Origin of the sequence: Salmonella sp. A29-2, assembly GCF_020150755.1 — a bacterium.
GTDB lineage: Bacteria > Pseudomonadota > Gammaproteobacteria > Enterobacterales > Enterobacteriaceae > Salmonella > Salmonella enterica.
In genome coordinates this window covers 4,031,169-4,087,965 of the sequence record NZ_CP083731.1, presented here as the reverse complement: position 1 = coordinate 4,087,965, position 56,797 = coordinate 4,031,169, and the positions used below count along the sequence as shown (strand labels likewise).

The following is a 56,797-nucleotide window of genomic DNA, read 5'->3' as shown; positions in this document are numbered from 1 at the left end:
ATAAAGCACTGCGTCGTTGATCCCGTCGCCGGTAAAATAGTCGCTGGCATACAGGGTAATATTCAGAATGACAAAAAGTCCCAGCACCGTGAGAGTGGCGGCAAACCACCAGGTGTTACGGCCCGCCTTCCAGGCATATATCAGCACAGAGGCGAGAAACAGAGCGACAGAGAGCAACTCGGACAACTGACGATCCTCAATAAACCAGGCTTATCGCTGGCAGGAAAAAATTTCTAACAATGTAATAGCGATGTCACATTGCTGCAATTCTAATAACTTTACACGGCGCTGTTATTTAGAATGAGTTTAGAAAGTTGGTTTTTTGATCGGCATCACTTCCTGACATAACGGTTAATAACAGGAAAAGACGAAGAGAAAAGTCGGGTTAATGCCGTGTTGGCGGGTAAAGGGCCAAAACACGGCTTTTAACAGGGCGTCCCGGCGTGGCGCACGGTCAGAAAAGCGCAGTCAGGAGAGGAAATTCAGCCCTTGCTGCAACACCAGATCGCAAGCTTTGGTTTTCACCTTTTCTGCCAGCGGCGTACTGCCGATATTATTGAGGTTCAACTGCTGGCCGTCCTTCGTCTTGAGCAACCCTTGCAGGCCGTTCAGGTAGTTAGTGTCCTGCTCCTGCTGTGTGGTATCCAACCCCAACTTGTTCAGAATCTGATTTTTAACGTTTTCCACGTTGGTAGCGGACGCCAGTTTCTGTTTGGCGCAGTACTGCAAAATACCGGCGGCATTATTCATATTATCGGCGCTGAGCGACTGGGCACCTCTGCTGAGCAGACCGGTTAGCGCAGAAAGCGACATCCCGCCCTGCTGTGCGTTCGCGCCCTGAGCGCTTAACTGACTGGCGGCAATACCGCTGGTGGAAATCAGTACGCTGACGATCGCCGCGCAGCACAGAACATGTTTCGCTGTATTCATGGTAATCACCTGTGTTATGCCAGCCAGGCGTTGTATCGCCCTGGCGCACGTTGCAATTTAATACTCTTTACCCGTCACCCGGCTGCGGTAACTGTCCCAGGTAAAATTAACCCATAAACTGTTGCCGAGACGCATACGGTCCATGACGCGTTCGCCAAGCATTTTCGTCATCTCTTCCATATTGCTGTTCGTCAACATGCCGGTGGGACGTTTTGACGAGGAACGACGATCGACAATTTGATTGATGATCACTTTTTCATAGCGGGATTCGGTCTGCACGCCGATCTCGTCGATCACCAACAGATCAACGTTACTCAGATCGTTAAGCAACTGCTCTTCGCTGGTTTCCCGATTGCTGAACGTGTCTTTCATCGCTGACATAATATCCGCTACGGTGATAATCAGTACTGACTTTCCGCGCAGCAGCAGCTCGTTACAAATAGCCGCGGCGAGATGATTTTTACCGGTTCCTGGCTTGCCGGAAAAGACAAAGCTGGCGATATTGCCGTCAAATTCATCAACGTACTGTCGGGCTTTGCTTAACGCGTTCATTTGTCCGTCGCACTCAACCCGATAGTTATCAAACGAACAGTTTTGATGCAGCGGTCGAATGCCGGAACGGTTAAAGGTGCGCTGCATTTTCATCGCCCGATTTTCCCGCGCCAGCGCTGCCGCCCGGATCTCGCCTTGCTCTTTCTGCCACGCCAGCAATTCTTCGCCCGTTTTAAACGCCGGCGTAATATGCGCAGGCATCATTTTTTGTAGACGCTGCATCAGGTCGCCAACATTTTTCATCGTTACCCCCTAAAACCTGGTGGAATATGATTGTCAGGTTCGCTGACGCTATTGATGTCGCGCTGCGGCATTCCGCCATTGCTGGAACGGCTGATTTGCACGCTGCGCGCCAGCTTTTGCTGCCACTGGATATGGTGAAAAACCTTACCTTCCGCCTGCCAGTAGGCGATAAACGCCGCCAGCTCTTCTGCGGTGACCGGCTCCCGAAGCGCCACTCCCCAAAGGGCAGCCTGACGCTGAAAATCCGCATCCGGCTGCCAGGCGGGATACATGGCGAATTTTCCGCAGGGAATCGCAACGGGGGCGGCTTCGGGTTCTTCGTAAAATTGCGCGTCTAACGCCACATCGCTTCCCGGACGTGATAACTTTTCTTCAAGCGCCAGCAGTTCAGCCATGCGTGCAGGCGTCACGGCATAAAAGGCAGGCGCATTATTAGCGAATACCGCCACTGCGCCGCCCGTTGACTTCGCCAGCACAGCATGATGATCGTGTAAAAGGGCGTCAATACCGATGACGTCCGACGTTAAAATTCTGGAAGACATAATGTTTCTCAATATGGAACAACAACCGAGAAGGGCGACTGTTTTTATAGTACCACACAGACCTGTAAGAACAGCAGGAGGCGTTCCACCATTCACACGCGGGGGCGTTTGCGGTACAGCCATAATCCCGGTACAGAGAGGCCAATTGAGAGCGCGCCAACAATGGAAGAGGCTTTCAGAAAATTGGTCAGCAGCGTAATCATCATCGGTTCGCTATAGCCCAGATGGCTAATTTTTACTGCGGAAATCATCGCGGTATAGGCGGAAATCCCCGGAAACATCGGGATCACGGCCGCGACGGTAAACACTTTAGGGTGAGCGAGATACCAGCGTGACCACTGAATACCAATACTGCCGACCAGTAGCGAAGCCATAAACGTCGACCATTCGATATTAAAACCAGCGCTCATCATCAGCATACGCGAGCCATGACCCAGCGCCCCCAGTAGCGCGCACCACGGAAGCGCCCGGTGGGGAACATTAAAGACCATCGCAAACCCGACGGCGGGGATCGCAGACAAGATCATGTCCTGCATTAGCGCCAGTAAAAAGTCGATTATACCCATCCTCGTAGCCCCCATATTGTCATTGACATCACTACGCCCACACAGGTGGCCAGTGTCAACAGGCTGGCGATAGCCCAGCGCGCCAGCCCGGTATTAATATGTCCTTTAAACATATCTGCCACGGAATTAATCAGCGGAAAGCCCGGCACCAGTAGCAGTACGCTCGCCGCCATGGCGATAGTGGGCGTCTGGCTAAAGGCGGGAAGGGTGAGCATCAGCCCGGAAATCGTGGTAGCGACAAAGGCGGTAATGCAAAAATTGATCTGCGGATGTAAATGCCGCTGCGCCAGCATCTGGCGAATATACATGGCTATCATACTGGCGAAAAAGGTGATAACCGCGCCATCCCAGCCGCCATTATTCAGCTTACAAAAGCAGGAGCAGGAAAGACCGACCATAAACGCCACCAGCCAGCGCGGATAGCGCAGCGGGCGGAGCTGGCTAAAGCGTTTTTCCACGCCTTTGTAATCCAGCAGACGATGTTCCGCGAGGATAACGATATGCTGAACCTCCGTGACGACGTGCATATTAATGCCGCGATCCTGGTTTTTACGTGTCGATGTCAGACATTGTCCGTCTTTAATGGTCGTCAGTACAATGGCGTTAGAGGAGATCGCGCTTTCGACGCTATCCATACCGAGCGCCAAACCGAGTCGGGTGGAAAGCTCATCAACCAGTGCGCTTTCCGCCCCGTGCTGCAATAAAAGCAGCCCGCATTGAATACATAACCGTGTTACTGCTCGTTGAATTGATTGCTCTTCTTGCATGACTCGTCCTGTCCGAAAAGACATTCTATGCGCCGCCACTATGACAGAGGCTTTCTTTTTAACACGAAGCGCAGGCATGATGGCGTTGGTTAAGATCAATTTCTTGTTGATAAAAACGTCAACTACCAGACGCAACGCATAAGCTTCCTGAGACGTGCGCTTCGTCACAGACAGGATATCCTTATGGGCGACGGTTCTCGTATGTCCGTTTCCAGAATAGAGGCATTATGCCAGCCTGGCCGCTCATTTTTGAATCAATGATGTGGTGAATTTTATCAACGATATGCATTAATGGTTTAACCACAATGGCGTGAGCAGCGGGCGTAAAAATAGGCATACCTTAGTGTAATTCGCAGATATTACATGGGTTTTATGGATGGTAGACAGTATTGTTGGGCTTTTGTTTTAGGACTCAGCAATATGAATGAAGGACGAACTCATATTTTAAATTTATTAATATGATGAGTTTTCGTTAGAATTGCTAATGTGCAAATTTAGTTAATTTAATTGTCTTGCTTCTGGTTTTATGAGTAACTATGCGATAGTGATTTCATGTTTTTGTGCTATGTGGATTGTAGCGCAATCGATGTTAGATATTTAAAAATAAAACAAGGATAATTAATCCACTCGGCCTATATTTCTTTGCGATCATTGTTAATAGTGTTTTTATTAATGGGGCAATGAAAGGGGGCGGCGTGGGTGCGGAGGAATTATGCTGCCAGGATGCTGCAAAAATGGACTTATTATCAGTAAAACCCCTCTTATACAGGAAGGTCTTAAAGGGGCTATAACAGGTAATTTCCCCGATTATAAACTGGCGTATTGCCGTACGATAGAAGAGCTAACGCTGCTACAGCTACGCCGGAGTAATTTAGTTATTGCTGATTTAGCAGTTAACAATGCCTCTTCCCGCGCTATCTGCGAATATTTTTATAGCTTAATCTCGCAATATCGCGACATACATTGGATATTTCTGGTTCCTAAATCCTGCTATCCACATGCAGTTGATCTCCTGATGGGCCCCGTCAGCACCTTGCTTTCAGACGAAGAGCCAATCGAGAATCTTATTAGCGTTATCCATGCGGGAAACGCTCGCTCAGAAAGAATAAGCAAAACGTTATTATCGCCTCAGGTACCGTCTGAAATTCAGCAGGCCCACGACAGGCCGATTGTCCTTACGCTGTCTGAACGAAAAGTATTACGCCTTTTAGGAAAAGGGTGGGGCATTAACCAAATTGCGGCGTTACTTAAAAAAAGTAATAAAACAATTAGCGCCCAAAAAAATAGCGCCATGCGACGCTTATCAATACACAGTAATGCAGAGATGTATGCATGGATAAACAGTTCTCAGGGAGCCAGAGAATTGAACCTACCTTCGGTATATGGAGAAACCATGGAATGGAAAACAGAATCAGCAAGAGAAATGTTGCGCTCGTAGAAAAATGCGTGATGAGCACCATTGGTATTAAAGGGCTATTTGATGCAATGCCGGATTGCCGACATACGCTTCATATTTTTTCAAAACCATCCGCGTTTTATAAGGCTGCGCTAAAGACGCCGTTTTCTGCCGTTATTTTTTCTCTTTCTGCGTTAAGAACTGAACGCCGGACAGGATTATCCAGCCTGACGGAACTGGCGATAAATTATCCCCATATGCGGCGTCTGGTGATTGCCGATGATGATGCTGAAGCCCGCTTAATCAGCGCGCTATCCCCGCTGCCGCTGGATGGGGTCATCAGCAAAGCGTCGCCGTTGGATGTTTTACAGGATGCCTTATTTACATCGCTTAATAGCGCCCGGCGGACAACGGAGCGTACAGACAATCTTTGGGAACTTCACCAGAATTGTATGCTTAGTCCAACCGAGCGGGAGATTCTGCGTTTCATGTCGAACGGCTACTCAATGCCGCAAATTGCCGTCCAGTTAGAACGTAACATTAAGACTATCCGGGCGCATAAGTTTAATGTGATGTCCAAGCTGGGCGTGAGTTCTGATGCCGGGTTACTCGATGCGGCGGATATTCTGTTATATCTGCGCGCCGGCGATGCTACCGCGCTCCAGCATCGGGTATAGCCCGCGCCGGATGCGCCGTGCTTGTTCGGGGAAGCAGGGTGCCAGGCACGTTATTGGCACACGTCTACCCAGGTCGCCGATGTCAGTTCAGCCATTCTTTCCGGCGTGATGCGTACCGCGCTGTGCGTGGCGCCTGCGGCAGGCAATACTTCGTTATACCCCTTCAGAGAGATGTCGCAATAAACGGGCAGCGGGTGCTCCAGCCCGAAAGGACATACGCCGCCGACAGGATGTCCGGTTGCATTGACCACTTCATCGCTGCTCAACATACGCGCTTTTGCGCCGAAAGTGGTTTTAAGCTTCTTATTATCCAGGCGGGCATCGCCTTTCGCGACCACCAGGATAATGGTGTCTTTTACTTTAAGCGAGAGCGTCTTAGCTATCTGCCCTGGCTCTACGTTGTGCGCTTTGGCTGCCAGCTCGACAGTCGCTGTGCTTTGATTTAATTCGATAATTTCAATATCGGGAGCATGATCGGCCAGAAATTGCCGTACAGATTGCAGACTCATTCTTCTCTCCTGAGACCTTACCAATAGCCACGGTAGACCCAAAAATGGCAAAACGTAATTTGGCATACGGAGAGCGCCGCTGTAAATAAAATAATGTGACAGGCCAGCAGCAGTAAGCCGTGACGATAACTGAAGGCAACGTAACGCAGTTTACTTTAGCGTGCAGTCGCCGCACTGCTGTACGTCAGGTAAGCGGTAACGTTGGCAGCAGGTTCTGCGTACCAGAAGACCGTCGCGCATTACGACGGTCCGCCACAGCGGGTTATCCTGACCGTCGGATAGCTGCTTTTCAAAAAAACAGCGCTGGCGTAGCGTTGCCAGCAGGGCTTCGCCAAGCAGCGGTTTCATCTCAGTCAGATACCAGTTAATTAAATAACCGGTATTGCTCCAGATAAGTTTCGCGTTGATGTCGCCAGTCGCCTCCAGCGCCTGAATGACCGGCTGTAGTGCGGAGACTACCAGCGTTTCCATTCGTTCTTCCGGGGAACGCCCCGTTGCCAGGTTATCCTGATGCACATCAAGCCAGAAACACGCGGCGCGCCCGGTTTCATGAAATTCAACGTGAATATGTTCTGCCGAGACATTGATAGCGCGCGCTTGCGTCAGTAATGCCAGCATCAGCGGCGGCGTCATCAGCCCGATATACCATTGCGCCCACAGGGAGAGTAACGGCTTATTTTCACGTGGCAGGCCTGGCGTGTGCCGATAGATGTGATCGGAATAGGCGGCCAGCAATGAACGAAACGCCGCGGGGCGCGTCCACTGGGCAAGAGTCATCGCCGTTGGCGGCGGCGTTTCATCCAGCCGGATGAAGTCCAACAGGTGCTTACGGGTAGAGGCGATCGTCTCGCGTACTGCGTCCGCCAGCGAGGCGTCTTCCGGCTGGGGAGCAGCTCGCCAGATAATGTCGTCAGCAATCGGTGCGGAACGGTAGGCCATAGCGCAGTTTAATGATGTTAATCTAAATGATAATGATTGCTAATCCTATCGATAGCGATAAACGATGGCAAGCGGTTTATGGTTAACGCTGTTGGCGTAGCATGATTACGCCAACAGGATTCATAGGGCGCGCATGTCGTCGCTGACCAGAATGTGGTTACGTCCAAGATGCTTGGCTTCGTAGAGCGCTTTATCCGCTTTTTCGATAGCGTCTCCGATATTGCGATCCGTCAGGGGCGCAATGCCGATACTGACAGTGACATTGGTGGCGACGCTTTCGTTAAACATATGCGGGATTTTAAGATCGTATACTTCCTGTCGGATACGTTCTGCGGTAGCGCGGGCTTGCTGTGGTTCGGCGGTGGTCAGCAACACCAGAAATTCTTCCCCGCCAAAACGGCAGACGACATCGCGCGATCGCACGGCGTCCCGAATTGCCGCTGAGACGCGGATTAACGCCTGATCGCCCATCATATGACCGTAGTGATCGTTGTACGCTTTGAAATGATCGATATCCAATAGCAGGACGTAGTGTTTATGGCTGCCCGGCGCCTGTAACGTATCCAGCCGATTTTGCAGGCCACGGCGGTTATATAAGCCGGTTAATGGATCAAGCATACTCAGGCCATTGAGGGTTTCCCGCTCGGCCAGCAGCTTAAACATGAGCTGTTGGGCAAAATTATCGTAGCGTTTCTGGATAACATGTTGAATAGCGATTCCCACCATTGGCAGGGCCAGCAAATAGAGAATTCGCAAACCTTGTTCATTACCGTTCAGCCACAGGCAGACCGCGACTGGCGGTAGCGAATAGAGCGTAAACGCGACGATATTCGCGGCAAAGGCTATCGAGCCGATAAACAGAACGCTAAGCAGGGAAATCAGTAAAAAAGAGAAATCATAATGGCCTAACGCCGGATACTTTAGCGCAATATGCGCCGCCCATATTCCCCCAAAGAGTAGGGAGATAAAGGGGAGATTAATTCTTTTTTGTCCATATTTCCCATGCCATATCAACAGTAATACGCTCAGGACCACTATCCCGATCATTGGCGTGCAAAATACATTGATCTGATAAAGGGGGAAAACGAGAGTAAATAGCGCCGACACGGCGTTGAGAAACAAGAAAAGACGTAAAGAAAACTGATACTTCTTAATACGAAGCGACCGCCAGGATGGTGTTGTCATGGGTAATTGTCGTTATTTATCGGTGATATACACGGAATCGGGCGCCAACATGAAAATAACGTATGAGAAAAGGTCGCCTAAAGCGAGGTGTTGTTGTTTTTACGTTAACAGTCGGACAATTTATCACCTTACTGAATACGTGTCATCAACCGTTAAGTAAAACTCATCTCTTTAGCTTTCTCCCTGGCTGACAAATGAGAAAATATATCATATGATATTGGTTATCATTATCAATTCCAGAGGTGAAACCATGTTGCAGCGGACGTTAGGCAGCGGATGGGGCGTATTATTGCCTGGAGTGATTATCGTTGGACTGGCGTTTATCGGCCTGTCAGCTGATGCGCTGAAGCTGTTGATTGTATCAGGATTGCTACTGTCTGCGCTGATGTTGTATCACAAACAATTACGGCATTTTGTACTGCTGCCATCGTGTATAGCGCTTATTGGCGGCATGATGTTGGCAATGATGAACTGGAATCAGGGATGAAAATGAAGAGACAAAGGAAGGATAAGATAATTGGTGCGAGGGGGGGGACTTGAACCCCCACGTCCGTAAGGACACTAACACCTGAAGCTAGCGCGTCTACCAATTCCGCCACCTTCGCACAGTTATCTTACTTTTTGATATCGCCTCGTTGGTGCGAGGGGGGGGACTTGAACCCCCACGTCCGTAAGAACACTAACACCTGAAGCTAGCGCGTCTACCAATTCCGCCACCTTCGCCCAGTGCGAGCAATATCAACGTGGTTTTGGTGCGAGGGGGGGGACTTGAACCCCCACGTCCGTAAGGACACTAACACCTGAAGCTAGCGCGTCTACCAATTCCGCCACCTTCGCATACCATCGATTCTTGAAAAGAATCACTACCACGGAGGCGCATTCTAGTGGTTTTCAGCTATTCGTCAATAGTTAATTGCATGGGATAGATTGATTGCTGCAAAAATGGGCGCGAGACGTAGGTTGGATAAGACGCTTTGCGTCGCCATCCGGCACATGCAACCAGATGGCGCTGCGCTTATCAGGCCAACTATTTCTTCGCCTGACGGGTCATCACGGTACGATAAACCTTAAAGCGCCCGGTTTGCGCGATGACTTCATGGAAGCCAAAAGTCTCATCCAGAATCTTAGGATAGGGCAGAAAGGCGTTCGCCACGATGCGTAACTCCCCGCCGCTGTTGAGATGACGTACCGCGCCGCGAATGAGCGTTTGCGCCGCATCGAGGCTGGTTTGCATTCCGTCGTGGAACGGCGGGTTGGAGATGATCATGTCAAAACGTCCTTTGACTTCCGAAAAGACGTTGCTGGCGAATACCTCGCCTTCAAGACCATTAGCGGCAAGCGTAGCGCGGCTGGCTTCCACCGCCGGCGCGCTGACGTCACACAGCGTCAGGCGCACTTTCGGCGAATGGCTGGCCAGCGCGGCGGAAAGCACGCCAGCGCCGCAGCCGACATCCAGCACTTTACCTTTGGTGTGCGGCGTCAGCGTAGACAGCAGCAGTTGGCTACCAACATCCAGTCCGTCGCGGCTGAATACGCCCGGCAACGTTTTGATGGTCAGCCCGTCGATATTGTACTCGGCCCACCAGGATTCAAGACTAAACTGCGGCTGCTTTTCCAGACGACCATGGTAAAGGCCGCAACGTCGCGCGCTATCTACTTTGTTCAGCGGCGCATAGTCCGCCAGCATTGGTTCGGCGCTACGCACGCCGCTGCGGTTTTCCCCCACGACGAAAACATCGACGCCCACCGGCATCAGCGACAAAATATTCATCAACTGGAACTGCGCTTCGGGTTTATTTTTCGGCCAGTAGTAGATCAGCGTATCGCAGTCAGCGACATCGCTGGCTTGCGCGACCAGGCTAAAACGGACGTTATCGCCCATCTGGCGGCTTAACGCCTGCCAGTGGTGAAACTGTTGCGTATACGCGCGGCTGGCGGCGCATTCAAAGCGCGCGGGCAGGTCATCCTGCAAATCTCCGGCAAAAAGAATACGGCTTTGTTCGAAATCATCACTGTGGCGCAGCAAGACTTCACTTGCCGGGGTAAAAGCAGACATGGAATGCTCCTTAATTCAGACTGGCGGCGATTATAGTAGTTTGATGGCGGAGATTCGACAGATTTGCTATATTTGCGCCCCTGATTACAGGAGCGTTTCGCTATGACATCCCGACGAGACTGGCAGTTACAGCAACTGGGTATTACGCAGTGGGCGCTGCGACGTCCTGGCGCGCTACAGGGCGAGATTGCGATTTCCCTTCCCGCGCACGTTCGTCTGATCGTGGTTGCAGAGGAATTACCCGCGCTGAACGAGCCGCTAATGCGCGATATTTTACGCGCGTTGACCGTGAGTCCCGATCAGGTTTTACCCCTGGCGCCTGAGCGCGTCGCCATGCTGCCGCAGGGCAGCCGTTGTAATAGCTGGCGGTTAGGAACTGACGCGCCGCTCCAACTCGAAGGCGCTCAGGTCACGACGCCGGCGTTTAATGAACTCCGGGCAAACCCGGCGGCACGCGCCGCACTATGGCAACAAATCTGCGAACATGAACACGATTTCTATCCTCAGCACGACCGATCTCCCCGCAGCCTGGCAGATTGAGCAACGCGCTCATGCGTTTCCGTGGAGCGAAAAAACGTTTTTCGGCAACCAGGGCGAACGGTATCTCAACCTTAAGCTGACCGCTGATGACAGAATGGCCGCGTTTGCCATTACACAGGTGGTGCTGGACGAAGCGACGCTGTTCAATATTGCCGTCGATCCGGATTTTCAGCGTCGGGGGCTGGGGCGTATGCTGCTTGAGCATCTGATTGATGAACTGGAAAAACGTGGGGTTGTAACGCTATGGCTGGAGGTACGCGCCTCTAACGCTGCCGCCATCGCGCTGTATGAAAGTCTGGGGTTTAACGAGGCGACGATTCGCCGCAATTACTATCCCACGGCACAAGGGCATGAGGACGCCATCATCATGGCGTTACCGATAAGCATGTAATAAAAGAGGCAAGGTGTAATGATGAAGTGGGACTGGATTTTCTTTGATGCCGATGAAACGCTGTTTACGTTTGATTCTTTCACCGGCTTACAGCGGATGTTCCTTGACTATAGCGTCACCTTTACCGCTGAGGATTTCCAGGATTACCAGGCCGTGAATAAGCCGCTATGGGTGGATTATCAGAACGGCGCGATTACCTCATTACAATTGCAGCACGCGCGCTTTCAAAGTTGGGCTGAACGGCTAAACGTTGCGCCGGGGCTGCTGAATGACGCTTTTATTAGTGCGATGGCGGAGATCTGTTCTCCTTTGCCGGGCGCCGTTTCGCTACTTAATGCGATTCGCGGGCAGGCTAAAATCGGTATTATTACTAACGGTTTTACCGCGCTACAACAAACTCGTCTGGAGCGCACCGGGCTGCGCGAGTATTTCGATCTGCTGGTGATTTCCGAGCAGGTTGGCGTCGCGAAGCCCGATCCGAAAATCTTTAACTACGCCCTGGAGCAGGCGGGGAATCCTGACCGCTCGCGCGTATTAATGGTTGGCGATACCGCGGAGTCCGATATTCTTGGCGGCATTAACGCCGGACTGTCGACCTGCTGGCTTAACGCGCATCATCGCGAGCAGCCCGCGGGTATTCATCCAACCTGGACTGTGGCGTCATTAAGCGAACTGGAGCAGCTCCTGTGTAAACACTGATTGCCTCCCCCAGGTTGATGGGTAAAATAGCCGCATTTTTCGTATTCAACATGCGTGGTCAAACGCCACGCTTACTCAAGAAGATTTGACTATGACGTTGTCTCCTTATTTGCAAGAGGTGGCCAAACGCCGCACTTTTGCCATTATTTCTCACCCGGACGCCGGTAAAACCACCATTACCGAAAAAGTGTTGCTGTTCGGACAGGCGATTCAGACCGCCGGTACGGTAAAAGGCCGTGGCTCCAGCCAACATGCAAAATCTGACTGGATGGAGATGGAAAAACAGCGTGGTATCTCTATCACTACCTCGGTGATGCAGTTCCCGTATCACGACTGTCTGGTGAACCTGCTGGACACCCCGGGGCACGAAGACTTCTCCGAAGATACCTACCGTACCCTGACGGCGGTGGACTGCTGCCTGATGGTGATCGACGCTGCGAAAGGCGTTGAAGACAGGACTCGTAAGCTGATGGAAGTTACCCGTCTGCGCGATACGCCGATCCTGACCTTTATGAACAAACTCGACCGTGACATCCGCGACCCGATGGAACTGCTGGATGAAGTGGAAAATGAGCTGAAAATCGGCTGCGCGCCGATCACCTGGCCGATTGGCTGCGGCAAGCTGTTTAAGGGCGTTTATCACCTTTATAAAGATGAAACTTATCTGTATCAGACCGGTAAGGGCCACACCATTCAGGAAGTGCGCATCGTTAAAGGGCTGAATAACCCGGATCTGGACGCCGCCGTCGGTGAAGACCTGGCGCAACAGCTGCGCGACGAGCTGGAACTGGTGCAGGGCGCGTCTAACGAGTTTGATGAAGAGCTGTTCCTGGCAGGGGAAATTACCCCGGTATTTTTCGGTACCGCGCTGGGTAACTTTGGCGTTGACCATATGCTGGATGGTTTAGTGGCGTGGGCGCCCGCGCCGATGCCGCGTCAAACCGATACCCGCACAGTGGAAGCCTCAGAAGAGAAGTTCACCGGTTTTGTCTTTAAAATTCAGGCCAATATGGACCCGAAACACCGCGACCGCGTGGCGTTTATGCGCGTGGTTTCCGGTAAGTATGAGAAGGGCATGAAGCTACGCCAGGTCCGTACCGGCAAAGATGTGGTGATTTCCGACGCGTTAACTTTTATGGCGGGCGACCGTTCGCACGTTGAAGAAGCGTACCCGGGCGATATTTTGGGTCTGCATAACCACGGCACCATTCAGATCGGCGATACCTTCACCCAGGGCGAGATGATGAAGTTTACCGGTATCCCGAACTTTGCGCCGGAACTGTTCCGTCGTATTCGCCTGAAAGATCCGCTCAAGCAGAAGCAGCTACTGAAAGGGCTGGTGCAGCTTTCTGAAGAGGGGGCGGTGCAGGTATTCCGTCCCATCTCCAACAACGATCTGATTGTCGGCGCCGTGGGCGTTCTGCAGTTTGACGTTGTTGTCGCGCGCCTGAAAAGCGAATACAACGTTGAGGCGATTTATGAATCCGTCAACGTGGCGACGGCGCGCTGGGTGGAAAGCGCCGATGCGAAGAAATTCGAAGAGTTTAAGCGTAAGAATGAAACGCAGCTGGCGCTGGATGGCGGCGACAACCTCACCTATATCGCCCCCACGATGGTTAACCTGAACCTGACCCAGGAACGTTACCCTGACGTTCAGTTCCGTAAAACGCGCGAACACTGATCCCTTTCCGGGCGCGGCATCCGCCGCGCCTTCGTACTTTCCCTGCCTTTTTAACCGCTTACGGAATGTTCTTAAATCCCGCGTTTTTTCTCCGATCTGCCTGTTTTTTATACGCACCGACAAGCGATTTTAAAATTGTGATCTATATTTAACAAAGTGATGACATAAATGTCGGCTTTAATGCCTGTTCAATGCGTGAATATGAGAGCTTAAAGCTGAGATTTGTTTCAGTCACGATATTAATAACTGAAACGGAAGGGTGGCAGGCGACGCGTCGTTACAAATTCACGAATGTGATGCCAGTCATTGACTTCAGAAACCGGTGAGTTTCACCGCATTCAGCAATGCAACCTCGTGTTGCCTGAGCTCAAATTACGAGCAAACTATACAGGACAAAATCGATGACTATGACAAGACTGAAGATTTCTAAAACTCTGCTGGCCGTAATGTTGACCTCTGCTGTTGCGACAGGTTCTGCCTTTGCAGAAAACGCAACAACGGACAAGGCGCAAAGCGGAACCGAAACCGCAGGGCAAAAAGTCGATAGCTCTATGAATAAAGTCGGTAACTTCATGGATGACAGCGCTATCACTGCGAAAGTCAAAGCTGCGCTGGTAGACCATGACAATATTAAAAGCACCGATATTTCTGTCGAAACCAATCAGAAAGTCGTCACCCTGAGCGGCTTTGTAGAAAGCCAGGCGCAGGCTGAAGCCGCCGTGAAAGTGGCGAAAGGCGTAGAAGGCGTGACCTCCGTTAGCGACAAACTTCACGTTCGCGACAATAAAGAAGGTTCCGTGAAAGGTTATGCCGGCGATACGGCCACGACCAGTGAAGTCAAAGCCAAGTTGCTGGCGGACGATCTCGTCCCTTCCCGTAAAGTAAAAGTGGAAACGACCGATGGCGTCGTACAGCTCTCCGGTACTGTTGAAACTCAGGAACAAAGCGACCGCGCTGAAAGTATCGCGAAAGCCGTTGATGGCGTAAAAAGTGTTAAAAACGATCTGAAAGTTCAGTAATTCGTCGTAATTCGTCCTCCCGACGTTTGTCGGGAGGCGTAATGTGCACCACACTAAAAATATCGCGAATGAGTAGCCTGAGCGCTCATATTTAGCGGTCGACATTAACTATGGTAAAGGAGAGGCTTATGTTTCGTTGGGGCATTATATTTCTGGTTATCGCGTTAATTGCCGCCGCATTGGGTTTTGGTGGACTGGCTGGTACGGCTGCCGGCGCGGCGAAAATCGTCTTCGTCGTCGGGATCGTGCTCTTCCTGGTCAGCCTGTTCATGGGCCGTAAACGACCCTAGCAGGCAGCTGTAAAGATATATTGCTATCAAGCCAGTCCAGCGGACTGGCTTTTACGGTTTTAGCCGTTAACGTTTTGCGTTACCTTGTCAGCCTGGAAAAAAATGAAAAACAGGAAGGCAGAAGTGGGCCAGCGAATACCGGTTACGCTCGGCAATATTGCGCCGTTATCATTAACACCGTTCCGGCCAGGCCGTATGGCGCTGGTCTGTGAGGGCGGGGGGCAGCGGGGTATCTTTACCGCAGGCGTGCTGGATGAGTTTATGCGTGCGCAGTTTAATCCTTTCCATCTCTACTTCGGCACATCAGCCGGTGCGCAAAATCTCTCGGCGTATCTCTGCAACCAGCCCGGCTACGGGCGTAAAGTCATTATGCGCTATACCACCAGGCGCGAATTTTTTGATCCGCTGCGATTTGTACGCGGAGGAAACCTTATCGACCTCGACTGGCTGGTGGAGTCCACCGCCGCCCGGATGCCGCTGCAGATGGATACCGCAGCGCGCCTGTTCGACAGCGGAAAATCCTTTTATATGTGCGCCTGCCGGGGGGATGATTACACGCCGGGCTATTTCTCGCCGACAAAACAAAACTGGCTTGATATCATTCGCGCCTCCAGCGCCATACCGGGTTTCTACCGTACCGGCGTTACGTTAGAGGGCATCAACTATCTGGACGGTGGCATTAGCGACGCCATTCCGGTTCAGGAGGCGGCAAAGCGGGGGGCGAAAACCATTGTGGTGATCCGCACCGTACCCTCGCAAATGTATTACACGCCGCAGTGGTTTAAGCGTATGGAGCGCTGGCTGGGAGAGAGCAGTCTACAGCCGTTGGTCAACCTGGTGCAGCATCATGAAACGTCCTACAGCGCGATCCAACAATTTATTGAAAAGCCGCCGGGTAAGCTGCGGATCATTGAAGTTTATCCGCCGAAACCGCTGCACAGCATGGCGCTGGGCAGCCGTATCCCGGCGCTGCGTGAGGATTACAAAACCGGGCGATTATGCGGGCGTTATTTCCTTGCCACCGTTGGTAAATTGCTCGCCGCAACGCCGCCTCTCTTGCGCCATACGTCGCGGATTGCCGTGCCGGAAACGGTGGTCGTGCCTCCGGCGCCGGTGGCCAATGATACGCATGTGGCGGAGGTCATTAGCGCGCCGCAGGCAAACGACACCACATTTACCGACGAGGATCTGGCGTGAGCTGGCGCTTTATCGATACGCATTGCCATTTTGATTTCCCGCCCTTTACGGGCGATGAGCGCGCCAGTATTCAGCGTGCCTGTGAGGCGGGCGTTGAAAAAATCATCGTGCCGGCGACCGAGGCGGCTCACTTTTCCCGCGTGCTGGCGCTGGCGGCGCGTTTCCCGTCGCTTTATGCTGCGCTGGGATTGCACCCCATCGTGATTGAGCGTCATGCCGATGACGATCCTGATAAGCTGCAACAGGCGCTGGCGCAACAACAGAACGTCGTGGCGGTAGGCGAGATCGGTCTCGATCTTTATCGCGACGATCCGCAGTTTGCCAGGCAAGAGCGATTGTTAGACGCGCAACTGCAACTGGCAAAACGCTACGATCTGCCGGTGATCCTGCACTCGCGGCGCACGCATGACAAACTGGCGATGCACTTAAAGCGCCAGGATCTACCGCGAACCGGTGTGGTGCATGGTTTTGCCGGCAGTCTGCAACAGGCCGAACGCTTTGTGCGACTGGGCTATAAAATCGGCGTCGGCGGCACCATCACCTACCCGCGCGCCAGTAAAACCCGTGATGTTATGGCGCGGTTGCCGCTGGACGCGCTGTTGCTGGAGACCGATGCGCCGGATATGCCGCTAAAGGGGTTTCAGGGGCAGCCGAACCGCCCGGAGCAGGCGGCGCGCGTATTTGATGCGCTCTGCGAATTACGTCCGGAGCCCGCAGAGGTGATAGCCGATACGCTGTATCGCAATACCATTACCTTGTTTCGGCTCTGATGGCATCGCAGCCGCCGTCCGGCAGGCGACGCTTATAAATATAGCGTCGGCAAAATCAGCTTCGCCACCCCACGCGCGCGCAATCCGTCTGCCAGCCGTTCCACCTCTTGCGGCGTCGCGCCTGGCCAGGCTTTCGCTTCGCCATAGACGCCATGCGCATGAAAGGCATTCAGACGCACCGGAACCTCGCCCAGCGAAGTAATAAACGCCGCCAGTGAATCGATATGCGCCGCATAGTCCACCTGACCCGGGATAACCAGCAACCGCAGCTCCGCCAGTTTTCCCCGCGCAGCAAGAAAGCGGATACTGTGCTTAATATGCGTGTTACCACGTCCGGTCAGACGGTGATGACACTCGCTCTTCCAGGCTTTCAGATCGAGCATTACGCCGTCGCAAACCGGCAGTAGTTTCTGCCAGCCGGTCTCGCTTAACTGACCATTACTGTCCACCAGGCAGGTCAGTCGTTGTAACTGCGGATCGGCTTTGATCGCTGTAAATAGCGCCACAATAAACGGTAATTGCGTGGTCGCCTCTCCGCCGCTGACGGTAATACCTTCAATAAACAGCGATGCTTTACGAATATGACGCAGCACATCGTCAACGCTCATGGTCTGCGCCATTGGCGTTGCCTGCTGTGGGCACATTTTCAGGCAGGTATCGCACTGCTCGCAGACGTCCGACCGCCATACCACTTTCCCGCCATCAACGCTGAGGGCGTGGTGCGGACACTGCGATACGCATTCCCCGCAGTCGTTACAGCGTCCCATCGTCCACGGGTTATGGCAATTCTTGCAGCGCAAATTGCAGCCCTGTAAGAATAATGCCAGGCGGCTGCCTGGCCCATCGACGCAGGAAAACGCAATGATCTTACTGACTAAAGCGCATCTGTTGTTCATGGCTGACTACGCGTGGCTGTCGTTCCAGGATGCGGGTATTACGTGCGGCTTCTTCTCCCAGCCAGGTGGTATTCGTGCGCGAGCCTTCGGCGCGAAATTTCGCCAGATCCGACAGGCGCACCATATAGCCGGTGACGCGCACCAGATCGTTGCCGCTGACATTGGCGGTAAATTCACGCATCCCGGCTTTGAACGCGCCAAGACAAAGCTGAACCAGCGCCTGCGGATTACGCTTGATGGTTTCGTCCAGCGTCAGAATGTCGCTGATCCCGGCATGGTAAAAGGCATGGTGCGGCGCGACGGTTTGCAAATGGGTGATAGGGTCCGGTTCATCGCCATACGGCAGACGTGCGCCCGGCGTAGTGCCGATATCGGAACTGATGCCAGACTGGGCATGGAGCAGCGCCCGTTGCTTCCAGCCATACTTCACTGGCGTATTTTCGACGAAATCCGCCAGTTGGGCGCTAATACGGTAGCCCAGCTCGTTCGCCGTTTCATTTTTGCCATAACGGGCGTTCAGGCCCGCGTTTTCGCACAGCAGATTCACGGCTTCCGCCAGCCCGTACATACCGAACATCGGCGCAAAACGTTCGGGATCGATCAAACCTTCCTGTACAAGAAAGCTATTCTCAAAGAAATGTGACTTTTCATAGAGGAATTCACATCGTGAATTAATGATGGCGATCTGCTGTCGGCAGTAGTGCGGTAGCGTGCGTGAAAAGAAGTCATCGACAGACGTACTGCGTTCTGCCACGGCTTTCAGGTTGAGACGTACCAGCGTACTGCCGCCGCCGCCAAGCGGTAGCGAGTTATAACAACTGACGATGCCATAATGGCCTTTTGTGAAAATTTTATCATTTACAGGGCCATTGGAAATGTGTGGCTTACTGCATTCGCAAATGTTTTTGGCGACCTCCAGCAGCAGATCGTCCGGCGTAATTTCCGCATCGTAGATAAACGTCAGGTTAGGCGCCACCTGCTTTAGCTCGGCATCAGCGCGCAAAATTGCTCGTGTGACAGGCGTATCGGCAGGGCCAATATTGGCATGCATAAAGGCGTCTGGCAGCGTTCTGTCGAGATAACGCCAGAAACGTTTTATTCGAATATCGATCGCATCTTGTGTTAGAATTCTAACATACGGTTGCAGCAACGCATCAAGCTGGCCGAGATAAACCGGCATGGACGTCACGGAAGGAACGTGATGATACAGAATGGTGAGTAGGGATAACGCATCATCCAGATCTTTCGCGCCTTCCAGTTCCAGCCACTGTGAACCGTTAGCCAGAAATCGGGCGTAATCGGGCAACACGTAGCGCGGTTTGAAGGGGGCGTGCCCCTCAAACATATCGCAAATGACGCCTTCATCCAGCGCCTGGCGGGCATCTTCCGGCAGGGTGGGATAAGGCAGGGCGTTTTCAGCTTCCAGCGCCAGAAAATGGCGTTTTTGTTCAGGCGTGAGCACCGGGCTGGTCACAATTTGCTGGCAACGCTGCTGGAGCGCAGTTTCGCATGAGGCAGGCATCTTCGTTTCCTCTTTATGCCGGGACGATGCGCTATTGTAGAAAATGGCGGCAAACCGACTTTGATCCTGATGCGCTTATCGCTCGAAGAACAGGCGGTGACGGCGGGATAATTTGATTCAGATCTCATTACAGTAATGCAAATTTGTACGTAGTTTTCATTAACTGTGATGTATATCGAAGTGTAATCGCGAGTGAATGTTAGAATATTAACAGACTCGCAAGGTGAAATTTTATACGGCAATGCCGTTGGAGAATGTCATGACTGATTTAAAAGCAAGCAGCCTGCGTGCGCTCAAACTGATGGATCTGACCACTCTGAACGATGACGACACCAATGAAAAAGTGATCGCGTTGTGTCATCAGGCAAAAACCCCGGTCGGGAATACGGCGGCGATTTGTATTTACCCGCGTTTTATCCCGATTGCGCGTAAAACTCTGAAAGAACAAGGTACCCCGGACATCCGCATTGCAACGGTGACTAACTTCCCGCATGGCAATGATGACATCGATATTGCGCTGGCGGAAACCCGTGCGGCGATCGCCTACGGCGCTGACGAAGTGGACGTGGTATTCCCGTACCGCGCGTTGATCGCCGGTAACGAGCAGGTGGGTTTTGACCTGGTAAAAGCCTGTAAAGACGCTTGTGCCGCAGCGAACGTATTGCTGAAAGTGATTATCGAAACCGGCGAGCTGAAAGAAGAGGCGCTGATTCGTAAAGCCTCTGAAATCTCCATCAAAGCCGGTGCGGATTTCATCAAAACCTCTACCGGTAAAGTGCCGGTAAACGCTACGCCGGAAAGCGCGCGCATCATGATGGAAGTGATCCGCGACATGGGCGTTTCTAAAACCGTTGGCTTCAAACCGGCGGGCGGCGTACGTACGGCGGAAGACGCGCAGAAATTCCTCGCGATTGCAGACGAACTGTTTGGCGCTGACTGGGCAGATTCTCGTCACTACCGCTTTGGCGCATCCAGCCTGCTGGCAAGCCTGCTGAAAGTGCTGGGTCACGGCGACGGTAAGAGCGCCAGCAGCTACTAAGCTCTGATTTGCCGGATGGCGCTGTGCTTATCCGGCCTACAAATCCAGGCCTGTAGGCCGGATAAGGCGTTAGCCGCCATCCGGCGATGTAAGCCTTCTACTCTTTTCCCTCAGGAGGGTACCGTGTTTCTCGCACAAGAAATTATTCGTAAAAAGCGTGATGGTCATGCGTTGAGTGACGAAGAAATTCGTTTCTTTATCAATGGTATTCGTGACAATACTATCTCTGAAGGGCAGATTGCCGCCCTGGCGATGACCATCTTCTTCCACGATATGACCATGCCGGAGCGTGTTTCGCTGACCATGGCGATGCGGGATTCCGGTACTGTCCTTGACTGGAAAAGCCTGAATCTCAATGGCCCGATTGTCGATAAGCATTCGACCGGCGGCGTAGGGGACGTGACGTCTCTGATGCTGGGGCCAATGGTAGCGGCCTGCGGCGGTTATGTGCCGATGATCTCCGGTCGCGGCCTCGGACATACCGGCGGTACGCTCGATAAACTGGAAGCGATCCCGGGCTTTGATATCTTCCCGGACGACAACCGTTTCCGCGAAATTATTCAAGACGTGGGTGTGGCGATTATTGGGCAAACCAGCTCGCTTGCACCGGCGGACAAACGTTTTTACGCCACCCGCGACATTACCGCGACGGTGGACTCTATTCCGCTGATCACCGGTTCCATCCTCGCCAAGAAACTGGCCGAAGGGCTGGATGCGCTGGTAATGGACGTCAAAGTCGGTAGCGGCGCGTTTATGCCGACCTATGAACTTTCTGAAGCCCTTGCTGAAGCGATTGTCGGCGTGGCAAACGGCGCGGGAGTTCGCACTACGGCGTTGTTAACCGATATGAACCAGGTGCTGGCTTCAAGCGCCGGTAACGCGGTGGAAGTGCGTGAAGCCGTGCAGTTCCTGACCGGTGAATACCGCAATCCGCGCTTGTTTGATGTCACTATGGCGCTATGCGTGGAGATGCTGATCTCCGGTCAGCTGGCGAAAGACGACGCCGAAGCGCGTGCCAAACTGCAGGCGGTGCTGGATAACGGTAAAGCGGCAGAAGTCTTTGGTCGTATGGTGGCCGCGCAGAAAGGGCCGAGCGATTTCGTTGAGAACTACGATAAATACCTGCCGACCGCCATGTTGAGCAAAGCGGTATATGCTGATACCGAAGGGTTTATCAGCGCAATGGATACGCGTGCGCTGGGGATGGCGGTCGTCTCGATGGGCGGCGGCCGTCGTCAGGCGTCAGATACCATTGATTACAGCGTTGGCTTTACCGACATGGCCCGTCTGGGCGACAGCATCGACGGGCAGCGCCCGCTGGCGGTGATTCATGCCAAAGACGAAGCCAGTTGGCAGGAAGCGGCGAAGGCCGTCAAAGCGGCAATTATCCTTGACGATAAAGCGCCAGCAAGCACACCTTCGGTCTATCGTCGAATTACTGAATAGTTGTATACTGATCTGATCAATTATTTTTGAAGCACTAAGTACGGAGAAGATATGAAACGTGCATTTATTATGGTGCTGGACTCATTCGGCATCGGCGCTACTGAAGACGCGGATCGTTTTGGCGACGTAGGTTCCGACACTCTGGGCCACATCGCAGAAGCTTGCGCCAAAGGCGAAGCTGACAATGGCCGTAAGGGCCCGTTGAATCTGCCTAACCTGACTCGTCTGGGGCTGGTGAAAGCGCATGAAGGCTCTACCGGTAAAATTGCCGCCGGTATGGACGGCAACGCGGACGTTATTGGCGCATACGCATGGGCGCACGAACTGTCCTCCGGCAAAGATACGCCATCCGGCCACTGGGAAATCGCCGGCGTGCCGGTACTGTTCGACTGGGGCTATTTCAGCGACCACGAAAACAGCTTCCCGCAGGAACTGCTGGATAAGCTGGTGAAACGCGCCAACCTGCCGGGCTATCTCGGTAACTGCCACTCGTCCGGCACCGTTATTCTGGACCAGCTCGGCGAAGAGCACATGAAAACCGGCAAGCCGATTTTCTACACCTCCGCTGACTCCGTGTTCCAGATTGCCTGCCACGAAGAGACCTTTGGCCTGGATAAACTCTACGAGCTGTGCGAAATCGCCCGTGAAGAGCTGACCGAAGGCGGCTACAACATTGGCCGCGTGATCGCGCGTCCGTTTATCGGCGACAAGGCCGGTAACTTCCAGCGTACCGGTAACCGTCACGACCTGGCCGTTGAACCGCCAGCGCCGACCGTGCTGCAGAAACTGGTCGATGAAAAACAGGGCCACGTGGTGTCCGTCGGTAAGATTGCCGACATCTACGCCAACTGCGGCATCACTAAGAAAGTGAAAGCGACCGGTCTGGACGCGCTGTTCGACGCGACCCTCAAAGAGATGAAAGAAGCGGGCGATAAAACCATCGTCTTCACTAACTTCGTTGACTTCGACTCTTCCTGGGGCCACCGTCGCGACATCGCGGGCTACGCCGCAGGTCTGGAGCTGTTTGACCGCCGTCTGCCGGAGCTGATGGAGCTGGTGGGGGAAGATGACATTCTGATCCTGACCGCTGACCACGGCTGTGACCCGAGCTGGACTGGTACTGACCATACCCGTGAGCACATTCCGGTGCTGATCTACGGTCCGAAAGTCAAACCGGGCTCTTTAGGTCACCGTGAAACCTTCGCGGATATCGGCCAGACGCTGGCGACCTACTTTGGTACATCGCCAATGGACTACGGTAAAAACATGCTGTGATACCTGTTGTCTTTCGCGCTGTAGATGCGTTGACTTCATTCGCTCACCCCGGTCACATAGTTCATCTATGCTCCCGGGGATTCACGAATTCGTCGCCTTCCTACAACGCGAAATCCTTAGGGTATTTCACTGTTTTGACACACATTTTGTAGACCTGATAAGGCGTAGCCGCCATCAGGCAATAACAACAAATTTAAAGGGAACTGAAGATGGCAACTCCACATATTAATGCAGAAATGGGTGATTTCGCTGACGTCGTATTGATGCCGGGCGACCCGCTGCGTGCGAAGCACATTGCTGAGACTTTCCTCGAAGATGTCCGCGAAGTGAACAACGTTCGCGGCATGTTAGGTTTCACCGGGACTTACAAAGGCCGTAAGATCTCCGTGATGGGCCACGGTATGGGTATCCCGTCCTGCTCCATCTACACCAAAGAGCTGATCACCGATTTCGGCGTGAAGAAAATCATTCGCGTCGGCTCCTGCGGCGCTGTGCGCATGGACGTCAAACTGCGCGACGTGGTGATCGGTATGGGTGCCTGCACCGACTCCAAAGTGAACCGTATCCGTTTTAAAGATCATGACTTCGCGGCTATCGCTGACTTCGACATGGTACGTAACGCGGTTGACGCGGCAAAAGCGCTGGGCGTAGACGCGCGCGTGGGCAACCTGTTCTCCGCTGACCTGTTCTACTCTCCGGACGGCGAAATGTTCGACGTGATGGAAAAATACGGCGTACTGGGCGTAGAGATGGAAGCGGCGGGCATCTACGGCGTTGCGGCTGAGTTTGGCGCGAAAGCGCTGACCATCTGCACCGTGTCCGACCATATCCGTACCCACGAGCAGACCACTGCCGCTGAGCGTCAGACGACCTTCAACGACATGATCAAAATCGCGCTGGAATCTGTGCTGCTGGGCGATAAAGAATAAGATTGTGAAGGGGGCCAGAGCAGGCCCCCTTCATCGGTTATTTCGTCAGCACTTCCCACTGTAAATTGCTTTCCAGCATGACCGTATCGGTAGAATGCGTAAATTGATTATCGTTCAAGACAGGTGTTAATGTCAGCGTGACGTTCATCATTTTCCCACTGACCTGCTGATTATTATCCATCGCGATAATACCGTTGTTATTATGTAGCAACAGACTATCCAGGGCACTGTCATTGGGAGCAAAGCTCACTCTATCAAGGGTGCTGGCAATAGGATAACTTTTACCATCTACTATCATCTGACTAACACGTACGACGAGACCACCGTTATTTCCAAAATAAAATCGTCCCTTTTCCCCCGCAGAGGCTTGCACAAAAAGAGCAATATTCTGGCTTTCTGGGCAACTCACACTAACGTGAACCTCCTGTGAAGACATTTGATTCCAGCCTTGCTGAGAATTGACGATATCATCTTGCTTAAGCCAGCCAAAGCTGACGTTTGGCGAAGAGAACGTTATTTGGCAGTCATCGTCGGCTCGGGCTGATGGAGGGAGTAGTGCGGTGAAGAGACAACATATAGCAATCCCCAACCATTTGCTGTTTGATTTCATTGACAGACTCCCTTTGCCGTTTCATAAAATGCCTCTTTATCCTGGGTTTTCTGCAGCGTGTAGTGGATGCGACACAGACGATTCATATCATCATCAGCGGCATATAACGCAGGATTATCCCCAACATCGGTGATAAATACGCGTCCGCTGTCGACAGCGCTGACCAAATAGTTATTTTTTTCATCTACAATGCTGGTGCCTTTAGGTAGCCATGAGCCGTCCGGACGCTTTACTGCCAGCATCACACGGCGTGTATTCAGCACGTTGAAATCCAGTACCCGAAAAGCGCTGTGCGCGACGGTAATATTCTTAATACCGTTTGCCAGTTCCATACTCTTTGGTAGCGTATTCGCATTAACCTCTACGCGGGATTTCCGCCATTCAGTTAGCCCCGGAATGACGGCCTGCCCCCAGCGGTCAGTCCAGATTCGCCCCTGTGGCGTGGCGATTTCAATGCCGCTTTCTGGTTCACTCAGGCGTGCGATAGCAAAGGTATTTTTGATGGTGTAAGGCGAGAACGTTATGCCATGTTCGTGTGCAGCGATGCCTCCGCTGAAGGTTGCGTTATAGTTGCGGTAATTATCGCCATCAGTGCCGCCGCCCACGCTGAGTTGAGTGTAATGGAGATTGCTATTGAGATTACCGTTGAAGCTATTTTGCTGGTTTTTTGCATCACGATCCGCAGAAATATAGTAATGGGTATCTTTACTTAGCGAACCATTATTTTGTAGCCCGTAGGTTGTTTTATCACCTTGATTACGCATATAAGCGCCGACGCGCTGCTCACCTAGTGGAATGCTGATGTTGATGTAAAACATATCATCATCATTACTGCCGTTATGATTCTCATCATCCTGATTAACAGCGTGCTGCCAGTTAGCGGTAATTGAGGCATATTTAAATGTTTTGCCCCAGGAAGCCATTATACTGCGAGAGTCGTTGTTATTATCCGTAGCCTGATAAGTGTAATAACCCAGAGAGAAGGTACCTAACAGATTATGGTTCCAGGCGATATTAGCACTGGAGCTACTTTGGTATTCGTAAGCATCTTTATTGAGCGCATCCGTTAACTCACGGTATCCGTCGCTGTAGCGGGCGGTACTGACGTCAAGGCTAATTTCCCCGGGCAGCGCCATGCTGGCGCGTAGTTCACTTTTCGCACCCTGCAGAGATTCGCCAAAGGACGCTTTACTGCCCAGCATTGAGCCGGAAAACGTCCATTTGTTGGTTGGAAGCCATTGCAGCATACCTCCTGCCGCTTGATAGTCTTGTGCCAGTACGCCAGACGCCTGCGCCAGCCAGTTTTCACTCAGTTTCCAACCATCGCTGATGTTATAGATCCAGGGGAGAGAATAGTCGCTGGTGGTATCACGTACGCGCCCTATGGACATTGTTAAGCCTGCGGGCGTGAGTTCGCGTAAATTAAAAGATACTGCCGGCACCGTGAAGGTTGTCGTTGAGCCATCGGTTTCAACGACGCTGACGTTAAGGTCGGTATTGCTGCGTATGATGGGGACATTTTCAAGGGTAAATGCCCCAGCGTTCACTGGTGCGGTATAAATAATCTGTCCGGACTGACGAACTTCAACGCGAGCCTGGTGGGTTCGGGCAATACCGTTAATGGTTACGCCTTGTGTATCCTGTGCCAGCCCTTGTTCAGGGATAAGCTGTACGCCGTTGATCGGCGCGCCACTGAATAGACTGGAGTTGACGTTGATCTGCCCAACTTGCGCACGCATTTTTTGTGCCTGAAATACGTGCTCCGCATAGGTATATAGACTATCGGTACGGTATTCTCCATCATTATTCGTCAGCATGTAGCGGCTGCGCAGCGTCCATTCCGCGAAGTTTAAGCCAGCTTCAAGGTTTGCCTGGGCATAGTTTCGGCTATCGCTACCGGATGACTCGCTGCGACTGGCGTACAGGTTATAGTTAAATAACCCGGCGGTGCCGCCTTTAATCACGTTGTTTAGCGAGAGTAAGTTATTATCCAGAGCCTGCGCCGGAACAAAAAGCTCCAGCGATTCACTGTTTGGCAGTGGGGTAATAATCGCTGAGGGATAATCTTCTTGTAGGCTATGGCATGTTTCTTTGGCGCTGATATTAAGCGGTACGAGCCCGCTGGCGCTGAGGAAATCGTCATCCACGCAAAGCTGGCCTTCTGTGTCGAAACGCGCGACCAACGACCCTCTATTTACGCCATTGATCTTTACCATGACGGTGTGGCTGCCAGGTAGAAAACGCGGCGCACGGGAAAAATATTGTGCCACGTTGGGGCTAATGCCTCTGGAGGTGAGAATACCCATGTCAAAATTCAGCTCCTCCGCCAGAGCCGAAAACGTCGTGGTCGCCAGTGAGCAATAAAGCGCAGTTTTGATGTATAGCGGCAGTTTTGAATACTTCACGTGCTAGCTCTCATCACGGCACCAGCGGTGAGGTAAAGCTGGGGACTTCAATGCCGTAACGGCTGGCAGGGTAAAAACGTACGGATGTATCAGCAGCAAGGGGCGTTTTTATACTGACGTTCAATGTTTCGCCGGGCAGAATATAGGTTTTTTTAATCGTGCCTTCGCCCCCGGAAGGTAAGAAGGTAATATTTTGGGCTAAACGTACAACGTAGGGAGACGGATTTTTGACGTTGATTGTTTGTCCGTTTCTGGACCAGGTTAATAATTTCCAGGCATCAGTAACGACCGGTAGATTTTTAGGACGAATTAATACCGGCAAATCCTGGCGTAGATTAAAACCTATTTTCATTCCCTTATTGGTAGATTTCGGAGGAATACCTTCAAACGTGACGCGCTTATAGTGCTCGACGGTGAGCGGTTCCGTGCTTTCCATAATAAAGCGTAGTTGCTGCTGCTGGCCTGCTTCAACGCGAACAACCGGTTGAGTGACATCCAGCTTCACACCATTGTCGTCAGGTAAATCAACGACGGTGGTATATAACAAAGCCGGATTGCTGTCGGTGTTTTTAACATTCATTACGCCGCTGTGTGTGGATTCTTCAATCACCAGTAGCGTAGTTTCCGGTACCATGCCGGCAGCGTTAGCCTGTGAAAAGAGTGCTGAAAAAACAAAGGGGACGCTGAGTAATAATAATGGAAGTTTAGTCACTGCTGGCATCAGAATTAGTCCTTTAATTTTAATCTGTCTCCCCATAATAAGGGAGACAGATCAATAACCTTTTTATACGGTCTGGATCAGAGATATTTAAGCGTGATGGTTGCCTGACCATCCAGAACAGTATCATCAGTAATGGCCAGCGTTGCAGTATCCTGAATGGCCAGTGAGGTTTTCAGCGGGAAAATGGCAAGAGTATACGGAACTGGTTCGGTGGTGCCTTTTGTAGCAACGGTAAACATTTCCATATTGCCGTTTTTGATAATCCCGGTGGTGGACTTCTGCCAGACTGGGCTATCAACGGTTCCTGAGATAGCGTCAGATTTTACACCATCAGCGGTAACGTTCGCGGTATCGGTGTAAATAGAGAACGCGCCGATTTTTACACCTTCGGTTGTTTTGCCAACGCCGTAGGACATTGTGGTATCAGATACTATACCATTAGTCATATTGCCATTGGCTATGGAGATAACGGATGCGCCTGGGTGGGTGTCCGCACGGTCATCGGTAATAGTCCAGGCTGCTTTGGTTGCAGACGGACAAGAGATACTCAGAGAGACATCTTTAGTGCCCAGTTGGTTTACATCGGTTGCGGAAAGTGTGGCGAGGCGGATAGTACCGTAATCAACCACACCGCCGTCGCTGAGTTCTGGGGTACAACCGCCAACAATCAGTTGACCGGTGACTTTTAATACGGCGGTGGTGTCAGCATTCACGCTGGTTGTAGCAAAGGCTGCTGCAATTGCAGTAATAAGCAAAATTTTTTTCATTATAGTTCCATTAAAGAGGTGTTGAATATTCCATGTGAATGCTGGAGTTACAGATATACGAGTGTAAAGGTCGCCTGACCATCAAGCGTGGTGTTATCGGTAATAGCCAGTGTGTCCGTTCCCTGTATAGCGGCAGCTACGCGTATAGGAAATGTTGCAATGGTAAAAGCGGCGGGGCCATTTTCATCGCCGACACTATATGTAGTGATATTTGGAAATGTATTTGTAAGCGCAACGAATTCGTTTCCTGTGATAGCCCACAAATCTGGATTATTACTACTTGACGCTACCATTTTCGTCTGAATGCCATCGGCGGTCGCATTATTCAAGTCCATAGAGAGGCCGAATGAACCAATGTTGATACCACCTGCTGTTTTACCCAGACCTAGCTGATAGTTTGGTATTCTATTGTTCTGATGTCTAAATGTTGCGTCATCGATAGTCAATGATGTTACCGAATCGGCATGATTATCGGTAGCGGTCCAGCCAACTTTTGCCGGTGCAAGACACTGAATCGTGAGTGTTATATCTTTGTATCCCAGTTGATTCGTCTCAGTTGGCAGCAGATCGCTAACGGCCTTAGTACCGAAATCTACAACTCCACCATCACTTAACTCTGGTATACATGCGCCGTTGGTTAAAACGCCAGTCAGTTTTAATACAGCAGTGGATTCAACCGCTTGCGCTGAAGTTGATAATCCTATTACGACAGAGGTCGCTATTAATAATTTTTTCATCAGTAATCCCTAACGATTAAGTATATTTCCAAAGAACATGTAATGCGCGCCGGGATTCTATGAAGAGAATGATAGGTTGTAAATTTAATAAAATTAAATCTTGCTTAAGAAAAACTTTAATCATCATTGGTGATGATAAATGGTTTATAATTCGCTGGGTTTATGAAGTGTGGGGAAATAATATTAATTTTAAAGATTATAGTAGTTGGCGAGTGTGTTTTAACTATTTGTGCTATTCGCTCATTTTTCAGAATATGTTGTTATGTTTAAATAATATCAGAGACACATTCATCTCTCTGATATTATTCATTTAGCGCACTGCTCTGGCAATCCACGCCGATAATTCCCGCAGTTCTTTTTCCTGCTCCGGGAAATCAATCAGCAGCGCTTCGCACGCCTGTTGCAGCATATCCGCGCGGTATAAACACCCTTGCAGTCGCCCCGCCAGCGCTTCCAGCGGTGCCGGGTTCAGGCTATCGGTAAACACCTGTGCGCGGGTAATCACACCTTTCTCGACGTCAAAATGCAGCTCGACGCCGCCCCAGGTGAAACGTTCGTCCAGCAGATGGCTGAACGCCGGTGCCTGGCCGAAATTCCACTCCCAACTGCTCTGGCGCGCAAAGGTTTCGGCAAAATTCGGCAGATCCGGCGTTTTATCCGGTGAAATCACTTCCGCGTCGACGCGTTCGCCGTAATGGGCGAAAAAGGCTTCCGTGACCGCCTGGCAGACCTGTTCATGGGTGATACCCGGTAATAGCTCGGTAAGATTGGCCACGCGGGAGCGAACGGAGGTAATCCCTTTCGCCGCAAGTTTCTTTTTATCTGGATTCAGATAGTTCGCCAGACGGCTGAGGTCGGCGTTCAACAGCAGCGTACCGTGATGGAAGCCGCGATCTTTGGTTTCGCGATAGGCTGAACCGGAGACTTTGCGATCGCCGTCCGGCGTTTTTACGACCAGATCGTTGCGTCCCGAAGCATCGGCCATGACCCCCAGCGAATTCAGCGCCGCGAGCACAATATGGGTGGAGATGGTTTTATCGTATTCCGGTTTACCGGCCATAAAGGTAAAGCAGGTATTACCGAGGTCATGGAATACCGCGCCGCCGCCGCTGCTACGGCGGGCCAGACGGACGTTATCTTCTTCCATACGCCGCGTATTACACTCTTTCCACGGGTTTTGCGCGCGTCCAATCACCACCGTATCCGCGTTGCGCCACAGGAACAGCACGCGCTGGGTGGCGGGCATCTGGCGGAAAATGCACTCCTCGACCGCCAGGTTAAACCAGGGATCGTAAGAGTCAGAAATAAGCAGGCGTAATGTAGTCATGGTGGTTTTCCTTACCTTTATTAAGCCGTCATTTTACTCTTTTTCCTCACGCTCTTCCTCTTCCGGAACAGGCTTGCTGGCCGTTAGCAGGAAGGGCGACTGCTGCCAGCGGGTGCGTTTACCTTGTAGCAAGGTGCGCGTCAGCACCACGCCTATCGCCAGCGAGAGTAGCAGCATCAGGCGTAGAATGTTGGTGGTGTTATCGACCTGCTTTGCTTCGGTGGCCAGCGTGTGGGTATCCAGCGTCAGACGCAGGTAGCCCAAGGGGCCGTTTTTCCCCTGGATAGGCTCGACAATTTGTTGGTTAAAATAGCTGCCCGCTTTTTTGCCATCCAGCGCCAGCCTGTCGCGCACGTTGACGCTTTCGCCAGCGCGAGTAATAAGATCGCCCTGTTCATCATAGACGCCGGCATCCAGAATACGGCTCTCTTGCGTGAGCTGACGCAGCACGGCGTTGATGCGATTTTCATCCGGTGTTTCGCTGCGCATCAGCGGGGCGATGTTGAGCGTAACCTGGCGCGCCAGCGTGCGGGCCAGCTCTTCCAGCTGCGGATTGCGCTGTCGCTGGTGGTTTTGACTAAACCAGGACGCGCCCTGCATGAGCGCGACGAGCAGTGTGAGACAGAACAATACAATGACTGCACGATGCAGCCGAAATTTCAGTTTTGCGCGAGCCATATTCCACCTGCTGAAAATTTGAGGCTTAATGTTGCCAGAAGCGATGGTTACAAGGTAGCCTCATGCGTTATTTTCCGCGGGGCGGTTACCGGCCTGAACGATTTACAGGAGCTTTAATGCCTAACATTACCTGGTGCGATCTGCCTGAAGATGTCTCTTTATGGCCTGGTTTGCCTCTTTCTTTAAGCGGCGACGAGGTGATGCCTCTGGATTACCATGCAGGCCGCAGCGGTTGGCTGTTGTATGGGCGCGGGCTGGATAAGCAGCGTTTAACTCAATATCAGACCAAACTGGGCGCCGCAATGGTGATTGTCGCCGCCTGGTGCGTGGAGGATTATCAGGTCATTCGTCTGGCGGGGTCGCTGACGCCGCGTGCGACGCGGCTGGCGCATGAGGCGCAGCTGGATGTCGCGCCGCTGGGTAAAATTCCGCATCTGCGCACGCCGGGGCTGCTGGTGATGGATATGGATTCCACGGCGATCCAGATTGAGTGTATCGATGAAATCGCTAAGCTGGCCGGTACCGGTGAGAAGGTGGCTGAAGTGACGGAGCGCGCGATGCGCGGCGAGCTTGATTTTACCGCCAGCCTGCGCAGCCGCGTGGCGACGCTGAAAGGCGCGGATGCCGATATTTTGCGCCAGGTGCGCGGGAATCTGCCGCTAATGCCAGGATTAACGCAGCTGGTGCTAAAACTGGAAGCGCTTGGCTGGAAAATCGCTATCGCCTCCGGCGGCTTCACTTTCTTCGCCGACTATCTGCGTGACCAGCTACGCCTGACGGCGGCGGTCGCCAATGAGCTGGAGATCATGGACGGTAAATTTACTGGCCACGTTATCGGCGATATTGTGGATGCTGAGTATAAAGCCAATACCTTGCTTCGTCTGGCGCAAGAGCATGACATCCCGCTGGCGCAGACGGTGGCGATTGGCGACGGCGCTAACGATCTGCCAATGATCAAAGCGGCAGGGTTAGGTATTGCCTTCCATGCCAAGCCAAAAGTAAACGAAAAGACGGAGATTACGATCCGCCACGCTGACCTGATGGGCGTGTTTTGCATTCTCTCCGGCAGCATGAACCAGAAATGATTAACCTGCCCAATGGCAAGGCGACCGTAGGCCGGATAAGCGCCAGCGCCATCCGGCAACAGCGTTAACGAAAGAGGTAAAACGTGGCAAAAGCTCCCAAACGCGCCTTTGTTTGTAATGAATGCGGGGCCGATTACCCGCGCTGGCAGGGGCAATGCAGCGCCTGCCATGCCTGGAACACCATTACCGAGGTGCGCCTTGCCGCATCGCCGACGGTGGCGCGTAACGAACGTCTGAGCGGATACGCCGGCAGTGCGGGCGTATCAAAAGTGCAGAAACTGTCTGACATCAGTCTTGAGGAATTGCCGCGCTTTTCTACCGGTTTTAAAGAGTTTGACCGCGTGCTGGGCGGCGGGGTGGTACCCGGCAGCGCCATTTTGATTGGCGGTAATCCCGGCGCGGGCAAATCAACGTTGCTGCTGCAAACGCTGTGCAAGCTCGCCGAGCAGATGAAAACGCTGTACGTCACCGGCGAAGAGTCGCTACAGCAGGTGGCGATGCGTGCGCACCGTCTCGGCCTGCCGACCGCTAATCTGAATATGCTCTCCGAAACCAGCATCGAACAAATTTGCCTGATTGCCGAAGAAGAACAGCCGAAACTGATGGTGATCGACTCCATACAGGTGATGCATATGGCGGACATCCAGTCGTCGCCGGGCAGTGTCGCCCAGGTCCGCGAAACGGCAGCCTACCTGACGCGCTTCGCCAAAACGCGCGGCGTGGCGATCGTGATGGTCGGCCACGTCACCAAAGACGGGTCGCTGGCCGGGCCGAAAGTACTGGAACACTGTATCGATTGCTCAGTATTGCTCGACGGCGACGCCGATTCTCGTTTCCGCACGCTGCGCAGCCACAAAAACCGCTTTGGCGCAGTCAATGAGCTGGGCGTCTTCGCCATGACCGAACAGGGGTTGCGCGAAGTGAGCAATCCGTCCGCCATCTTTTTAAGCCGCGGCGATGAGGTCACTTCCGGCAGTTCAGTGATGGTCGTCTGGGAAGGCACGCGGCCGTTGCTGGTGGAGATTCAGGCGCTGGTCGATCACTCGATGATGGCGAACCCCAGACGCGTGGCGGTCGGTCTGGAACAAAACCGTCTGGCAATCCTGCTGGCGGTGCTACACCGACACGGCGGTCTGCAAATGTCGGATCAGGACGTCTTCGTTAACGTGGTCGGCGGCGTGAAAGTCACCGAAACCAGCGCGGATCTGGCTTTACTGCTGGCGATGGTCTCCAGCCTGCGTGACAGGCCGTTGCCGCAGGATCTGGTGGTGTTTGGCGAAGTGGGGCTGGCAGGCGAGATTCGTCCGGTGCCGAGCGGGCAGGAGCGTATTTCCGAGGCGGCGAAACACGGCTTTCGTCGGGCGATTGTGCCTGCCGCCAACGTACCGAAAAAGCCGCCGGAAGGAATGCAGGTGTTCGGTGTTAAAAAGCTCGCAGATGCGTTAAGCGTGTTTGACGACTTATAATTCTCTGTATGTAGTGATGTTGTATAATTTGCCGGATGGCGATGCAATGTGTCTTATCCGGCCTACTGATTGATGTTGTAGGCCTGATAAGTGAAGCGCCGTCAGGCAGTGTTATGCGATTTTTCCAGCAGGAGGCTCTTGTGTCATCGTTCGACTATCTCAAAACCGCGATTAAGCAGCAAGGTTGCACTCTGCAACAGGTGGCTGACGCCAGCGGTATGACCAAGGGGTATCTGAGTCAGTTACTTAACGCCAAAATCAAAAGCCCCAGCGCGCAAAAACTGGAGGCGCTACACCGTTTTCTCGGGCTGGAGTTTCCCCGCCGACAGAAAAACATTGGCGTGGTGTTCGGTAAATTTTATCCATTGCATACCGGACACATCTACTTGATCCAGCGCGCCTGTAGCCAAGTGGATGAGTTGCACATCATTATGGGATATGACGATACGCGCGACCGCGGGCTGTTTGAGGATAGCGCCATGTCGCAGCAGCCCACCGTGTCGGATCGCCTGCGCTGGTTATTGCAAACCTTCAAATACCAAAAAAATATTCGCATCCACGCCTTTAATGAAGAGGGGATGGAGCCTTATCCGCATGGCTGGGACGTCTGGAGCAACGGCATTAAAGCGTTTATGGCAGAGAAGGGAATACAGCCGAGCTGGATCTACACTTCCGAAGAGGCTGATGCGCCGCAGTATCTTGAGCATTTAGGGATTGAGACGGTGCTGGTCGATCCTGAACGCACGTTTATGAATATCAGTGGGGCGCAAATCCGCGAAAATCCGTTTCGTTACTGGGAATATATTCCTACCGAAGTGAAGCCGTTTTTCGTGCGTACCGTCGCGATTCTGGGCGGGGAATCAAGCGGCAAGTCTACGCTGGTCAATAAGCTCGCCAATATTTTTAATACCACCAGCGCCTGGGAATATGGCCGCGACTATGTCTTTTCGCATCTGGGCGGCGATGAGATGGCGTTACAGTATTCCGACTACGATAAAATTGCGCTGGGCCATGCGCAATATATTGATTTCGCAGTAAAATATGCGAATAAAGTGGCGTTTATCGATACCGATTTCGTCACCACCCAGGCATTTTGCAAAAAATACGAAGGGCGCGAGCATCCGTTTGTCCAGGCGCTGATCGACGAGTATCGCTTCGACCTGGTGATTTTGCTGGAGAATAATACGCCGTGGGTAGCTGACGGACTGCGAAGCCTGGGCAGTTCAGTGGATCGCAAAGCGTTCCAGAGCCTGTTGGTCGAGATGCTGAAAGAGAACAACATTGAGTTCGTTCACGTTAAAGAGGCTGATTACGATGGCCGCTTTTTGCGCTGTGTGGAACTGGTGAAAGAGATGATGGGCGAGCAGGGATAAGAACCCATGCCTGATGCGACGCTTACCGCGTCTTATCAGGCCTACAGTTTCACAACGTACTGGAATCGCTGGGTTTGTAGGCCGGGTAAGCGCAAGCGCCACCCGGCATTCAGACATTTATTTGGCAATACGCTTGTACTTGATACGCTTCGGCTCCAGCGCCTCGGCGCCCAGCGTGCGTTTCTTGTACTCTTCGTATTCGGTAAAGTTACCTTCGAAGAATTCCACCTTACCTTCATCCTGATAATCCAGAATGTGGGTGGCGATACGGTCAAGGAACCAACGGTCGTGCGAGATAACCATCGCGCAGCCAGGGAACTCCAGCAGGGCGTTTTCCAGCGCGCGCAGGGTTTCGATATCCAGGTCGTTCGTCGGTTCGTCGAGCAGCAGGACGTTGCCGCCCACCTGCAGCAGCTTCGCCAGATGCAAACGACCTCGCTCACCGCCGGACAGTTCGCCAACGCGTTTGCCCTGATCGACGCCTTTGAAGTTGAAGCGGCCTACATAGGCGCGGCTTGGCATTTCAGTGTTGCCGATCTTCATGATATCCAGCCCGCCGGACACTTCTTCCCAGACGGTTTTGCTGTTGTCCATCGCGTCGCGGAACTGATCGACCGAGGCCAGCTTGACGGTTTCACCCAGCGTAATGGTGCCGCTATCAGGCTGCTCCTGACCGGACATCATGCGGAACAGGGTCGATTTACCCGCGCCGTTTGGCCCGATGATCCCGACGATAGCGCCTTTCGGCACCGAGAAACTCAGGTCGTCGATCAGTACGCGGTCGCCGTAGGATTTACGCAGGTTGCTGACTTCAATGACTTTGTCGCCCAGACGCGGTCCAGGTGGAATAAACAGTTCGTTGGTTTCGTTACGTTTCTGATACTCAACGCTGTTCAGTTCTTCAAAGCGAGCCAGACGCGCCTTACCTTTCGACTGACGGCCTTTCGCGCCCTGACGCACCCACTCCAGCTCTTTCTCAATGGATTTACGGCGCGCCGCTTCGGCAGACGCTTCCTGCGCCAGACGCTGATCTTTCTGCTCCAGCCAGGAGGAGTAGTTGCCTTCCCACGGAATACCTTCGCCACGGTCAAGTTCCAGAATCCAACCGGCGACGTTATCGAGGAAGTAACGGTCGTGGGTAATCGCCACGACGGTGCCTTCGAAGTCGTGCAGGAAACGTTCCAGCCACGCAACAGATTCGGCATCCAGGTGGTTGGTGGGTTCGTCGAGCAGCAGCATGTCCGGCTTTTCCAGCAACAGACGGCACAGCGCCACGCGACGGCGCTCGCCGCCGGACAGTTTTTCGACTTTGGCATCCCAGTCCGGCAGACGCAGGGCGTCAGCTGCGCGCTCAAGTTGCACGTTCAGGTTATGACCGTCGTGCGCCTGGATAATCTCTTCAAGCCGGCCTTGCTCTGCGGCCAGCTTGTCGAAGTCGGCATCCGGATCGGCGTACAGCGCGTACACTTCATCCAGACGTTTGAGAGCGTTAACCACTTCCGAAACGGCCTCTTCAATCGACTCGCGTACCGTGTGTTCCGGGTTTAGCTGAGGTTCCTGCGGCAGGTAGCCAATCTTAATGCCGGGCTGCGGGCGCGCTTCGCCCTCGATATCTTTATCGAGACCCGCCATGATGCGCAGCAGGGTAGACTTACCGGCGCCGTTAAGGCCCAGCACGCCGATTTTGGCGCCAGGGAAGAAGCTCAGCGAGATGTTTTTCAGAATATGACGTTTCGGCGGAACCACTTTGCCGACACGATGCATGGTATAAACGAATTGAGCCACGTTGGACTTCGCCTCTATGTTTATCGTGATGGTGAATAGATTTCAAAGGCGAAGTGTAGCCTTTTTCCCTGCCTAAGCCCAGCCAGCAGATCGCACTCGCAATAAAAGTAAAAAAGTGTCCGTAACGTGGCGCAAATGGCTATGACTGGTTAGCATAAATTCATTACGCGGCATGATGCTGCATTGGATAACAATTGAGGAAGAGCTTGTGGATAGAGCCAAACCATTTGTCTGGCGTCTCGTCGCCGCCAGCGTATGCCTGCTGACCTTTTGTCACCTCGCGCGGGCCGACTCACTGGAAGAGCAGCGTAACCGCTATGCGCAGATTAAGCAGGCCTGGGACAACCGCCAGATGGATGTGGTAGAGCAGATGATGCCGGGTCTGAAAGATTATCCGCTCTACCCGTATCTGGAATACCGTAAGATCACCGACGATTTGATGAACCAACCGGCGATTGCTGTCACGCAGTTTGTGCGCGCCAATCCTACGCTTCCGCCTGCGCGTACGCTGCAATCACGCTTCGTCAATGAGCTGGCGCGTCGTGAAGACTGGCGCGGCTTGCTGGCGTTTAGCCCGGAGAAACCCGGCACCACGGAAGCGCAATGTAACTATTACTACGCGAAATGGAGTACCGGGCAAACGGAAGCGGCCTGGCAGGGCGCGAAAGACCTTTGGCTGACCGGCAAAAGTCAGCCGAATGCCTGCGATAAACTGTTCAGCGTTTGGCGGGCCTCCGGCAAGCAAGACCCGCTGGCGTATCTGGAACGTATTCGGCTGGCGATGAAAGCCGGGAATACGGGGTTGGTTACGGTGCTGGCCGGACAGATGCCGGCGGAATATCAAACGATCGCCTCAGCGATCATTACCCTGGCTAATGACCCTAATAACGTGTTGACCTTCGCACGCACCACCGGCGCCACCGATTTTACCCGTCAGATGGCGGAAGTCGCGTTTGCCAGCGTCGCCCGCCAGGACGCGGAAAATGCGCGTCTGATGATCCCCTCGCTGGTACAGGCGCAGAAACTTAATGAAGAACAAACGCAGGCGCTGCGCGATATCGTTGCCTGGCGACTGATGGGCAACGATGTGACCGATGCGCAAGCGAAATGGCGCGATGACGCGATTATGCGCTCGCAATCGACGTCGCTTATCGAGCGGCGCGTGCGTATGGCGCTGGGGATGGGCGATCGTCGCGGTCTCAATACCTGGCTTGCCCGACTGCCAATGGAGGCGAAAGAGAAAGACGAGTGGCGTTACTGGCAGGCGGATTTATTGCTGGAGCGCGGTCGTGACGCCGAAGCGAAAGAGATCCTTCATGCTTTAATGCAGAAGCGCGGTTTTTATCCGATGGTCGCGGCGCAGCGTTTAGGCGAAGAGTACACGCTTAAAATCGATAAAGCGCCCGCCAACGTAAACAGCGCGTTGACGCAGGGGCCGGAGATGGCGCGTGTACGGGAGCTGATGTACTGGAACCTGGATAACACGGCGCGCAGCGAATGGGCGAATCTGGTAAAAAGCCGTAGTAAATCTGAACAGGCGCAGCTGGCGCGCTATGCGTTTAACCAGCACTGGTGGGATCTGAGCGTACAGGCGACGATCGCCGGAAAACTGTGGGATCATCTGGAGGAGCGTTTCCCGCTGGCGTATAACGATCTTTTTACCCGCTATACCCGCGGAAAAGATATCTCACAAAGCTATGCCATGGCGATTGCCCGCCAGGAGAGCGCCTGGAACCCGAAAGTAAAATCGCCGGTAGGGGCCAGCGGCTTAATGCAGATTATGCCGGGAACGGCCACCCATACGGTGAAAATGTTTTCGATTCCGGACTACCGCGGCCCCGGCCAACTGCTGGAGCCGGAGACCAACATCAACATTGGCACCAGCTATTTGCAGTATGTCTATCAGCAGTTTGGTAATAACCGTATTTTCGCCTCGGCGGCGTATAACGCCGGGCCGGGGCGCGTGCGCACCTGGCTTGGCAATAGCGCCGGGCGTATCGATGCCGTAGCGTTTGTCGAAAGCATTCCCTTTTCGGAAACGCGCGGCTACGTGAAAAACGTTCTGGCCTATGACGCTTACTATCGCCACTTTATGGGGCAGAAAGAGGCCTTAATGAGCGACTCTGAGTGGCAGCGACGGTATTAATGCAGACGGGTTATGTTATCATTTGTACTCGTGTAACAGTACAAACGGCGGTATAACATGACCCAGCATTCCCCTTATTCATCGGCTATCGCCGAACAACGTAATCAGGAGTGGCTTCGTTTTGTGGAGTTACTCCGTCAGGCATATGCAGAGGATCTGCATCTGCCTTTATTACAACTGATGCTTACGCCGGACGAGCGCGAAGCGCTGGGAACGCGCGTGCGCATTATTGAGGAGTTACTGCGTGGCGAAATGAGCCAGCGCGAGTTGAAAACCGAGCTGGGGGCGGGCATCGCCACCATCACGCGCGGGTCAAACAGCCTGAAATCCGCGCCGGTTGAACTGCGTCATTGGCTTGAGAACGTACTGCTGAAAAACGCCTGATTTGCTCGTAGGCCGGATAAGGCGAAGCGGCCATCCGGCAACATCGCCGCGAAATGCCTGATGGCGCTGTGCTTATCAGGCCTACAACATAGCGCAAATAATTATCGATACACCGCGTTATGAAACGGGCTTAACGCCAGGATCACCGCCTGGTAGTAAACGCTGGAGCGCGTTAATTTTCCGGCGGTAAATACGCCAATGGCACCCTCTTTGCGACCAATCTCGTCAATACCGGTATAGTGGGACATCACCGGGCCAAGCGCTTCTCCCTGGCGGACTCTGTCGAGAATGACGGCGGGCAGCGGCAGCGTGGCCGATCGCGCTTCACCGCGCTGAACGCCGTTATCAATCACCACCCAACTGAAGGTGGCGTCATCGTCAATTCCGGCTTCAATGGCTACCCAGAAATCAGCTTGTGGATGCAGGTGTCGCGCATTATCCACGCGATTTCGTGCGCCAGCACGCGTTTCCTCGCTTCCGAAGGGCTGCTCCGGTACGCCGCTCTCGACGGCGACGGGCGTAATATGGCACGATCCTTCGCCGAAAATCTCTTCAAATGCCTGTAGAATTGCCTGAATTTTGGCAGGATTGGTGGTCGCAGAGATAACCTGGTGCATAATTAAGCTCAGTTTTAAAAATTTATCGCAGTATAACGGAAAAAAAACATGTTACAGGTATACCTTGTTCGCCACGGTGAAACGCAGTGGAACGCCGAGCGACGTATTCAGGGCCAATCGGACAGTCCCCTGACAGCAAAAGGCGAGCAGCAGGCCATGCAGGTAGGAGAACGCGCCCGCAGCCTCGGCATCACCCATATCATCAGCAGCGATTTAGGCCGCACAAAACGCACGGCGGAGATTATCGCCCAGGCGTGCGGGTGTGATATCACCTTTGACTCCCGCCTGCGCGAGCTGGATATGGGCGTGCTGGAAAAGCGCCAGATCGATTCGCTGACGGAAGAAGAAGAGGGCTGGCGTCGTCAGTTAGTCAACGGCACGCAGGATGGCCGCATTCCCGGTGGGGAATCGATGCAGGAGTTGAGCGATCGCGTTCATGCCGCGCTGGCGTCCTGTCTGGAGCTACCGCAGGGCAGCCGACCTTTATTGGTCAGTCACGGTATCGCGTTGGGCTGTCTGGTCAGTACTATACTGGGACTACCCGCCTGGGCGGAACGCCGGTTACGTTTGCGCAACTGCTCTATTTCCCGCATCGATTACCAGGAAAGTCAGTGGCTGGCGTCTGGGTGGGTGGTAGAAACCGCAGGGGACGTTTCGCATCTGGACGCCCCTGCATTGGATGAGCTACAGCGTTAACGGCGAATCGGGATCAGAAATTCGCAGCGCAGGTTGATAGGGCGATCGCCGGTTTTGGTATCTTCTGACGGGTAGTATCGCTCTATATCCTGTCCTTTACGACGGGTCAGATTCAGCATTGGCATACAGGTGCCGTAAACGGTCAGGATAAAATCCTGCACGCCGGTTCCTAACCCTTCATAGGTGAACATGACGTATTCACCGCCCTGCAACAGCACGGGATGCGCCGACTGAACATAGCCATCGGCCTGCTCTTGCGGCAGTGCGGTGGTATAGAATACTTCCTGCTCATCGTCTTTCTCCATGCTGGGGCGCGTTTCATTAAGCCCATAAAGCACTGGCGGAATAGTTGGCGAATGACCGAGGAAATCATGCCAGAATTGCACGCGCATTTCGTGGCGGAAGTCGGAAATCTGTTCCAGCGAGCAGGAATAGCTCTGCGTGACGCCAAGGAGCGGCGTATCTTCCAGCGTAACGAACTGATGTTCCGGCACGGTAAACTCGCCCAGCCGTAATGGCGGGCGAATGCCAAAGGCGCTCCATTCCGAGGAGCGACGATACAGCGCTGGCGTCTGGGAAAACTGTTTCTTAAAGGCGCGCGTAAAGGTTTGCTGAGAATCGAAGCGGTACTGAAGAGCAATATCCAGAATTGGACGCGCGGTCAAACGCAGCGCCACTGCTGATTTCGATAAACGACGGGCGCGGATGTAAGCGCCAATGGCGTGGCCCGTCACGTCCTTAAACATTCTCTGCAGGTGCCACTTGGAATAGCCTGCTTTTGCCGCCACATTGTCAAGTGACAGCGGCTGATCCAGATGACCTTCCAGCCAGATTAACAGGTCGCGAATTATGCCAGCCTGATCCATAAAATATCCCCATCCTTTCAACAACGAGCACCCGATATCAGGTAAGAGGATAATAGCATTTTTTGTTCTTTTAGCATTCAGTGTTTTTTTTGAGCTTAAATGCTTTTTTTAGGCAACGTGACAGGTAATTATTCTAATCCTGTGATCTATAACCATTTTATTTTAGAATGTCTAATAATTACGCAATGTAACTTTTATGAATGGTAACAATATGAAATACAAGAGCTTAGTACTTTTCTCAATTTTGTTGCTGCTGGGGCAGAGCGCCTGCGCGGAACAAATTGGTTCAGTCGATACGGTATTTAAAATGTTCGGTCCTGACCATAAAATCGTGGTGGAAGCTTTTGACGATCCTGATGTCAAAAACGTGACGTGCTATGTTAGCCGGGCGAAAACGGGCGGCATAAAAGGCGGATTGGGGCTGGCGGAAGATACGTCTGACGCCGCCATCTCTTGTCAGCAGGTCGGGCCTATTGAACTGAGCGACAAAATTAAGAACGGCAAGGCGCAGGGAGAGGTGGTTTTCAAAAAACGCACCTCATTGATATTTAAGTCATTGCAGGTCGTGCGTTTCTATGATGAGAAACGCAACACGCTGGCGTATCTGGCCTACTCCGACAAAGTAGTCGACGGGTCGCCGAAGAACGCCATCAGCGCGGTGCCGGTCATGCCGTGGCGACAATAACAGGGAAAGAGTATGCAGCAACCGCAGGTCTGGTTAGTCGAGGATGAACAGGGAATCGCCGATACGCTCATCTACACCCTGCAACTGGAAGGGTTTACCGTTGAGCTATTCGCTCGCGGGCTGCCCGCGCTGGAAAAAGCGCGTCAGCAACGGCCGGATGCGGTGATTCTCGATGTGGGACTGCCGGATATCAGCGGCTTTGAGCTGTGTCGGCAGTTGCTGGAACGCCATCCTGCGCTGCCGATTCTTTTCCTGACTGCCCGTAGCGATGAAGTGGATCGATTGCTTGGTCTGGAGATCGGCGCAGATGATTATGTCGCCAAGCCGTTCTCGCCGCGCGAAGTGAGCGCCCGCGTGCGCACGCTGTTGCGCCGGGTGAAAAAGTTTGCTGCGCCGTCGCCGGTGGTGCGTACCGGACATTTTGAACTCAATGAACCGGCGGCGCAGATCGCCTGGTTTGGTACGCCGCTCTCGCTGACGCGTTATGAGTTTCTGCTTCTTAAAACCCTGCTGCTGTCGCCGGAGCGCGTGTACTCGCGCCAGCAATTGATGGATATTGTCTGGTCTGATGCCCAGGAGACCTTCGATCGGACGGTCGATACACACATCAAAACCCTGCGCGCTAAGCTACGCGCGATCAACCCGGATCTCTCGCCAATTAACACGCATCGTGGAATGGGATACAGCCTGAGGAGCGTCTGATGCGCATCGGAATGCGTTTGCTGCTGGGCTACTTTCTTATTGTCGCCGTCGCCGCCGTGTTTGTGCTGTCTATCTTTGTTCAGGAGATAAAGCCGGGCGTCCGCCGCGCGACGGAAGGGACGCTGATTGACACCGCGACGCTGCTGGCGGCGCTGGCCCGCGACGATCTTCTCTCCGGCAACCCGACTGACGGCCAGTTGGCGAAAGCATTCGCCCAGCTGCAACATCGCCCGTTTCGCGCCAATATCAGCGGGATCGTCAAAGTGCGCAATGAATACCATGTCTACATGACGGATGCACAGGGGAAGGTGTTGTTTGATTCGGAAAACAAAGCGGTGGGGCAGGATTATTCTCGCTGGAATGACGTCTGGCTTACGCTGCGCGGACAGTATGGCGCCCGCAGCACGGCAAAAGATGCTGCCGATCCCAATAGCACCGTGATGTACGTAGCCGCGCCGATAATCAGCGATGGACGGATTATCGGCGTCCTGACTGTCGGGAAACCGAATGCGGCAATGGCGCCGGTGATTAAGCGCAGCGAACGGCGCATTCTGTGGGCCAGCGCCGTTTTACTGGGGATTGCGCTGGCGATTGGCGCGGGGATGGTCTGGTGGATTAACCGCTCCATCGCCCAGTTGACGCGCTATGCGGATTCCGTCACCGAAAACCGCCCGCTTGCGTTACCTGCATTAGGCAGCAGCGAGCTGCGTAAACTGGCGCAGGCGCTGGAGAGTATGCGCATTAAGCTGGAAGGCAAGAATGAGATTGAGCAGTACGTGTATGCGTTGACTCATGAGCTGAAAAGTCCACTGGCGGCGATACGCGGCGCGGCGGAGATTCTGCGTGAAGGACCGCCCGCGGATGTGGTTACCCGCTTTACAGAGAATATACTGGCGCAAAATACGCGAATGCAGGCGCTGGTAGAGACCCTGCTGCGCCAGGCGCGGCTGGAAAACCGGCAGGATATCCCTCTCGCGCCGGTTGCTGTTGATGAGCTATTTACGCAGCTTAGCGAGGCACGCAGTATTCAGTTGGCGGCAAAAAATATCACCCTTACTCTACGGCCTTCCTCGCTGGTTGTCGTCGCCGACGCGGAGCTTCTGGCGCAGGCGCTGGGCAATGTGTTGGACAATGCCATCGACTTTACGCCTGAAAATGGCGTTATCACATTAAGCGCTCAACCGATGGGAGAGAAAGCGATCCTGCAGGTGACGGATTCCGGCTGTGGTATTCCTGATTTTGCGCTGCCGCGCATTTTCGACCGATTCTATTCGTTGCCCCGCGAAAACGGGCGTAAAAGCAGCGGGCTTGGGCTGGCGTTTGTCAGCGAGGCGGCGCGACTCCTCAACGGTGAGGTGACGTTGTGCAATCGTCCCGAAGGCGGCGTGCTGGCCTCGTTGACACTTCACCGTCACTTCACATAACTTCAAATTCTCCCCACATCGCGTTCTTACACTGCTGGCATTGCAAAGGAGAACGCTATGTTGAAATCCCCCCTGTTGTGGAAAATGATTACGTTAGGCGGCGCCATGATCCTGCTGTTAATTCCCCTGATGATGGTACGGCACACCATCGTGGAACGTGCTGATTATCGAAGCCATGTAGAAGCCGCTATTCGTCAGAGTACCAGCGGCCCACAAAAGGTTGTCGGCCCGCTGGTGGCGGTTCCGGTGACAGAGCTCTATACCGTGCTGGAAGAGGAGAAAGAGGTCCAGTATAAGCGCAGCTATCTCTATTTTTGGTTGCCGGAGTCGCTATTGGTCGAAGGCAATCAAAACGTTGAAGCGCGAAAAATAGGTATTTATCAGGGGCAGGTGTGGCATACCGATATGGCGATAAAGGCGGAGTTTGATGTGGCCCGTCTGCATGAGCTGAACAGACCGAACATTACCCTTGGAAAGCCCTTTATCGTCGTGGGCGTCGGCGATGCGCGCGGTATCAGCGCAGTAAAAGCGCCGCAGGTGAATGGTGAAACGCTCACTGTAGAACCGGGGACCGGCTTACCGGAAAGTAGAGAGGGCATTCATATCCCGCTGCCGGACAGTCAGTGGGCGACGCGCAACCTGACGTTGGCGATGTCGCTAAATTTAAGCGGAACCGGCAGCTTTTCACTGGTTCCCGTCGGGCGTAGCAGTGAAATGACCCTGACCAGCAACTGGCCGCACCCAAATTTTGTGGGGGATTTTCTTCCCGGTAAACGCGCAATCAGCGGTTCGGGATTTCAGGCCCAGTGGCAAACCAGCCGGTTTGCCACGAATCTCGGCGAACAGTTTGCTGATGCGCAAAAGGTGGATTGGGACAACTTACCAGCGTTTAGCGTCGCTGTATCGACGCCAGCCGACCAGTATCAACTGACGGACAGAGCGACGAAATATGCCATTTTGTTGATTACGCTAACGTTTATGGCTTTCTTTGTCTTCGAAACCCTGACGGGGCAGCGGTTACACCCGATGCAGTATCTGCTGGTGGGGTTATCGCTGGTGATGTTCTACCTGCTGTTGCTGGCACTGTCGGAACATATCGGTTTCACGCCAGCCTGGATCGCCGCAAGCCTGGTGGGCGCGTTGATGAATAGCGTTTATTTGCAGGCGGTGCTGAAAGGATGGCGCAATAGCGTGCTGTTTACGTTAGCGTTATTGGCGCTGGATGGCGTGATGTGGGGATTGCTGCGTTCGGAAGATAGCTCGTTGCTTCTGGGTACCGGCGTTCTGCTACTGGCGCTTGGCGGCGTGATGTTCCTGACGCGCCATCTGGACTGGTATTCGCTCTCTTGTCAGCAACGTAAGTCATTACCGCCAGTAAAAGATGACGAATTACGTTTGTGGAAATAAATCTAACGGGCGCGCGCGTTAACGTTTTCCCGCGCAGCGCCAGAAAATGTGATGCCGTTAGTTATAGGTCAGGTTTAATGTTGCCGTGGCATTCGCTTGCCCGGCCGTTACCGTGGCGGCGGTTTTATAGTAGCGCGCGCTAATTTTCAGGGTAGTCGACATATTCATGGTTCCGCCGTTAACCGTCTGGCTGCCATCGGCATTGGTGGTAATCGTGTGAGTAAAGAGATCAATTTTTTGATTGATTGGCAAACTGTCGGTAAAGAAACCGGCGTCCGGCGCCTGAATACCCAACTGTACGCCAACGCCGGTTGCGCTGGTTGGCGCGCTTGCATTGCTCAACTGGATGACTGAATTATCAGGATTATTTCCGCTGGCAGGCTGGGCGCTTAACGATGCGGAAATGGCGGTGCCTTGTTCGCAGGTCAATAAGATATCCTGCTCGCCTGTGCCCGCGGTTTGACTGTTAGCGAAACTGCCTAAATTGACGCTGCCTAAATCAACGGTGATGGCAGGTGTTTCTACCCGACATCCCATCGCTTTCATAATCAATTGCGTATTCCCCAAATACAGATGGGTCAGGATATCGCCGCCGGAGTCTTCCGTTGCGCTATCGCGAAAAGATACGCGCGCCAGTGGGCTTTGGAATGTCGCGGTACCGGAGGTGATCGGACCGCCTAAGGCGACCAGTTCAACATTGTAGGCGGGAGCCATCGCATGGTGTGTTTTATTGCCATCGCCATTATGGTAGGTATTATCGATTGGCATGACATTATCGTAAGGGCCAGCATTCGTTTGGGTTTTAATCGCAATGCCCACGCCGGAAATCCCGGTGCTAAATACCGGTGTGTTGTTCCCGTCATTCGCATTGATTGTCGCTGATGCATTTGACTGCGCGCTACCGGGTTCATATAAAAAACCGACCTTATAATCGCGACTACAGCCATCCATTGTGACTTCGGAGGTGGAAACCCAGCCCGATTGCCACAACACCTCGCCTGCGGTATAGGCGTGGCTATCCACCACAAGCTGCGACGGCGGGGTGATAGTGATCGCGCCTTCATTACCGGAACGTTTACAGGAGGCGTAACTATGAACGGAATACGCGAGCAGCAGAATAAGCGCCAGATATAACCTTCTCATGAAAAATTCCTGCTTTTATACCAGGTGAAATAGAAAGATGTTATTGCCATGCAATAGTGATCGTCACAACGGACGTGAAATCCCCTGCCGTGACTTTTCCGTGCGGGGTATACATCCTTGCGGCGACAGGCAAATTGGCTTCATGGGTATTACTGTTGATATCCACCGTGTAAGTGACGTTGTTGGCCAGATTGACCAGACTTTTACCGTCCAGGTTAAAAAGCTGTAATCCTAAATCCTGCGCCGGATTGGCCGCGCTGTTTGCATAAATCGCAGAAGCATAATTTGGATCGGGATAAGGTACGCCGTTAAATGAAATCGCGGCTTTTGTGGTCGTTGCCGGGCAATTCGTCATTTTTATGGTGAAAGGAATGGTGGCGGTATTGCCGCCGGCCACGGCGATATCCGCCCGGGCATATTGTCCAAGAGAGATCGTGTCAGGTACCGTAACGGTACACGGATCGGCATAAATTAATCCCGTAACGTTAATGTCTACGGCATCTGCGGTATTGTATGCCGCGCTGATCGAGGGCGACCATAATGCCAGACCCGTGAACGTTAACAGGGTGGCTAATGCAGCAAATCTGTTCATATTCATCTTTTATCCCACCAGAATCACTGGCATTGCTCGTGTAAGATTTCTACGCCAGAAGCGGAGGGGGAGCTCGGTATACGATAAGAGACCTGACACTGGTCTGCTGCTGTTGGCCCCCACTTCACTAATAACCGCCCTTGTTTTTCCAGTCCGGTTAACCAGGCTTGCCCCGCATCACCAACAAAACTGCTGTGATTGTCTGGTTTTGTTAAAGACGAGACGGTCGCGCCAAAAGGAACAGGCAGATTGTTTATGCGGGTTAATACCATCAATGCCTTGTAACCAATATTGGTTTTATATTCAGCCCTGACCACCGCGCCACGGGTAGGCACCAGTGTTTTACTGGTATCAATGAGCTCAATATTTTTTCTAATGCCAGTCGTATCTAAAGACACTTCATTACGATGGTAAGGCGAAGCATAAGGTACGACGGCATACCCCCGAAAATCGGTGTCCACGCCCGTTTCGTTATTCACGGGGACACCCGCTGCGCCAGGGGCTTTAACCAATATGATGGTGTCGTCCATTGGCTGGGATAGTGTCAGGCCATTTCGATGTAACAGTACGCCGCCCTGAACGCCATAATTCAGACGGCGCATATGATTATCGTAGCTATATCCGCCGTTAATATCCGCATACGTCCCGTTATAGGTTGCGCTCACATTACCGCTGGTGGCTTTCTCTTGAGAGGAATAACCTTCCTGAACGCTCCATGAGAGATTTTTCTGTGCCAGCGCTGTTCCGTTTAAACCGACAGTATGCGTGGTATCGCCGTCTTTCGCGGAATTCATATTGTAGGTGGCATACGTTGACGGCATAAAGGCATCTAACGGAATACTAATATTGATTGAAATTTGCTGGTCATTACTGTCTTCCGTATCGTCGTCTTCATCCTGAGAATTATCGGCGTTCAGCGTATAAGAATAGTTAATGCCATAGCTTACGTTATGCCATGTGTTGTTATAGCCAATACCTAATGATGTGGTATGAGTGTCATTCCAGTAATCTTCATTATATAAAGTGAGTGAAATGGAACCGTAGATAATGTCTTGCGATAACGACAGGTCGGTGCGATTACGTACATGATCATAGTGACTATTATCGCTATAGGTATCCAGCACATCCTCAAGAGCGTAGTAATCTTTGGTCGAATAACGGTAGCCGGCGACAGTGAAATTGGTGCCTGTTGACTGAATATCTTTGCTGTAACGAATACGCCAGGATTGTCCGGTAAGCGTATCGCTAACCACATCGCCTGCTTTAATTTTTGACCATGAGTTGGTGACGTCTAAAGACAATGCGCCCAGATCGCCAAGGTTTAAGCCTGTCCCGATGAGCGCCGCATGATAAACATCATTGCTCAGCGTACTCTCTATTCCGCCATAGGCGGTTATGCCGCCTGCTAATCCGTATAAGGCCGTCAGTTCAGCGAAGTTCTGTTGCGCGGAATGCGTATCTGATGAACGCGTGCGGCCTACCGTCAGGTCGTATTTCAGGTGGCCTTCACGCTGTAATACCGGAACGCTGGCGTAGGGCACAATGAAATGCTGTTCAGAACCATCGGATTCTTTGATGGTGACGTACAGGTCGCCCGAACCGCCGGTTGGATAAAGATCATTAATGGCGAATGGACCCGCCGGAACGTTAGTTTTGTAGATGGTATAACCGTTTTGTTCAACGGTTACCTGCGCGCTGCTTTTGGCCACCCCGCGAATGACCGGGGCGAACCCTTTCATACTGTCCGGCAACATATCGTCATCAGAAGAGATCTGTACGCCCTTAAATGAAATACTGTCAAAGACGTCCGCGGGCGTGTTATTTTCCCCGGCGATCAGCTGTCCTTTTAAAAATTCGATATCGCGAGAAACATAGGTGTAGGCAGAATCCCAGCTATTTTGCCCATCGCTGTCATGATTCCAGGTTGAGTAGTTACGAAAACGCCATGCGCCAATGTTAATACCAGGGCGCAGGTTAGCGTATTCGCTATTTTCCGTCCGATTTTCATCAATATCGTGATCCTGCGATCCGGTAAAACTGTAGTTCAGCAAAAAAGCATTAATGCCTTCATCCCATTCGCTGGTAGGGACGAATTCTCGCGGGTCGGCGATCAACGCGATTTGAGGGATCGCTAAATCCAGCCGGTTACCGATGACATTAAACTTTGCTACAGCGCCAGCCAGCAGACTAAGATCGGTACACCCGTTTGGGTCATTTTTAAGCTCGGGGAAGTTTTCTGTTTTTACGCCCCACTGCTTGAGTTGTTCAACGCTAAGACACGGCTGTAGGGAGAGCTTATTATCTGCTAATTTTTTATTTTTAAAGGCAATATTTTTTGTTTCAACACTGGTGTTATTAATATAAATATCAACATTATAGGTGCCTTCTGCCTGCCCCCCCTTTTCGAAAACCGATAGATCGACATTCTCCACGCCCGGTTCATCATTTTCCAACGATAATGGATTAAAATGATCATGCGCTAACGCTGGTTTTATGGAACAGCATATAAACAGAAACGATAACGCTAATTGAGAACGGGGCTCTACTCTGGAGAATTGCACAGTAAAAGTCCTGAAAGGGTAAAAGTAAAGTGAAGTCGTTAATGGCTAGAATGAACCGGAATGCGGCTCTAAACTCATCCCATAATCGCTGATTAATCGCCACGTTACCGTGCCATGAGGGGCGGCAGTAGAACCCAATTTAAATGACGCTGATGATTTTGGCGGAACGAAGGTCGCTGATTTCACTTCATGGCTGTTAAGCGTCACACTGGCAAAGTTCATATAATAGGGAGTGGGGTTATTTACGGTAATAACATCACCTGCCGTCTGCCATTTTAATTGTTGGCTCTGGCTATCAGGCGTTGATTTTGTTAATGCTGGCGGTCGATAAATAAGCTTTATTTGGGTATTAATGGAGATTTCCACGCGGTTCGCGGAGGCATTATCATCAATAGAAGGAATACCCTTAATATTGAGCCAGTACATAGACTCCCGATCTGCAGGTAGGGGGGCGCCAGAGCGAATAACCCGAATACTGTTCTTTTGCCCGGCATCAAGGCGAAAAAGAGGCGGGGTGATAATAAACGCCTGCTTATTTGTGACCTGGGGATCGGCAACCGATAACCATGACTGAACAAGATTCGCTTTGCTGTCTTTATTCTCTACATTGATTGACGACTCATCATTATTGCCGTCGAAAACCAGTCGGGTTCCGCCAACAACAATGCTGGCATGGGCAACATGGCTTGTCAGTAATACGACCAACACGGATTTCTTTATGTGTTTCATTTTTTACTCTGTAAAGATGTTTTACGCTATGGACTGGCATCCTGCCTGTCCACATCAGGATGAGAATGCCTTACTGATACGAAACGGTATACGTAACCTGAGTGCTAACATCTCCACCGGTTACGGTTGCGGAACCATCGTTTGCCATGGCGGCGTAATAGGTAAAGTCTGCTTTCGAGCCGTCGGTTGGCAGGTTTACTGCGGCATCATCCGTGTTATCTGTCACATCGCTATGTGAAGCGTTCTGAATAGAAATACCGACACCCGCGGCGCCCGTTTCCGATCCTTCGTCCGCGTTTTTGAAGTACGTTGGGTTGGAATCATCTGTTGCGCCGTGGAAGCGGAACATGGCCTGGGTTGGTACGCCAGTTCCTGCTTCCGGGCAGCTAACCAGGCTTACGGTAAACGGCACGTAATCGGTTGTGGCGCCTTTTTCCGCGATGCGTTCTTTGCTGTAATTACCTAAATCAATGGTGGTATCCGTGGAGCCATTAACCTGAACCGTACACGCCTGATCGTAAATTTTGCCATTGAACGTAATCGTGTTCTGGGCAAATACCGGTGTGGATGCTACGGCAGTTAACATTGCCAGGATGATAATTTTCTTATTAAACATATTAATTGTTGCCTGATTCTATTCGCTGAAAAATAAAGATAGCTATATAAAATAAAATATTATATTTTACTCTGTATGCGCTTCTTTCTGTTCTGTAGATAAGCAGGCGGCTATTCTACGTATATCAACTATGAACTCAATAAAAATTCTGATGCAATATTGAACGGCAGTCCAGTTTCGGACTCGGTAACAAAGTTTAATAAAATACCACTAAAGAAGTATGGTTGATGAGTGGATTTATAGAGCAAGATCTCTTTTTTGATAATAGTTATTATTTCCTGGAGGATTTATTTAACTCTATATTGCTTTATTTTTAAGAATATACGACGCTTGTCCGTTTAAAATGAAACCGGCAGGTTTCGAAGCTCTAACAGTCTTCCATGCAGTATTTTTATATAGTCCCCCGCTTTTAGTTCTGAAAGTACCTGCATGATACGGCTGCGTGAAAGCCCGGTTCTCTGCTGTATGAAGTTCTGGGCGTTGATCTCAAATCGTGAGCTTTCAGGATACGACCACAGTTCAAGTAACAGCGCTTTTATCTGGCTATAGGCGTCCTGCCCGATAAGGTTTCTGTCACGGTTAGTCATGAAAGCAATGCGGTACATCAGGATGTTCGAAATGTCACGCCAGAGATGCTTTTCATCAGCTATTTCCACAAAATCTTTTACTGGCACAGGATAATATTCACAGGTGGTTTCGGCGATAAAAAAGACGTCTGAATTCTCTTCTAACTGGTATAAGTCAGCATAGGCATCTACAAGGCCTAAAATCATTGGTGAGACACCGCAGCCCATTACAATGCTGTCGATACGCCGACATACTTTAATAGCGCCTTTAGTGATTAACAGGATGTGGGATTGATTATCAATCTTGATATCCAGTGTTTTACCGGCCGTAATAGTGACAGGGGAGATGTTTTGAATAACGTGCCGATGAATATTTAAAATGGCTTGCAGGTTTTTTTCTTTCCCTGTGGGACGATACACATTCCCGCCGTTTAACTGCTTCATATCTTCCCCATTATTATGGCTGATAAAGTGGTTGACTATTAAAAGGTAAACATAAATTTAATATTCACTTAAAATTATAATTAAGTAAATTAAAATAGCCAACAAGAATATTTAAGTCAATGTATTCACCTTATCAATGCATGAGCGACAACGCTGTTTGTAAGGTTAACCATAGTAAATGTGATGATTTTATTTGCAATCATTTTATGACAGCTATCATAGGTACCGTGCTTAACGAGCGCGTAGAGCGTACAGGATAGCGAAGCGATGAACATCGCTGTTGGAGGATACGAATGAGAGAAAAGTACAAAATGCAGGCGGGCGGCGTTTTACTGAGCGCAATCGCCGCCTGCCGGAACTCCTCCCGGCGGGAGCCATAAGCGGTTAGCGGTACTGGACGATCAGACTTTGAATCTCCGGATGATCTTTTAACGACACGTGCCGTACCGTGGCGATTCCATTCATCAACGAAATAGCGTTTCCAGACGGTGTGGCGACTGTCTGTAAATGGGGGATATTATTCCGCAAACATGATACCTCGATATTGCGATCGTGAGGCGCAAGATTACAACCATATTCGACAATCTGGCCTTTGAAATGAATAACGCCTGCGGAGACCGGCGCGGTAGCAGCCAGCGCGGCTGATGAAGCTGACATCGCTGCACAAAACAGGTAGCAGCATAATGGTGATTTTTTCATCCTTTGAAACCTCACGTCCTGTGAGCATCCCCTTATTTTTTGGGGACTAACAAATCCCGTATATTACTCTTTAATGTAAATACACAAACTACCTTAACTTTCGCAAGCTGAGATAAACAGCGCTATACGACAATTTTTATGTAAAAGAGTACGTCATAACGGCAGGTCAGGAGGGAAAGCGAGGCCGCTTAGCGGAAGGGGGGGCATAAGAAACAGCCAGTAAGAATAACTTACCGGCTGTTTTTACGGTTTGGCGCCTGGACCGAATTAATCCTGCAGGTCGCCGCAGAAGCGATAACCTTCGCCGTGAATGGTGGCGATGATTTCCGGCGTATCCGGCGTGGATTCGAAATGCTTACGAATACGACGAATGGTAACGTCAACAGTACGGTCATGCGGCTTCAGCTCGCGGCCGGTCATTTTCTTCAACAGCTCTGCGCGTGACTGAATTTTGCCAGGGTTTTCGCAGAAGTGAAGCATCGCGCGGAACTCGCTGCGCGGTAGTTTATACTGCTCGCCGTCCGGGCCGATCAGTGAACGACTGTTGATATCCAGTTCCCAACCGTTGAACTTGTAGCTTTCAACGCTACGACGCTCTTCGCTGACGGTACCCAGGTTCATGGTACGGGACAGCAGGTTGCGGGCACGGATGGTCAATTCGCGTGGGTTAAACGGTTTGGTGATGTAATCATCCGCGCCGATTTCGAGGCCGAGAATTTTGTCGACTTCGTTATCGCGGCCCGTCAGGAACATCAGCGCAACGTTAGCCTGTTCACGCAGTTCACGCGCTAACAGGAGACCGTTTTTCCCTGGCAGATTGATATCCATGATCACCAGGTTGATGTCATATTCAGAGAGGATCTGATGCATTTCCGCGCCATCTGTCGCTTCGAATACATCATAGCCTTCCGCTTCGAAAATACTTTTCAACGTGTTGCGTGTTACCAACTCGTCTTCAACGATAAGAATGTGCGGGGTCTGCATGTTTGCTACCTAAATTGCCAACTAAATCGAAACAGGAAGTACAAAAGTCCCTGACCTGCCTGATGCATGTCGCAAATTAACATGATCGGCGTAACATGACTAAAGTACGTAATTGCGTTCTTGATGCACTTTCCATCAACGTCAACAACATCATTAGCTTGGTCGTGGGTACTTTCCCTCTGGACCCGACAGTGTCAAAAACGGCTGTCATCCTAACCATTTTAACAGCAACATAACAGGCTAAGACGTACCGGACACCTAATAAAACTACGCTTCGTTGACATATATCAAGTTCAATTGTAGCACGTTAACAGTTTGATGAAATCATCGTAGCTAAATGCTAGCTTTCATCACAAATTTGCAATATTCCAACTAGTTACGTAAGCCAACTAATAAATGTGATGAATCCAAAGAACAGGATCTATTTTAAATTAAATTATCCTAAATAAACAGCAGGATAACGATGTTCTGTTAACATAAACAGCAATAGTACAGATACGCAATAGTGTAGCGTCTTTTACGAAATCAAAAATGCTTTTTCAGTGATATCCGTTAAAATTTTGTAAATTTGCGAAGCGTAATATGCTTACAAACGCCAGCTAATTTCCTGTAAATTAGTCAAAAAGAGTAATGAAATGCGTGTAACAATCGTTCTTGTCGCTCCCGCCAGAGCGGAAAATATCGGCGCAGCCGCCCGGGCTATGAAGACCATGGGATTTACTGACCTGCGTATTGTCGACAGCCAGGCGCACCTGGAGCCCGCCACCCGTTGGGTCGCACATGGATCTGGAGATATTATTGATAATATTGAGGTTTTCCGCACCCTTGCCGACGCGCTCCACGATGTGGATTTTACCGTCGCGACGACAGCCCGCAGCCGGGCAAAATTTCATTACTACGCTTCGCCCGCTGAACTGGTTCCCTTATTACAGGAAAAATCACACTGGATGCGTCATGCCGCGCTGGTTTTTGGCCGTGAGGATTCCGGTTTGACCAATGACGAGCTGGCGCTGGCGGATGTATTGACCGGCGTGCCGATGGCGGCGGATTACCCTTCGCTCAATCTGGGTCAGGCGGTCATGGTGTATTGCTATCAATTAGCAGGTTTAATGCAACAGACCACAGAATCCGTTGATATTGCTGATGAATCGCAGTTACAGGCGTTACGCGCGCGCCTTTTACGTCTGTTAACGACTCTGGAGGCGGCCGATGACCACAAATTAACCGACTGGCTACAACAGCGAATCGGCCTGCTGGGACAGCGAGATACGGTAATGTTGCACCGTTTGGTCCATGATATTGAAAAAAAACTAACAAAATAACGTGCTGTAATTTTTAAAATAATAAGAGATTACGTCTGGTTGCAAGAGATCATGACAGGGGGAATTGGTTGAAAATAAATATATCGCCAGCAGCACATGAACAAGTTTCGGAATGTGATCAATTTAAAAATTTATTGACTTAGGCGGGCAGATACTTTAACCAATATAGGAATACAAGACAGACAAATAAAAATGACAGAGTACACAACATCCATGAACCGCATCAGCACCACCACCATTACCACCATCACCATTACCACAGGTAACGGTGCGGGCTGACGCGTACAGGAAACACAGAAAAAAGCCCGCACCTGAACAGTGCGGGCTTTTTTTTCGACCAGAGATCACGAGGTAACAACCATGCGAGTGTTGAAGTTCGGCGGTACATCAGTGGCAAATGCAGAACGTTTTCTGCGTGTTGCCGATATTCTGGAAAGCAATGCCAGGCAAGGGCAGGTAGCGACCGTACTTTCCGCCCCCGCGAAAATTACCAACCATCTGGTGGCAATGATTGAAAAAACTATCGGCGGTCAGGATGCTTTGCCGAATATCAGCGATGCCGAACGTATTTTTTCTGACCTGCTCGCAGGACTTGCCAGCGCGCAGCCGGGATTCCCGCTTGCACGGTTGAAAATGGTTGTCGAACAAGAATTCGCTCAGATCAAACATGTTCTGCATGGTATCAGCCTGCTGGGTCAGTGCCCGGATAGCATCAACGCCGCGCTGATTTGCCGTGGCGAAAAAATGTCGATCGCGATTATGGCGGGCCTCCTGGAGGCGCGTGGACATCGCGTCACGGTGATCGATCCGGTAGAAAAATTGCTGGCGGTGGGCCATTACCTTGAATCTACTGTCGATATCGCGGAATCGACTCGCCGTATCGCCGCCAGCCAGATCCCGTCCGATCACATGATCCTGATGGCGGGCTTTACCGCCGGTAATGAAAAGGGTGAACTGGTGGTGCTGGGCCGTAATGGTTCCGACTATTCCGCCGCCGTGCTGGCCGCCTGTTTACGCGCTGACTGCTGTGAAATCTGGACTGACGTCGATGGCGTGTATACCTGTGACCCGCGCCAGGTGCCGGACGCCAGGCTGCTGAAATCGATGTCCTACCAGGAAGCGATGGAACTCTCTTACTTCGGCGCCAAAGTCCTTCACCCTCGCACCATTACGCCCATCGCCCAGTTCCAGATCCCCTGTCTGA

General features: G+C 52.0%; 59 protein-coding genes, 3 tRNA genes and 1 other annotated feature (2 of these 63 only partly in view). Of the genes, 29 read left to right on the top strand and 33 right to left on the bottom strand.

The features are described from left to right. The 6 genes from opgB to K8W53_RS19940 form a co-directional block, all read right to left on the bottom strand. Positions 1-186, bottom strand: the beginning of a protein-coding gene (gene opgB / locus K8W53_RS19965) for a phosphatidylglycerol--membrane-oligosaccharide glycerophosphotransferase (protein WP_020898342.1). It extends 2,106 nt beyond the left edge of the window; only the first 186 of its 2,292 coding nucleotides appear in the window; it begins with the start codon at positions 184-186; its stop codon lies off the left edge, out of view. A gap of 282 nt (positions 187-468) precedes the next feature. Continuing rightward, entirely contained in the window at positions 469-930 is a 462-nt protein-coding gene (locus K8W53_RS19960; RefSeq protein ID WP_023216445.1) for a DUF2501 domain-containing protein, read from the bottom strand. A 57-nt stretch (positions 931-987) separates the two neighbouring features. Then, on the bottom strand, positions 988-1,725 hold the full coding sequence (dnaC, locus tag K8W53_RS19955; RefSeq protein WP_000799924.1) for a DNA replication protein DnaC: 738 nt from the start codon (positions 1,723-1,725) through the stop codon (positions 988-990). 2 nt (positions 1,726-1,727) lie between these two features. Then, on the bottom strand, positions 1,728-2,267 hold the full coding sequence (gene dnaT / locus K8W53_RS19950) for a primosomal protein DnaT (RefSeq protein ID WP_000098573.1): 540 nt from the start codon (positions 2,265-2,267) through the stop codon (positions 1,728-1,730). Positions 2,268-2,359: 92 nt separating this feature from the next. Then, entirely contained in the window at positions 2,360-2,833 is a 474-nt protein-coding gene (locus K8W53_RS19945; protein ID WP_000511329.1) for a threonine/serine exporter, read from the bottom strand. Beyond that, on the bottom strand, positions 2,824-3,600 hold the full coding sequence (locus K8W53_RS19940; protein WP_001747536.1) for a threonine/serine ThrE exporter family protein: 777 nt from the start codon (positions 3,598-3,600) through the stop codon (positions 2,824-2,826). Before K8W53_RS19940 ends, K8W53_RS19945 begins: the two co-directional genes overlap by 10 nt. Before the next feature lie 712 nt (positions 3,601-4,312). On the opposite strand from K8W53_RS19940, the gene K8W53_RS19935 reads away from it, so the two are divergent. Beyond that, a complete protein-coding gene (locus K8W53_RS19935) occupies positions 4,313-5,038 on the top strand; it encodes a response regulator transcription factor (RefSeq protein ID WP_023207051.1) in 726 nt (241 codons plus the stop codon). After that, positions 4,999-5,673, top strand: coding sequence for a DNA-binding transcriptional activator BglJ (bglJ, locus tag K8W53_RS19930; RefSeq protein WP_000431546.1), 675 nt, complete (start codon positions 4,999-5,001; stop codon positions 5,671-5,673). Before K8W53_RS19935 ends, bglJ begins: the two co-directional genes overlap by 40 nt. Before the next feature lie 50 nt (positions 5,674-5,723). Here bglJ and K8W53_RS19925 read toward each other — a convergent pair whose 3' ends face one another. The 3 genes from K8W53_RS19925 to K8W53_RS19915 form a co-directional block, all read right to left on the bottom strand. Further along, a complete protein-coding gene (locus K8W53_RS19925; RefSeq protein ID WP_000058276.1) occupies positions 5,724-6,182 on the bottom strand; it encodes a YbaK/EbsC family protein in 459 nt (152 codons plus the stop codon). A 150-nt stretch (positions 6,183-6,332) separates the two neighbouring features. Then, the gene (gene fhuF, locus K8W53_RS19920; RefSeq protein WP_023207052.1) at positions 6,333-7,121 is read right to left on the bottom strand and encodes a siderophore-iron reductase FhuF; all 789 of its coding nucleotides are present in this window, start codon (positions 7,119-7,121) and stop codon (positions 6,333-6,335) included. 120 nt (positions 7,122-7,241) lie between these two features. Next, positions 7,242-8,306, bottom strand: coding sequence for a GGDEF domain-containing protein (locus K8W53_RS19915; RefSeq protein WP_023224107.1), 1,065 nt, complete (start codon positions 8,304-8,306; stop codon positions 7,242-7,244). 250 nt (positions 8,307-8,556) lie between these two features. Between K8W53_RS19915 and K8W53_RS19910 the strand changes: the two genes are divergently transcribed. Further along, the gene (locus K8W53_RS19910; RefSeq protein ID WP_000941876.1) at positions 8,557-8,793 is read left to right on the top strand and encodes a DUF1435 domain-containing protein; all 237 of its coding nucleotides are present in this window, start codon (positions 8,557-8,559) and stop codon (positions 8,791-8,793) included. A gap of 31 nt (positions 8,794-8,824) precedes the next feature. Here K8W53_RS19910 and K8W53_RS19905 read toward each other — a convergent pair. The 4 genes from K8W53_RS19905 to rsmC form a co-directional block, all read right to left on the bottom strand. Further along, a tRNA-Leu gene (locus K8W53_RS19905) sits at positions 8,825-8,911 on the bottom strand. A gap of 31 nt (positions 8,912-8,942) precedes the next feature. Further along, positions 8,943-9,029 (bottom strand) — tRNA-Leu (locus K8W53_RS19900). A gap of 27 nt (positions 9,030-9,056) precedes the next feature. Next, positions 9,057-9,143, bottom strand: a tRNA-Leu gene (locus K8W53_RS19895). A 190-nt stretch (positions 9,144-9,333) separates the two neighbouring features. Then, complete coding sequence (gene rsmC / locus K8W53_RS19890) at positions 9,334-10,362, bottom strand: 16S rRNA (guanine(1207)-N(2))-methyltransferase RsmC (RefSeq protein ID WP_001584371.1); 1,029 nt, start codon at positions 10,360-10,362, stop codon at positions 9,334-9,336. Between the two features lie 102 nt (positions 10,363-10,464). Between rsmC and K8W53_RS19885 the strand changes: the two genes are divergently transcribed. From K8W53_RS19885 to K8W53_RS19850, 8 genes are all read left to right on the top strand, one after another. Beyond that, entirely contained in the window at positions 10,465-10,902 is a 438-nt protein-coding gene (locus K8W53_RS19885; protein ID WP_000203996.1) for a DNA polymerase III subunit psi, read from the top strand. Beyond that, positions 10,847-11,293, top strand: coding sequence for a ribosomal protein S18-alanine N-acetyltransferase (gene rimI / locus K8W53_RS19880; protein WP_001092435.1), 447 nt, complete (start codon positions 10,847-10,849; stop codon positions 11,291-11,293). The genes K8W53_RS19885 and rimI overlap by 56 nt, the downstream gene beginning before the upstream one ends. A 21-nt stretch (positions 11,294-11,314) precedes the next feature. After that, the gene (gene yjjG, locus K8W53_RS19875) at positions 11,315-11,992 is read left to right on the top strand and encodes a pyrimidine 5'-nucleotidase (RefSeq protein WP_000870686.1); all 678 of its coding nucleotides are present in this window, start codon (positions 11,315-11,317) and stop codon (positions 11,990-11,992) included. A gap of 91 nt (positions 11,993-12,083) precedes the next feature. Further along, positions 12,084-13,673 (top strand): peptide chain release factor 3, encoded by a 1,590-nt coding sequence (prfC, locus tag K8W53_RS19870; protein ID WP_000175965.1) that lies wholly within the window; start codon positions 12,084-12,086, stop codon positions 13,671-13,673. Between the two features lie 401 nt (positions 13,674-14,074). Then, positions 14,075-14,692, top strand: a complete 618-nt coding sequence (osmY, locus tag K8W53_RS19865) for a molecular chaperone OsmY (RefSeq protein ID WP_000178963.1) — start codon at positions 14,075-14,077, stop codon at positions 14,690-14,692. Between the two features lie 128 nt (positions 14,693-14,820). Continuing rightward, entirely contained in the window at positions 14,821-14,982 is a 162-nt protein-coding gene (locus K8W53_RS19860) for a DUF1328 domain-containing protein (protein ID WP_000490276.1), read from the top strand. Between the two features lie 123 nt (positions 14,983-15,105). After that, the gene (locus tag K8W53_RS19855) at positions 15,106-16,179 is read left to right on the top strand and encodes a patatin family protein (RefSeq protein WP_023224467.1); all 1,074 of its coding nucleotides are present in this window, start codon (positions 15,106-15,108) and stop codon (positions 16,177-16,179) included. Then, the gene (locus tag K8W53_RS19850; protein ID WP_023224466.1) at positions 16,176-16,949 is read left to right on the top strand and encodes a metal-dependent hydrolase; all 774 of its coding nucleotides are present in this window, start codon (positions 16,176-16,178) and stop codon (positions 16,947-16,949) included. The genes K8W53_RS19855 and K8W53_RS19850 overlap by 4 nt, the downstream gene beginning before the upstream one ends. Before the next feature lie 32 nt (positions 16,950-16,981). Here the strand turns inward: K8W53_RS19850 and K8W53_RS19845 are convergent, their stop codons facing one another. Continuing rightward, positions 16,982-17,845: a YjjW family glycine radical enzyme activase gene (locus tag K8W53_RS19845; protein ID WP_023224465.1), complete on the bottom strand. Its 864-nt coding sequence runs from the start codon at positions 17,843-17,845 to the stop codon at positions 16,982-16,984. Then, the gene (locus tag K8W53_RS19840) at positions 17,817-19,367 is read right to left on the bottom strand and encodes a YjjI family glycine radical enzyme (protein WP_001111686.1); all 1,551 of its coding nucleotides are present in this window, start codon (positions 19,365-19,367) and stop codon (positions 17,817-17,819) included. Before K8W53_RS19840 ends, K8W53_RS19845 begins: the two co-directional genes overlap by 29 nt. 259 nt (positions 19,368-19,626) lie before the next feature. Here K8W53_RS19840 and deoC point away from each other — a divergent pair, with 259 nt between their 5' ends. From deoC to deoD, 4 genes are all read left to right on the top strand, one after another. After that, positions 19,627-20,406: a deoxyribose-phosphate aldolase gene (gene deoC, locus K8W53_RS19835; protein ID WP_023195059.1), complete on the top strand. Its 780-nt coding sequence runs from the start codon at positions 19,627-19,629 to the stop codon at positions 20,404-20,406. A 123-nt stretch (positions 20,407-20,529) separates the two neighbouring features. After that, positions 20,530-21,852 carry a thymidine phosphorylase gene (deoA, locus tag K8W53_RS19830; protein WP_000477838.1) on the top strand — a complete coding sequence of 441 codons (1,323 nt, stop codon included), beginning with the start codon at positions 20,530-20,532 and terminating at the stop codon, positions 21,850-21,852. A gap of 51 nt (positions 21,853-21,903) precedes the next feature. Next, positions 21,904-23,127, top strand: coding sequence for a phosphopentomutase (gene deoB / locus K8W53_RS19825; protein WP_000816454.1), 1,224 nt, complete (start codon positions 21,904-21,906; stop codon positions 23,125-23,127). 209 nt (positions 23,128-23,336) lie between these two features. Beyond that, a complete protein-coding gene (gene deoD / locus K8W53_RS19820; RefSeq protein WP_000224864.1) occupies positions 23,337-24,056 on the top strand; it encodes a purine-nucleoside phosphorylase in 720 nt (239 codons plus the stop codon). Between the two features lie 37 nt (positions 24,057-24,093). On the opposite strand, the gene K8W53_RS19815 is transcribed toward deoD, so the two are convergent. The 7 genes from K8W53_RS19815 to K8W53_RS19785 form a co-directional block, all read right to left on the bottom strand. Beyond that, complete coding sequence (locus K8W53_RS19815) at positions 24,094-24,666, bottom strand: hypothetical protein (RefSeq protein ID WP_023224464.1); 573 nt, start codon at positions 24,664-24,666, stop codon at positions 24,094-24,096. Beyond that, positions 24,663-27,071: a fimbrial biogenesis outer membrane usher protein gene (locus K8W53_RS19810; RefSeq protein ID WP_023224463.1), complete on the bottom strand. Its 2,409-nt coding sequence runs from the start codon at positions 27,069-27,071 to the stop codon at positions 24,663-24,665. Before K8W53_RS19810 ends, K8W53_RS19815 begins: the two co-directional genes overlap by 4 nt. A gap of 13 nt (positions 27,072-27,084) precedes the next feature. After that, the gene (stjC, locus tag K8W53_RS19805; protein WP_001112028.1) at positions 27,085-27,792 is read right to left on the bottom strand and encodes a fimbrial biogenesis chaperone StjC; all 708 of its coding nucleotides are present in this window, start codon (positions 27,790-27,792) and stop codon (positions 27,085-27,087) included. Between the two features lie 77 nt (positions 27,793-27,869). Next, positions 27,870-28,559 carry a DUF1120 domain-containing protein gene (locus tag K8W53_RS19800; RefSeq protein ID WP_000722272.1) on the bottom strand — a complete coding sequence of 230 codons (690 nt, stop codon included), beginning with the start codon at positions 28,557-28,559 and terminating at the stop codon, positions 27,870-27,872. Positions 28,560-28,606: 47 nt separating this feature from the next. Next, positions 28,607-29,296, bottom strand: coding sequence for a DUF1120 domain-containing protein (locus K8W53_RS19795; RefSeq protein ID WP_000734712.1), 690 nt, complete (start codon positions 29,294-29,296; stop codon positions 28,607-28,609). A 310-nt stretch (positions 29,297-29,606) separates the two neighbouring features. Next, positions 29,607-30,623 carry a lipoate--protein ligase LplA gene (gene lplA, locus K8W53_RS19790; protein ID WP_023224462.1) on the bottom strand — a complete coding sequence of 339 codons (1,017 nt, stop codon included), beginning with the start codon at positions 30,621-30,623 and terminating at the stop codon, positions 29,607-29,609. A gap of 33 nt (positions 30,624-30,656) precedes the next feature. Then, positions 30,657-31,301 (bottom strand): YtjB family periplasmic protein, encoded by a 645-nt coding sequence (locus tag K8W53_RS19785; protein WP_000090067.1) that lies wholly within the window; start codon positions 31,299-31,301, stop codon positions 30,657-30,659. 116 nt (positions 31,302-31,417) lie between these two features. On the opposite strand from K8W53_RS19785, the gene serB reads away from it, so the two are divergent. From serB to nadR, 3 genes are all read left to right on the top strand, one after another. Next, positions 31,418-32,386 carry a phosphoserine phosphatase gene (serB, locus tag K8W53_RS19780; protein ID WP_001132983.1) on the top strand — a complete coding sequence of 323 codons (969 nt, stop codon included), beginning with the start codon at positions 31,418-31,420 and terminating at the stop codon, positions 32,384-32,386. Between the two features lie 83 nt (positions 32,387-32,469). After that, the gene (gene radA, locus K8W53_RS19775) at positions 32,470-33,852 is read left to right on the top strand and encodes a DNA repair protein RadA (protein WP_001029710.1); all 1,383 of its coding nucleotides are present in this window, start codon (positions 32,470-32,472) and stop codon (positions 33,850-33,852) included. 140 nt (positions 33,853-33,992) lie between these two features. After that, positions 33,993-35,225, top strand: coding sequence for a multifunctional transcriptional regulator/nicotinamide-nucleotide adenylyltransferase/ribosylnicotinamide kinase NadR (gene nadR, locus K8W53_RS19770; protein WP_001519486.1), 1,233 nt, complete (start codon positions 33,993-33,995; stop codon positions 35,223-35,225). Positions 35,226-35,342: 117 nt separating this feature from the next. On the opposite strand, the gene ettA is transcribed toward nadR, so the two are convergent. Next, complete coding sequence (gene ettA, locus K8W53_RS19765; protein WP_000046770.1) at positions 35,343-37,010, bottom strand: energy-dependent translational throttle protein EttA; 1,668 nt, start codon at positions 37,008-37,010, stop codon at positions 35,343-35,345. 208 nt (positions 37,011-37,218) lie between these two features. Here ettA and sltY point away from each other — a divergent pair, with 208 nt between their 5' ends. Both sltY and trpR read left to right on the top strand, forming a co-directional pair. Then, entirely contained in the window at positions 37,219-39,156 is a 1,938-nt protein-coding gene (gene sltY, locus K8W53_RS19760) for a murein transglycosylase (protein ID WP_000373272.1), read from the top strand. 57 nt (positions 39,157-39,213) lie between these two features. After that, entirely contained in the window at positions 39,214-39,540 is a 327-nt protein-coding gene (gene trpR / locus K8W53_RS19755; RefSeq protein ID WP_000192003.1) for a trp operon repressor, read from the top strand. Positions 39,541-39,641: 101 nt separating this feature from the next. Here trpR and yjjX read toward each other — a convergent pair whose 3' ends face one another. After that, positions 39,642-40,157, bottom strand: a complete 516-nt coding sequence (yjjX, locus tag K8W53_RS19750; RefSeq protein ID WP_023224461.1) for an inosine/xanthosine triphosphatase — start codon at positions 40,155-40,157, stop codon at positions 39,642-39,644. A gap of 48 nt (positions 40,158-40,205) precedes the next feature. On the opposite strand from yjjX, the gene gpmB reads away from it, so the two are divergent. Then, on the top strand, positions 40,206-40,853 hold the full coding sequence (gpmB, locus tag K8W53_RS19745) for a 2,3-diphosphoglycerate-dependent phosphoglycerate mutase GpmB (RefSeq protein ID WP_000942363.1): 648 nt from the start codon (positions 40,206-40,208) through the stop codon (positions 40,851-40,853). On the opposite strand, the gene robA is transcribed toward gpmB, so the two are convergent. Beyond that, a complete protein-coding gene (gene robA, locus K8W53_RS19740; protein ID WP_000371685.1) occupies positions 40,850-41,719 on the bottom strand; it encodes an MDR efflux pump AcrAB transcriptional activator RobA in 870 nt (289 codons plus the stop codon). The genes gpmB and robA overlap by 4 nt on opposite strands. A 211-nt stretch (positions 41,720-41,930) precedes the next feature. Here robA and creA point away from each other — a divergent pair, with 211 nt between their 5' ends. Genes creA through creD form a run of 4 tightly spaced genes read left to right on the top strand, consistent with a single transcriptional unit; the run spans position 41,931 to position 45,937 of the window. Further along, positions 41,931-42,404, top strand: a complete 474-nt coding sequence (creA, locus tag K8W53_RS19735; RefSeq protein ID WP_023181322.1) for a protein CreA — start codon at positions 41,931-41,933, stop codon at positions 42,402-42,404. A 12-nt stretch (positions 42,405-42,416) separates the two neighbouring features. Beyond that, on the top strand, positions 42,417-43,106 hold the full coding sequence (creB, locus tag K8W53_RS19730) for a two-component system response regulator CreB (RefSeq protein WP_001187046.1): 690 nt from the start codon (positions 42,417-42,419) through the stop codon (positions 43,104-43,106). Beyond that, entirely contained in the window at positions 43,106-44,530 is a 1,425-nt protein-coding gene (gene creC, locus K8W53_RS19725) for a two-component system sensor histidine kinase CreC (RefSeq protein ID WP_023224460.1), read from the top strand. The genes creB and creC overlap by 1 nt, the downstream gene beginning before the upstream one ends. A gap of 57 nt (positions 44,531-44,587) precedes the next feature. Further along, positions 44,588-45,937: a cell envelope integrity protein CreD gene (creD, locus tag K8W53_RS19720; RefSeq protein WP_000920382.1), complete on the top strand. Its 1,350-nt coding sequence runs from the start codon at positions 44,588-44,590 to the stop codon at positions 45,935-45,937. Positions 45,938-45,994: 57 nt separating this feature from the next. Here the strand turns inward: creD and sthE are convergent, their stop codons facing one another. The 8 genes from sthE to arcA all read right to left on the bottom strand — a co-directional run bounded on the left by sthE (position 45,995) and on the right by arcA (position 54,271). Continuing rightward, the gene (sthE, locus tag K8W53_RS19715; RefSeq protein ID WP_023224459.1) at positions 45,995-47,080 is read right to left on the bottom strand and encodes a fimbrial major subunit SthE; all 1,086 of its coding nucleotides are present in this window, start codon (positions 47,078-47,080) and stop codon (positions 45,995-45,997) included. Positions 47,081-47,120: 40 nt separating this feature from the next. After that, positions 47,121-47,678 carry a fimbrial protein gene (locus tag K8W53_RS19710; RefSeq protein WP_023224458.1) on the bottom strand — a complete coding sequence of 186 codons (558 nt, stop codon included), beginning with the start codon at positions 47,676-47,678 and terminating at the stop codon, positions 47,121-47,123. A 17-nt stretch (positions 47,679-47,695) separates the two neighbouring features. Next, positions 47,696-50,233 (bottom strand): fimbrial outer membrane usher protein, encoded by a 2,538-nt coding sequence (locus K8W53_RS19705; protein WP_023224457.1) that lies wholly within the window; start codon positions 50,231-50,233, stop codon positions 47,696-47,698. 45 nt (positions 50,234-50,278) lie between these two features. Further along, positions 50,279-50,962, bottom strand: coding sequence for a fimbrial biogenesis chaperone SthA (gene sthA, locus K8W53_RS19700; protein WP_000680522.1), 684 nt, complete (start codon positions 50,960-50,962; stop codon positions 50,279-50,281). 70 nt (positions 50,963-51,032) lie between these two features. Continuing rightward, entirely contained in the window at positions 51,033-51,578 is a 546-nt protein-coding gene (locus K8W53_RS19695) for a fimbrial protein (protein WP_001727855.1), read from the bottom strand. A gap of 338 nt (positions 51,579-51,916) precedes the next feature. Next, positions 51,917-52,588, bottom strand: coding sequence for a winged helix-turn-helix transcriptional regulator (locus tag K8W53_RS19690; protein WP_000811635.1), 672 nt, complete (start codon positions 52,586-52,588; stop codon positions 51,917-51,919). A gap of 384 nt (positions 52,589-52,972) precedes the next feature. Next, positions 52,973-53,287, bottom strand: coding sequence for a hypothetical protein (locus tag K8W53_RS19685; protein WP_000749515.1), 315 nt, complete (start codon positions 53,285-53,287; stop codon positions 52,973-52,975). A 267-nt stretch (positions 53,288-53,554) separates the two neighbouring features. Further along, the gene (arcA, locus tag K8W53_RS19680) at positions 53,555-54,271 is read right to left on the bottom strand and encodes a two-component system response regulator ArcA (RefSeq protein ID WP_001194359.1); all 717 of its coding nucleotides are present in this window, start codon (positions 54,269-54,271) and stop codon (positions 53,555-53,557) included. Positions 54,272-54,366: 95 nt separating this feature from the next. On the opposite strand from arcA, the gene yjjY reads away from it, so the two are divergent. The 4 genes from yjjY to thrA all read left to right on the top strand — a co-directional run. Continuing rightward, complete coding sequence (gene yjjY, locus K8W53_RS19675) at positions 54,367-54,507, top strand: protein YjjY (RefSeq protein WP_001541509.1); 141 nt, start codon at positions 54,367-54,369, stop codon at positions 54,505-54,507. A gap of 399 nt (positions 54,508-54,906) precedes the next feature. Further along, entirely contained in the window at positions 54,907-55,593 is a 687-nt protein-coding gene (locus tag K8W53_RS19670; RefSeq protein ID WP_023224456.1) for a tRNA/rRNA methyltransferase, read from the top strand. A gap of 213 nt (positions 55,594-55,806) precedes the next feature. Then, positions 55,807-55,872, top strand: coding sequence for a thr operon leader peptide (thrL, locus tag K8W53_RS19665; RefSeq protein WP_001575544.1), 66 nt, complete (start codon positions 55,807-55,809; stop codon positions 55,870-55,872). After that, positions 55,808-55,928, top strand: a sequence feature (Thr leader region). (Overlaps the previous gene by 65 nt.) Positions 55,929-55,953: 25 nt before the next feature. After that, a protein-coding gene (gene thrA, locus K8W53_RS19660) for a bifunctional aspartate kinase/homoserine dehydrogenase I (RefSeq protein ID WP_023216929.1) crosses the window boundary here: on the top strand, positions 55,954-56,797 show its 5' portion. The gene runs 1,619 nt beyond the window's last position; only the first 844 of its 2,463 coding nucleotides appear in the window; its start codon is at positions 55,954-55,956; the stop codon falls past the right edge of the window.

What these genes read in the sequence shown, in the direction of transcription:
- K8W53_RS19960 (WP_023216445.1), bottom strand. Translation starts at nt 930, where the DNA reads ATGAATACAGCGAAACATGTTCTGTGCTGCGCGGCGATCGTCAGCGTA.
- dnaC (WP_000799924.1), bottom strand. Translation starts at nt 1,725, where the DNA reads ATGAAAAATGTTGGCGACCTGATGCAGCGTCTACAAAAAATGATGCCT.
- dnaT (WP_000098573.1), bottom strand. Translation starts at nt 2,267, where the DNA reads ATGTCTTCCAGAATTTTAACGTCGGACGTCATCGGTATTGACGCCCTT.
- K8W53_RS19945 (WP_000511329.1), bottom strand. Translation starts at nt 2,833, where the DNA reads ATGGGTATAATCGACTTTTTACTGGCGCTAATGCAGGACATGATCTTG.
- K8W53_RS19940 (WP_001747536.1), bottom strand. Translation starts at nt 3,600, where the DNA reads ATGCAAGAAGAGCAATCAATTCAACGAGCAGTAACACGGTTATGTATT.
- K8W53_RS19935 (WP_023207051.1), top strand. Translation starts at nt 4,313, where the DNA reads ATGCTGCCAGGATGCTGCAAAAATGGACTTATTATCAGTAAAACCCCT.
- bglJ (WP_000431546.1), top strand. Translation starts at nt 4,999, where the DNA reads ATGGAAAACAGAATCAGCAAGAGAAATGTTGCGCTCGTAGAAAAATGC.
- K8W53_RS19925 (WP_000058276.1), bottom strand. Translation starts at nt 6,182, where the DNA reads ATGAGTCTGCAATCTGTACGGCAATTTCTGGCCGATCATGCTCCCGAT.
- fhuF (WP_023207052.1), bottom strand. Translation starts at nt 7,121, where the DNA reads ATGGCCTACCGTTCCGCACCGATTGCTGACGACATTATCTGGCGAGCT.
- K8W53_RS19915 (WP_023224107.1), bottom strand. Translation starts at nt 8,306, where the DNA reads ATGACAACACCATCCTGGCGGTCGCTTCGTATTAAGAAGTATCAGTTT.
- K8W53_RS19910 (WP_000941876.1), top strand. Translation starts at nt 8,557, where the DNA reads ATGTTGCAGCGGACGTTAGGCAGCGGATGGGGCGTATTATTGCCTGGA.
- rsmC (WP_001584371.1), bottom strand. Translation starts at nt 10,362, where the DNA reads ATGTCTGCTTTTACCCCGGCAAGTGAAGTCTTGCTGCGCCACAGTGAT.
- K8W53_RS19885 (WP_000203996.1), top strand. Translation starts at nt 10,465, where the DNA reads ATGACATCCCGACGAGACTGGCAGTTACAGCAACTGGGTATTACGCAG.
- rimI (WP_001092435.1), top strand. Translation starts at nt 10,847, where the DNA reads ATGAACACGATTTCTATCCTCAGCACGACCGATCTCCCCGCAGCCTGG.
- yjjG (WP_000870686.1), top strand. Translation starts at nt 11,315, where the DNA reads ATGAAGTGGGACTGGATTTTCTTTGATGCCGATGAAACGCTGTTTACG.
- prfC (WP_000175965.1), top strand. Translation starts at nt 12,084, where the DNA reads ATGACGTTGTCTCCTTATTTGCAAGAGGTGGCCAAACGCCGCACTTTT.
- osmY (WP_000178963.1), top strand. Translation starts at nt 14,075, where the DNA reads ATGACTATGACAAGACTGAAGATTTCTAAAACTCTGCTGGCCGTAATG.
- K8W53_RS19860 (WP_000490276.1), top strand. Translation starts at nt 14,821, where the DNA reads ATGTTTCGTTGGGGCATTATATTTCTGGTTATCGCGTTAATTGCCGCC.
- K8W53_RS19845 (WP_023224465.1), bottom strand. Translation starts at nt 17,845, where the DNA reads ATGAACAACAGATGCGCTTTAGTCAGTAAGATCATTGCGTTTTCCTGC.
- K8W53_RS19840 (WP_001111686.1), bottom strand. Translation starts at nt 19,367, where the DNA reads ATGCCTGCCTCATGCGAAACTGCGCTCCAGCAGCGTTGCCAGCAAATT.
- deoC (WP_023195059.1), top strand. Translation starts at nt 19,627, where the DNA reads ATGACTGATTTAAAAGCAAGCAGCCTGCGTGCGCTCAAACTGATGGAT.
- deoB (WP_000816454.1), top strand. Translation starts at nt 21,904, where the DNA reads ATGAAACGTGCATTTATTATGGTGCTGGACTCATTCGGCATCGGCGCT.
- deoD (WP_000224864.1), top strand. Translation starts at nt 23,337, where the DNA reads ATGGCAACTCCACATATTAATGCAGAAATGGGTGATTTCGCTGACGTC.
- K8W53_RS19815 (WP_023224464.1), bottom strand. Translation starts at nt 24,666, where the DNA reads ATGAAATCAAACAGCAAATGGTTGGGGATTGCTATATGTTGTCTCTTC.
- stjC (WP_001112028.1), bottom strand. Translation starts at nt 27,792, where the DNA reads ATGCCAGCAGTGACTAAACTTCCATTATTATTACTCAGCGTCCCCTTT.
- K8W53_RS19800 (WP_000722272.1), bottom strand. Translation starts at nt 28,559, where the DNA reads ATGAAAAAAATTTTGCTTATTACTGCAATTGCAGCAGCCTTTGCTACA.
- K8W53_RS19795 (WP_000734712.1), bottom strand. Translation starts at nt 29,296, where the DNA reads ATGAAAAAATTATTAATAGCGACCTCTGTCGTAATAGGATTATCAACT.
- lplA (WP_023224462.1), bottom strand. Translation starts at nt 30,623, where the DNA reads ATGACTACATTACGCCTGCTTATTTCTGACTCTTACGATCCCTGGTTT.
- K8W53_RS19785 (WP_000090067.1), bottom strand. Translation starts at nt 31,301, where the DNA reads ATGGCTCGCGCAAAACTGAAATTTCGGCTGCATCGTGCAGTCATTGTA.
- serB (WP_001132983.1), top strand. Translation starts at nt 31,418, where the DNA reads ATGCCTAACATTACCTGGTGCGATCTGCCTGAAGATGTCTCTTTATGG.
- trpR (WP_000192003.1), top strand. Translation starts at nt 39,214, where the DNA reads ATGACCCAGCATTCCCCTTATTCATCGGCTATCGCCGAACAACGTAAT.
- yjjX (WP_023224461.1), bottom strand. Translation starts at nt 40,157, where the DNA reads ATGCACCAGGTTATCTCTGCGACCACCAATCCTGCCAAAATTCAGGCA.
- gpmB (WP_000942363.1), top strand. Translation starts at nt 40,206, where the DNA reads ATGTTACAGGTATACCTTGTTCGCCACGGTGAAACGCAGTGGAACGCC.
- robA (WP_000371685.1), bottom strand. Translation starts at nt 41,719, where the DNA reads ATGGATCAGGCTGGCATAATTCGCGACCTGTTAATCTGGCTGGAAGGT.
- creA (WP_023181322.1), top strand. Translation starts at nt 41,931, where the DNA reads ATGAAATACAAGAGCTTAGTACTTTTCTCAATTTTGTTGCTGCTGGGG.
- creB (WP_001187046.1), top strand. Translation starts at nt 42,417, where the DNA reads ATGCAGCAACCGCAGGTCTGGTTAGTCGAGGATGAACAGGGAATCGCC.
- creC (WP_023224460.1), top strand. Translation starts at nt 43,106, where the DNA reads ATGCGCATCGGAATGCGTTTGCTGCTGGGCTACTTTCTTATTGTCGCC.
- creD (WP_000920382.1), top strand. Translation starts at nt 44,588, where the DNA reads ATGTTGAAATCCCCCCTGTTGTGGAAAATGATTACGTTAGGCGGCGCC.
- sthE (WP_023224459.1), bottom strand. Translation starts at nt 47,080, where the DNA reads ATGAGAAGGTTATATCTGGCGCTTATTCTGCTGCTCGCGTATTCCGTT.
- K8W53_RS19710 (WP_023224458.1), bottom strand. Translation starts at nt 47,678, where the DNA reads ATGAATATGAACAGATTTGCTGCATTAGCCACCCTGTTAACGTTCACG.
- sthA (WP_000680522.1), bottom strand. Translation starts at nt 50,962, where the DNA reads ATGAAACACATAAAGAAATCCGTGTTGGTCGTATTACTGACAAGCCAT.
- K8W53_RS19695 (WP_001727855.1), bottom strand. Translation starts at nt 51,578, where the DNA reads ATGTTTAATAAGAAAATTATCATCCTGGCAATGTTAACTGCCGTAGCA.
- K8W53_RS19690 (WP_000811635.1), bottom strand. Translation starts at nt 52,588, where the DNA reads ATGAAGCAGTTAAACGGCGGGAATGTGTATCGTCCCACAGGGAAAGAA.
- K8W53_RS19685 (WP_000749515.1), bottom strand. Translation starts at nt 53,287, where the DNA reads ATGAAAAAATCACCATTATGCTGCTACCTGTTTTGTGCAGCGATGTCA.
- arcA (WP_001194359.1), bottom strand. Translation starts at nt 54,271, where the DNA reads ATGCAGACCCCGCACATTCTTATCGTTGAAGACGAGTTGGTAACACGC.
- yjjY (WP_001541509.1), top strand. Translation starts at nt 54,367, where the DNA reads ATGACTAAAGTACGTAATTGCGTTCTTGATGCACTTTCCATCAACGTC.
- K8W53_RS19670 (WP_023224456.1), top strand. Translation starts at nt 54,907, where the DNA reads ATGCGTGTAACAATCGTTCTTGTCGCTCCCGCCAGAGCGGAAAATATC.